Origin of the sequence: Variovorax paradoxus NBRC 15149 (assembly GCF_001591365.1) — a bacterium.
Classification (GTDB): domain Bacteria; phylum Pseudomonadota; class Gammaproteobacteria; order Burkholderiales; family Burkholderiaceae_C; genus Variovorax; species Variovorax paradoxus.
This window is the reverse complement of sequence record NZ_BCUT01000001.1, coordinates 1,168,154-1,223,565: the sequence shown is the minus strand read 5'-3', so window position 1 is coordinate 1,223,565 and position 55,412 is coordinate 1,168,154. Positions and strand designations below refer to the sequence as shown.

The 55,412-nt window shown below is 68.0% G+C and carries 55 protein-coding genes (1 of these 55 cut by a window edge); 21 read left to right on the top strand and 34 right to left on the bottom strand.

Annotation, left to right across the window (positions count from 1 at the left end):
* From VPA02S_RS05815 to VPA02S_RS05805, 3 genes are all read right to left on the bottom strand, one after another.
* Positions 1-202: the start of an Hsp70 family protein gene (locus VPA02S_RS05815; RefSeq protein ID WP_018903257.1), read on the bottom strand. 1,067 nt of this gene lie to the left of the window's left edge; the window shows 202 of its 1,269 coding nt (coding positions 1-202); the start codon lies at positions 200-202; its stop codon lies beyond the left edge, outside the window.
* Positions 199-1,761, bottom strand: a complete 1,563-nt coding sequence (gene lysS, locus VPA02S_RS05810; protein WP_018903258.1) for a lysine--tRNA ligase — start codon at positions 1,759-1,761, stop codon at positions 199-201. Before lysS ends, VPA02S_RS05815 begins: the two co-directional genes overlap by 4 nt.
* 123 nt (positions 1,762-1,884) lie before the next feature.
* Positions 1,885-2,532 (bottom strand): LON peptidase substrate-binding domain-containing protein, encoded by a 648-nt coding sequence (locus tag VPA02S_RS05805; protein WP_244883385.1) that lies wholly within the window; start codon positions 2,530-2,532, stop codon positions 1,885-1,887.
* A gap of 49 nt (positions 2,533-2,581) precedes the next feature.
* Between VPA02S_RS05805 and VPA02S_RS05800 the strand changes: the two genes are divergently transcribed.
* Entirely contained in the window at positions 2,582-3,142 is a 561-nt protein-coding gene (locus VPA02S_RS05800; RefSeq protein ID WP_012746557.1) for a YggT family protein, read from the top strand.
* A gap of 12 nt (positions 3,143-3,154) precedes the next feature.
* Here the strand turns inward: VPA02S_RS05800 and accD are convergent, their stop codons facing one another.
* The 19 genes from accD to VPA02S_RS05705 form a co-directional block, all read right to left on the bottom strand.
* Positions 3,155-4,027, bottom strand: a complete 873-nt coding sequence (accD, locus tag VPA02S_RS05795; protein WP_012746558.1) for an acetyl-CoA carboxylase, carboxyltransferase subunit beta — start codon at positions 4,025-4,027, stop codon at positions 3,155-3,157.
* A 63-nt stretch (positions 4,028-4,090) separates the two neighbouring features.
* Positions 4,091-4,948 carry a tryptophan synthase subunit alpha gene (trpA, locus tag VPA02S_RS05790; RefSeq protein ID WP_049808435.1) on the bottom strand — a complete coding sequence of 286 codons (858 nt, stop codon included), beginning with the start codon at positions 4,946-4,948 and terminating at the stop codon, positions 4,091-4,093.
* Between the two features lie 71 nt (positions 4,949-5,019).
* Entirely contained in the window at positions 5,020-6,297 is a 1,278-nt protein-coding gene (gene trpB / locus VPA02S_RS05785) for a tryptophan synthase subunit beta (protein ID WP_062362763.1), read from the bottom strand.
* A 49-nt stretch (positions 6,298-6,346) separates the two neighbouring features.
* Positions 6,347-7,042, bottom strand: a complete 696-nt coding sequence (locus VPA02S_RS05780; RefSeq protein WP_018903261.1) for a phosphoribosylanthranilate isomerase — start codon at positions 7,040-7,042, stop codon at positions 6,347-6,349.
* Positions 7,039-7,851, bottom strand: a complete 813-nt coding sequence (gene truA, locus VPA02S_RS05775) for a tRNA pseudouridine(38-40) synthase TruA (protein WP_012746562.1) — start codon at positions 7,849-7,851, stop codon at positions 7,039-7,041. Before truA ends, VPA02S_RS05780 begins: the two co-directional genes overlap by 4 nt.
* A 33-nt stretch (positions 7,852-7,884) precedes the next feature.
* Positions 7,885-10,635 carry a FimV/HubP family polar landmark protein gene (locus VPA02S_RS05770; RefSeq protein ID WP_418156337.1) on the bottom strand — a complete coding sequence of 917 codons (2,751 nt, stop codon included), beginning with the start codon at positions 10,633-10,635 and terminating at the stop codon, positions 7,885-7,887.
* A gap of 224 nt (positions 10,636-10,859) precedes the next feature.
* A complete protein-coding gene (gene asd / locus VPA02S_RS05765) occupies positions 10,860-12,002 on the bottom strand; it encodes an aspartate-semialdehyde dehydrogenase (protein ID WP_012746564.1) in 1,143 nt (380 codons plus the stop codon).
* A gap of 90 nt (positions 12,003-12,092) precedes the next feature.
* Positions 12,093-13,181 carry a 3-isopropylmalate dehydrogenase gene (gene leuB, locus VPA02S_RS05760; RefSeq protein ID WP_012746565.1) on the bottom strand — a complete coding sequence of 363 codons (1,089 nt, stop codon included), beginning with the start codon at positions 13,179-13,181 and terminating at the stop codon, positions 12,093-12,095.
* Between the two features lie 41 nt (positions 13,182-13,222).
* The gene (leuD, locus tag VPA02S_RS05755; protein ID WP_062362756.1) at positions 13,223-13,873 is read right to left on the bottom strand and encodes a 3-isopropylmalate dehydratase small subunit; all 651 of its coding nucleotides are present in this window, start codon (positions 13,871-13,873) and stop codon (positions 13,223-13,225) included.
* 18 nt (positions 13,874-13,891) lie between these two features.
* Positions 13,892-15,313, bottom strand: coding sequence for a 3-isopropylmalate dehydratase large subunit (leuC, locus tag VPA02S_RS05750; protein WP_062362753.1), 1,422 nt, complete (start codon positions 15,311-15,313; stop codon positions 13,892-13,894).
* A 47-nt stretch (positions 15,314-15,360) separates the two neighbouring features.
* Positions 15,361-16,308 (bottom strand): LysR family transcriptional regulator, encoded by a 948-nt coding sequence (locus tag VPA02S_RS05745; protein WP_062362750.1) that lies wholly within the window; start codon positions 16,306-16,308, stop codon positions 15,361-15,363.
* A 182-nt stretch (positions 16,309-16,490) separates the two neighbouring features.
* The gene (locus VPA02S_RS05740) at positions 16,491-16,631 is read right to left on the bottom strand and encodes an entericidin A/B family lipoprotein (protein ID WP_012746569.1); all 141 of its coding nucleotides are present in this window, start codon (positions 16,629-16,631) and stop codon (positions 16,491-16,493) included.
* A 149-nt stretch (positions 16,632-16,780) separates the two neighbouring features.
* Positions 16,781-18,091 carry a citrate synthase gene (gltA, locus tag VPA02S_RS05735; protein WP_012746570.1) on the bottom strand — a complete coding sequence of 437 codons (1,311 nt, stop codon included), beginning with the start codon at positions 18,089-18,091 and terminating at the stop codon, positions 16,781-16,783.
* A 24-nt stretch (positions 18,092-18,115) separates the two neighbouring features.
* The gene (locus VPA02S_RS05730) at positions 18,116-18,439 is read right to left on the bottom strand and encodes an FAD assembly factor SdhE (protein ID WP_012746571.1); all 324 of its coding nucleotides are present in this window, start codon (positions 18,437-18,439) and stop codon (positions 18,116-18,118) included.
* Positions 18,440-18,458: 19 nt separating this feature from the next.
* Entirely contained in the window at positions 18,459-19,160 is a 702-nt protein-coding gene (locus VPA02S_RS05725) for a succinate dehydrogenase iron-sulfur subunit (protein WP_012746572.1), read from the bottom strand.
* A 27-nt stretch (positions 19,161-19,187) separates the two neighbouring features.
* Positions 19,188-20,996 (bottom strand): succinate dehydrogenase flavoprotein subunit, encoded by a 1,809-nt coding sequence (gene sdhA, locus VPA02S_RS05720; RefSeq protein ID WP_018903263.1) that lies wholly within the window; start codon positions 20,994-20,996, stop codon positions 19,188-19,190.
* Positions 20,997-21,003: 7 nt separating this feature from the next.
* A complete protein-coding gene (sdhD, locus tag VPA02S_RS05715) occupies positions 21,004-21,369 on the bottom strand; it encodes a succinate dehydrogenase, hydrophobic membrane anchor protein (protein WP_012746574.1) in 366 nt (121 codons plus the stop codon).
* 13 nt (positions 21,370-21,382) lie between these two features.
* Positions 21,383-21,829 carry a succinate dehydrogenase, cytochrome b556 subunit gene (sdhC, locus tag VPA02S_RS05710; protein WP_062362747.1) on the bottom strand — a complete coding sequence of 149 codons (447 nt, stop codon included), beginning with the start codon at positions 21,827-21,829 and terminating at the stop codon, positions 21,383-21,385.
* A 225-nt stretch (positions 21,830-22,054) separates the two neighbouring features.
* Entirely contained in the window at positions 22,055-22,813 is a 759-nt protein-coding gene (locus VPA02S_RS05705) for a GntR family transcriptional regulator (RefSeq protein WP_080515726.1), read from the bottom strand.
* A 183-nt stretch (positions 22,814-22,996) separates the two neighbouring features.
* On the opposite strand from VPA02S_RS05705, the gene VPA02S_RS05700 reads away from it, so the two are divergent.
* From VPA02S_RS05700 to VPA02S_RS05675, 6 genes are all read left to right on the top strand, one after another.
* The gene (locus VPA02S_RS05700; RefSeq protein ID WP_012746577.1) at positions 22,997-23,983 is read left to right on the top strand and encodes a malate dehydrogenase; all 987 of its coding nucleotides are present in this window, start codon (positions 22,997-22,999) and stop codon (positions 23,981-23,983) included.
* A 15-nt stretch (positions 23,984-23,998) separates the two neighbouring features.
* Complete coding sequence (gene tam, locus VPA02S_RS05695; RefSeq protein WP_062362744.1) at positions 23,999-24,778, top strand: trans-aconitate 2-methyltransferase; 780 nt, start codon at positions 23,999-24,001, stop codon at positions 24,776-24,778.
* Positions 24,775-25,773 (top strand): HpcH/HpaI aldolase/citrate lyase family protein, encoded by a 999-nt coding sequence (locus VPA02S_RS05690; RefSeq protein ID WP_012746579.1) that lies wholly within the window; start codon positions 24,775-24,777, stop codon positions 25,771-25,773. Before tam ends, VPA02S_RS05690 begins: the two co-directional genes overlap by 4 nt.
* Before the next feature lie 33 nt (positions 25,774-25,806).
* Positions 25,807-26,358 carry a hypothetical protein gene (locus VPA02S_RS05685; protein WP_012746580.1) on the top strand — a complete coding sequence of 184 codons (552 nt, stop codon included), beginning with the start codon at positions 25,807-25,809 and terminating at the stop codon, positions 26,356-26,358.
* Positions 26,359-26,445: 87 nt separating this feature from the next.
* Positions 26,446-29,034, top strand: coding sequence for a bifunctional aconitate hydratase 2/2-methylisocitrate dehydratase (locus VPA02S_RS05680; RefSeq protein ID WP_062362741.1), 2,589 nt, complete (start codon positions 26,446-26,448; stop codon positions 29,032-29,034).
* Between the two features lie 191 nt (positions 29,035-29,225).
* Positions 29,226-31,484 carry an acyl-CoA dehydrogenase gene (locus VPA02S_RS05675; RefSeq protein WP_062362738.1) on the top strand — a complete coding sequence of 753 codons (2,259 nt, stop codon included), beginning with the start codon at positions 29,226-29,228 and terminating at the stop codon, positions 31,482-31,484.
* Here VPA02S_RS05675 and VPA02S_RS05670 read toward each other — a convergent pair.
* Positions 31,390-32,235, bottom strand: coding sequence for a helix-turn-helix domain-containing protein (locus tag VPA02S_RS05670; RefSeq protein ID WP_062362735.1), 846 nt, complete (start codon positions 32,233-32,235; stop codon positions 31,390-31,392). The genes VPA02S_RS05675 and VPA02S_RS05670 overlap by 95 nt on opposite strands.
* Positions 32,236-32,367: 132 nt before the next feature.
* Here VPA02S_RS05670 and VPA02S_RS05665 point away from each other — a divergent pair, with 132 nt between their 5' ends.
* From VPA02S_RS05665 to VPA02S_RS05635, 7 genes are all read left to right on the top strand, one after another.
* Positions 32,368-32,781 (top strand): hypothetical protein, encoded by a 414-nt coding sequence (locus tag VPA02S_RS05665; protein WP_018903270.1) that lies wholly within the window; start codon positions 32,368-32,370, stop codon positions 32,779-32,781.
* 153 nt (positions 32,782-32,934) lie between these two features.
* A complete protein-coding gene (locus tag VPA02S_RS05660) occupies positions 32,935-35,802 on the top strand; it encodes an aconitate hydratase (RefSeq protein ID WP_062362732.1) in 2,868 nt (955 codons plus the stop codon).
* Entirely contained in the window at positions 35,799-36,251 is a 453-nt protein-coding gene (locus VPA02S_RS05655) for a metallophosphoesterase family protein (protein WP_062362729.1), read from the top strand. Before VPA02S_RS05660 ends, VPA02S_RS05655 begins: the two co-directional genes overlap by 4 nt.
* 145 nt (positions 36,252-36,396) lie before the next feature.
* Complete coding sequence (locus VPA02S_RS05650) at positions 36,397-36,705, top strand: FeoA family protein (protein WP_026283843.1); 309 nt, start codon at positions 36,397-36,399, stop codon at positions 36,703-36,705.
* A complete protein-coding gene (feoB, locus tag VPA02S_RS05645) occupies positions 36,698-38,593 on the top strand; it encodes a ferrous iron transporter B (protein WP_062362726.1) in 1,896 nt (631 codons plus the stop codon). Before VPA02S_RS05650 ends, feoB begins: the two co-directional genes overlap by 8 nt.
* 63 nt (positions 38,594-38,656) lie before the next feature.
* Positions 38,657-38,947 (top strand): DUF6587 family protein, encoded by a 291-nt coding sequence (locus tag VPA02S_RS05640; protein ID WP_018903275.1) that lies wholly within the window; start codon positions 38,657-38,659, stop codon positions 38,945-38,947.
* 5 nt (positions 38,948-38,952) lie between these two features.
* The gene (locus VPA02S_RS05635; protein ID WP_062362723.1) at positions 38,953-40,137 is read left to right on the top strand and encodes an FAD-dependent monooxygenase; all 1,185 of its coding nucleotides are present in this window, start codon (positions 38,953-38,955) and stop codon (positions 40,135-40,137) included.
* Between the two features lie 21 nt (positions 40,138-40,158).
* On the opposite strand, the gene VPA02S_RS05630 is transcribed toward VPA02S_RS05635, so the two are convergent.
* The 7 genes from VPA02S_RS05630 to VPA02S_RS05600 all read right to left on the bottom strand — a co-directional run bounded on the left by VPA02S_RS05630 (position 40,159) and on the right by VPA02S_RS05600 (position 46,831).
* Positions 40,159-41,409 (bottom strand): carbohydrate kinase family protein, encoded by a 1,251-nt coding sequence (locus VPA02S_RS05630; RefSeq protein WP_062362720.1) that lies wholly within the window; start codon positions 41,407-41,409, stop codon positions 40,159-40,161.
* 73 nt (positions 41,410-41,482) lie between these two features.
* Entirely contained in the window at positions 41,483-42,331 is an 849-nt protein-coding gene (gene kynA / locus VPA02S_RS05625) for a tryptophan 2,3-dioxygenase (RefSeq protein WP_062362718.1), read from the bottom strand.
* Positions 42,328-43,614 carry a kynureninase gene (gene kynU, locus VPA02S_RS05620; RefSeq protein WP_062362713.1) on the bottom strand — a complete coding sequence of 429 codons (1,287 nt, stop codon included), beginning with the start codon at positions 43,612-43,614 and terminating at the stop codon, positions 42,328-42,330. Before kynU ends, kynA begins: the two co-directional genes overlap by 4 nt.
* A gap of 11 nt (positions 43,615-43,625) precedes the next feature.
* Entirely contained in the window at positions 43,626-44,279 is a 654-nt protein-coding gene (gene kynB / locus VPA02S_RS05615) for an arylformamidase (RefSeq protein WP_062362710.1), read from the bottom strand.
* 78 nt (positions 44,280-44,357) lie between these two features.
* Entirely contained in the window at positions 44,358-44,666 is a 309-nt protein-coding gene (locus VPA02S_RS05610) for a YkgJ family cysteine cluster protein (protein ID WP_018903281.1), read from the bottom strand.
* 24 nt (positions 44,667-44,690) lie between these two features.
* Positions 44,691-45,626 (bottom strand): ornithine carbamoyltransferase, encoded by a 936-nt coding sequence (gene argF / locus VPA02S_RS05605; RefSeq protein ID WP_012746596.1) that lies wholly within the window; start codon positions 45,624-45,626, stop codon positions 44,691-44,693.
* On the bottom strand, positions 45,623-46,831 hold the full coding sequence (locus VPA02S_RS05600; RefSeq protein ID WP_062362707.1) for an aspartate aminotransferase family protein: 1,209 nt from the start codon (positions 46,829-46,831) through the stop codon (positions 45,623-45,625). The genes argF and VPA02S_RS05600 overlap by 4 nt, the downstream gene beginning before the upstream one ends.
* 160 nt (positions 46,832-46,991) lie before the next feature.
* Here VPA02S_RS05600 and VPA02S_RS05595 point away from each other — a divergent pair, with 160 nt between their 5' ends.
* Positions 46,992-47,321 (top strand): DUF3579 domain-containing protein, encoded by a 330-nt coding sequence (locus tag VPA02S_RS05595; protein ID WP_018903283.1) that lies wholly within the window; start codon positions 46,992-46,994, stop codon positions 47,319-47,321.
* A gap of 138 nt (positions 47,322-47,459) precedes the next feature.
* Here the strand turns inward: VPA02S_RS05595 and rpsT are convergent, their stop codons facing one another.
* A complete protein-coding gene (gene rpsT, locus VPA02S_RS05590) occupies positions 47,460-47,774 on the bottom strand; it encodes a 30S ribosomal protein S20 (protein ID WP_007831346.1) in 315 nt (104 codons plus the stop codon).
* A gap of 105 nt (positions 47,775-47,879) precedes the next feature.
* Here rpsT and murJ point away from each other — a divergent pair, with 105 nt between their 5' ends.
* From murJ to VPA02S_RS05560, 6 genes are all read left to right on the top strand, one after another.
* Positions 47,880-49,433, top strand: a complete 1,554-nt coding sequence (gene murJ / locus VPA02S_RS05585) for a murein biosynthesis integral membrane protein MurJ (RefSeq protein WP_062362704.1) — start codon at positions 47,880-47,882, stop codon at positions 49,431-49,433.
* 100 nt (positions 49,434-49,533) lie between these two features.
* On the top strand, positions 49,534-50,385 hold the full coding sequence (locus VPA02S_RS05580) for a SirB1 family protein (RefSeq protein WP_012746600.1): 852 nt from the start codon (positions 49,534-49,536) through the stop codon (positions 50,383-50,385).
* Positions 50,385-50,813: a bleomycin resistance protein gene (locus VPA02S_RS05575; protein ID WP_018903285.1), complete on the top strand. Its 429-nt coding sequence runs from the start codon at positions 50,385-50,387 to the stop codon at positions 50,811-50,813. The genes VPA02S_RS05580 and VPA02S_RS05575 overlap by 1 nt, the downstream gene beginning before the upstream one ends.
* A 129-nt stretch (positions 50,814-50,942) precedes the next feature.
* On the top strand, positions 50,943-51,371 hold the full coding sequence (locus tag VPA02S_RS05570; RefSeq protein ID WP_018903286.1) for a YciI family protein: 429 nt from the start codon (positions 50,943-50,945) through the stop codon (positions 51,369-51,371).
* Positions 51,372-51,400: 29 nt separating this feature from the next.
* A complete protein-coding gene (locus VPA02S_RS05565) occupies positions 51,401-51,820 on the top strand; it encodes a YciI family protein (RefSeq protein ID WP_018903287.1) in 420 nt (139 codons plus the stop codon).
* A 3-nt stretch (positions 51,821-51,823) separates the two neighbouring features.
* On the top strand, positions 51,824-53,137 hold the full coding sequence (locus tag VPA02S_RS05560) for an RNA polymerase sigma factor (protein ID WP_062362702.1): 1,314 nt from the start codon (positions 51,824-51,826) through the stop codon (positions 53,135-53,137).
* A gap of 26 nt (positions 53,138-53,163) precedes the next feature.
* Here the strand turns inward: VPA02S_RS05560 and VPA02S_RS05555 are convergent, their stop codons facing one another.
* From VPA02S_RS05555 to VPA02S_RS05545, 3 genes are read right to left on the bottom strand one after another with little or no spacing between them, the layout of a single operon-like run.
* Positions 53,164-54,165 carry a GlxA family transcriptional regulator gene (locus VPA02S_RS05555; RefSeq protein ID WP_062362699.1) on the bottom strand — a complete coding sequence of 334 codons (1,002 nt, stop codon included), beginning with the start codon at positions 54,163-54,165 and terminating at the stop codon, positions 53,164-53,166.
* Positions 54,123-54,755 carry a DJ-1/PfpI family protein gene (locus VPA02S_RS05550; protein WP_062362696.1) on the bottom strand — a complete coding sequence of 211 codons (633 nt, stop codon included), beginning with the start codon at positions 54,753-54,755 and terminating at the stop codon, positions 54,123-54,125. The genes VPA02S_RS05555 and VPA02S_RS05550 overlap by 43 nt, the downstream gene beginning before the upstream one ends.
* Entirely contained in the window at positions 54,752-55,336 is a 585-nt protein-coding gene (locus tag VPA02S_RS05545) for a cysteine hydrolase family protein (RefSeq protein ID WP_062362693.1), read from the bottom strand. Before VPA02S_RS05545 ends, VPA02S_RS05550 begins: the two co-directional genes overlap by 4 nt.
* Positions 55,337-55,412 lie beyond the last annotated feature (76 nt).

Below are 55,412 nucleotides of genomic sequence, written 5' to 3'. Positions count from 1 at the left end.
AGAGGTACTGGCCGATGGCATCGCGGCCGAAATGCGTCGTGCGGTCTTCGGCGTTGAAGAAGATCGCGGTCGGCAGCGTGGTGGCTGTGCCTTCGATCGGCAGCAGCCGGGCCGCGCCGTCGACCCGGCAGGCCACGGCGGAATTGGAGGTGCCGAAGTCGATGCCGATCGTCGGCAGCGACGACGGTAACTTCACGCTCAAGATTCCCTGCGCAGCGCCGGGAACAGGATCACGTCGCGGATGCTCGGCGAATCGGTCAGCAGCATCATCAGCCGGTCGATGCCGATGCCGCAGCCGCCGGTGGGCGGCATGCCGTATTCGAGGGCGCGCACGAAGTCGTGGTCGTAGAACATGGCCTCGTCGTCGCCGCTGTCCTTGGCGGCCACCTGCGCGTTGAAGCGCGCGGCCTGGTCCTCGGCGTCGTTGAGCTCGCTGAAGCCGTTGCCGAACTCGCGGCCCGTGATGTAGAGCTCGAAGCGCTCGGTGACCTCGGGCCGCTCGTCGTTGGCGCGCGCGAGCGGCGAGATCTCGGTCGGGTGCTCCATGATGAAAGTCGGCTGCCAGAGCTTTTCTTCCACCGTCTCTTCGAAGTACATGACCTGCAGGCTGGCGAGGCTGCGCTGCGAGAGCTTGTCCTTTTCTTCGTTCAGCCCGAGCTTGCGCAGGGCGTTGATGAGCCAGGCGCTGTCGTCGACGGCGGGGCCGGCTTCCGTGTACTTGAGGATGGCTTCGCGGATCGTCAGGCGCTCGAAGGGCTGGGTCAGGTCGACCGGCTTGCCCTGGTAGGTGAGCTGCTGCGTACCCACGGCCTTGTCGGCAATGGTGCGGATCAGCGTCTCGGTGAAGTCCATCAGGTCGCGGTAGTTCCAGTAGGCCGCGTAGAACTCCATCATCGTGAACTCGGGGTTGTGCCGCACCGAGATGCCCTCGTTGCGGTAGCTCCGGTTGATTTCGAACACGCGCTCGAAGCCGCCGACGATCAGGCGCTTCAGGTAGAGCTCGGGCGCGATGCGCAGGAACATCTCCTGGTCGAGCGCGTTGTGGTGCGTCTTGAAGGGCTTGGCGTTGGCGCCGCCGGGAATGGGGTGCAGCATCGGCGTCTCGACTTCGAGGAAGCCGTGGCCCACCATGAATTCGCGCAGCGCGCTCACGGCCTTGCTGCGCGCGGTGAAGCGCACGCGGGCGGTTTCGTCGGTGATCAGGTCGACGTAGCGCTGGCGGTACTTCTGCTCCTGGTCGGCCATGCCGTGGAACTTGTCGGGCAGCGGGCGCAGGCTCTTGGTGAGCAGGCGCAGCTTGGTGACCTTGACCGACAGCTCGCCGGTCTTGGTCTTCATCAGCGTGCCTTCGGCGCCCACGATGTCGCCCAGGTCCCAGCGCTTGAACTCGGCGTAGGCTTCCTCGCCGATGGCATCGCGCGTGACGTAGAGCTGGATGCGGCTGGTGGCATCCTGCACCGTGGCGAAGCTGGCCTTGCCCATCACGCGCTTGAGCATCATGCGGCCGGCCACGCTCACGGCAACGGCCTGCGCCTCGAGCGCTTCGGCATCGGCGGCGCCATGCGCCTCGATCAGCGCGGCGGCGCGGTGGCCCGGCTTGAAGTCGTTCGGAAACGCGACCCCCTTGCCCTCGGCCTGGGCGGCGCGCATCAGCTTGAGCTTTTCGCGGCGCTCCGCGATGAGCTGGTTGTCGTCGACGGCGGGCGCGGCGGCCGGAGCTGCGGCGGGCGTGGGAATGGAGGGGATCAGGTGGTCGGACATGAAGTGCGGGTGGGGGCGCAACAAAAGCGAGCGCAACCCAGCATTTTAGCCGATCGGGTGCAAACGGAACCGGCCTCCAGTGCCCGCCAATCCTGCTCGAAACGCTATGAAAGAAGTAGCAATCTATTCAGTGATGCCCGCACGTGCCAGCAGATCGCTGACCAGCTCGAGCCGCATCAGCGGACTGTCGAGCTCCATGAGCCGCTGCCGCAGTTCGAGCTGCATGGGCACCAGTTCGCACCAGCGGTTGGCCACCCAGCCGCAATCGTCGAAGCGGTAGGGCTCGCCGACGGGCAGGCGCAGGGCCTCGGCGCCCTGCGCGCGGCGGCGTTCTTCGAGGGTATTGACGAGGCGCCGCAGCGCCGTGGCGGTGTGCTGGAGGTCGCCTGGAATTTCGAGCGCCGTGTCTTCGGCCACGGCTTCGACTTCGGCAACCCACAAGCCGTATTTCTGCAGTTCGGCGGCGCGGACCCGGAAGCGCTGCGTGCCGACGCATTCGATCTGCAGCAGGCCGCTTTGCGGCGAATCGAATTCGCGGATGACCGCCAGCGTGCCGACGGTCGCGAAGCTCTCCGCCTCGGCGCCGGCCTTGCGCACCTCGCTGCCGCTCGTGAGGCTGACCACGCCGAAGGGCGCGTCGGCCTTGCGGCATTTGCCGATCATGTCGAGATAACGTACTTCGAAAATACGCAGCGGGAGCACGCCGTCCGGAAACAGGACCGTGCCGAGCGGGAACAATGGCAGTGAATGCAAAAGGGGCTGTGTGGTCATCGATGAACCTTGCATGGCTATCATCGCATTCCCCTCACGACCACGCCCCATGCTCTACCAGATCCCCTCGTTCCTTCTCGACGTGATCGTCGGCCTGCTCGGCGGCGCTTGCCTGCTGCGCCTCTACATGCAGTACCACCGCGTGCCTTTCGGCAATCCGCTCGGGCGCTTCATATTCGCGATCACCGACTGGATCGTGCTGCCGCTGCGCCGCATCGTGCCGCCGGTGAAGCGCTGGGACCTGGCGAGCGCCATCGCGGCGTGGCTGCTCGTGCTGGCCAAGTTCCTGCTGCTGTGGCTCCTGATCGGCAACCTGGGCCGGATTGCCACCCTGCCGCTCGTTTCGCTGGTGGGGCTGCTGCAGCTCGCGGTGTCGGGGCTGACGGCGCTGCTGGTGGTCTATGCCGTGCTGTCGTGGATACCGGGCGCGTCGCCGATGCTGCTCGACCTGATCTCGCGGCTGGCCGAGCCGCTGGTGCGGCCGTTCCGCCGGTTCATTCCGCTGATCGGCGGCGTGGACCTGTCGCCCCTGGCCGCGATCGTGGTGCTGCAGGTGATTGCGATCGTGCTGGGCAACCTGCTGGTGCTGGCTTACCAGCTGGGTGCCTGATCGGTCTTTCGTTCAGCTGACCGCGTCGGCCGGCTGGCGCAGCAGCATGGCGAGCGTGCTCGCAATGGTCTTGCGCAGTTCGCGGCGGTCGCTGATGAAGTCGATCGCGCCCTTGGTCTGCAGGAACTCCGCGCGCTGGAAGCCTTCGGGCAAGGTCACGCGCACGGTCGATTCGATCACGCGCGGGCCGGCAAAGCCGATCAGCGCCTTGGGTTCGGCAATGACCACGTCGCCCACGAAGGCGAAGCCGGCCGAGACGCCGCCCATGGTCGGGTCGGTCAGCACGCTGATGTAGGGCAGGCCCTTCTTGGCGAGGCGGGTGAGCGCCGCGTTGGTCTTGGCCATCTGCATGAGCGAGAGCAGGCCTTCCTGCATGCGGGCGCCGCCGGTGGCGGTGAAGCAGATGAACGGCACCTTCTGCTCGATGGCCGTCTCGACGCCGCGCACGAAGCGCTCGCCGACCACGCTGCCCATGCTGCCGCCCATGAATTCGAATTCGAAGCAGGCCACGACCACGCTGATGCTGTGGACCGAGCCGCCCATGACGACCAGGGCGTCGGTCTCGCCGGTGTTCTCGAGCGCTTCCTTGAGCCGTTCGGGGTACTTGCGGCTGTCCTTGAACTTGAGCGCGTCCACCGGGAGCACTTCCTGGCCGACTTCGTAGCGGCCTTCGGCGTCGAGGAAGGCGTCGAGCCGCGCGCGGGCGCCGATGCGGTGGTGGTGGCTGCAGCTCGGGCAGACGTTCTGGTTGTGTTCGAGGTCGGTCTTGTAGAGAACGGTCTCGCAGGCGGGGCACTTGATCCACAGGCCCTCGGGCACCTGGCGGCGCTCCGACGGGTCGGTTTGTGCGATCTTGGCGGGTAGCAGTTTTTCAAGCCAGCTCATAGGACTCCGATTTAGCTCCCCCCGCCCGCGTGCGGGAGGGGGGCTGGGTGAGGGCAGCAGCGATTATCGGCCAGCCGCGTTCTTGGGGGTAGCCGCCGGCAGGGCATCGAGCGCCTCGCGGATGCCGGCGAGGAATTCGCGCACCGCGGGCACCACCTTCTCGCGCGGCTGCCCGTCGATCAGCTGGATGATCCTGGTGCCGATCACGACCGCATCGGCGGCCGAACCGACGGCCTGCGCCGTGCGCGCGTCGCGGATGCCGAAGCCCACGCCCACCGGGATGCTCACGTGCTCGCGGATGCGCGGGATCATCTGGCCGACCGCCTCGGTGTCGAGGTGGCCGGCGCCTGTCACGCCCTTGAGCGACACGTAGTAGACATAGCCGCTCGCGATGCGCGCGACCTGCGCCATGCGCTCGCTGGTACTGGTGGGGGCGAGCAGGAAGATCAGGTCGATGCCCGCGGCCTTCAGGTCGGCGGCGAAAGCCTCGCACTCCTCGGGCGGGTAGTCGACCACCAGGAGGCCGTCGACGCCCGCGGCCGACGCATCGCGGATGAAGGCCTTCTTGCCATGCACGAGGTCGTAGCGCTCGACCGGGTTCGCATAGCCCATCAGCACCACGGGCGTCGCCGCGTCCTTCTGGCGGAAGGCGGCCACCATGGCGAGCACCTGCTTCATGCCGACGCCCAGCGCCAGCGCGGCCTCGCCGGCCTTCTGGATCACCGGGCCATCGGCCATCGGGTCGGAGAACGGCACGCCGAGCTCGATCACGTCGGCGCCGGCCTCGACCATGCCGTGCATCAGCTCGGGCGTGATGTCGGCGAAGGGGAAGCCGGCGGTGACGTAGGGAATCAGGGCGCGGCGGCCGTCTTTTTTCAGCGCGTCGAAGGTGGCGGCAATGCGGCCAGCGCGGGCCCCCACGCTTGCCACTTCGTGTGCTGCGCTGCCCCCCGAGGGGGCGTTCGCACCTTGGAGCGGTCCTGCGGTGCTCATCACTTGCCTCCCTTCACGCTCAGGCCGCGCATGGAGGGCCGGTCGTAGAAGTCGACGCCCGACAGGTCGGCGACGGTGCCGATGTCCTTGTCGCCGCGGCCCGAAAGGTTCACGAGGATCGACTGGTCCGGCCGCATGGTCTTGGCGAGTTTCATGGCGTAGGCCACGGCGTGGCTCGATTCGAGGGCCGGAATGATGCCTTCGGTGCGGCACAGGTAGTGAAAGGCTTCGAGTGCCTCGGTGTCGGTGATGCCGACGTACTCGGCGCGGCCGATGTCGGCCAGGTAGGCGTGCTCGGGGCCCACGCCGGGGTAGTCGAGGCCGGCGCTGATGCTGTGCGTTTCGGTCACCTGGCCGTCCTCGTTCTGCAGCAGGTAGGTGCGGTTGCCGTGCAGCACGCCCGGGCTGCCGCGCAGGATGGATGCCGAGTGCTTGCCGCTGTCGAGCCCCTCGCCCGCGGCCTCCACGCCGATCAGGCGCGTGCCTTCGAACGGGATGTAGGGATGGAAGATGCCCATCGCGTTGCTGCCGCCGCCCACGCAGGCCACCACCACGTCGGGCTGCCGGCCTTCGGCTTCGCCGGTGATGCCCTGGGCCGCGAGCATGGCGGGCATCTGGTCGATGCACTCCGTGCCGATCACGCTCTGGAAGTCGCGGACCATGGTCGGGTAGGGATGCGGGCCGGCCACGGTGCCGATGATGTAGAAGGTGTTCTCCACGTTCGTGACCCAGTCGCGCATGGCCTCGTTGAGCGCGTCCTTCAGCGTCTTGCTGCCCGACTCCACCGGCACCACGGTGGCGCCCAGCAGGTTCATGCGGTAGACGTTGGGGCTCTGGCGCTTCACGTCCTGGCTGCCCATGTAGACCACGCATTCGAGGCCGTAGCGCGCGCAGATGGTGGCGGTGGCCACGCCATGCTGGCCGGCGCCGGTTTCGGCGATCACGCGGGGCTTGCCCATGCGGCGCGCGAGCATCGCCTGGCCGATCACGTTGTTGATCTTGTGCGCGCCGGTGTGGTTGAGGTCTTCGCGCTTCAGGTAGATCTGCGCGCCACCCATCTCGCGGCTGGTGCGCGCCGCGTGGTAGACCGGCGAGGGGCGGCCGACGAAGTGCTTGAGTTCGTAGTGGAATTCGGCGAGGAAGGCCGGATCGTCCTTGTACTTCGCGTAGGCGTCGCGCAGCTCGTTGATCGCGTGGGTGAGCGTTTCGCTCGCGAAGGTGCCGCCGTAGTTGCCGAAGTGGCCGGTGGCGTCGGGTTGCTGATAGTTGGTTCGCATGGTTCTCGATCGTTGGGCCGCAGCCCGAAATCACGATCGGGTGCGGCGGCTAACTGGAGAAGGAGGCGTCGGCGGCCCTGACGGCGGCGACGAATTGCCGGATCTTTCCGGCGTCCTTCAGGCCCTTGTTCCCGGGACCGTCGATTTCGACGCCCGAGCTCACATCAACGGACAGCGTCTTGCAGCGCGTCCGCAGGATGCGAATGCCATCGCTCACGTTTGCAGGTGTGAGCCCACCACTCAAGACGAGGTGAGCGTCGACGGCGGGTGGAAGAAGTGACCAATCGAATGCCTTGCCGCCACCGCCATAACCTTCGACATGGGCGTCGAGCAGGATGGCCTGGGCGTGGGAGTAATCGGACGCGTATTTTACGAGGTCGAAGCCGGCTCCGGCGGCGCCCAGCGGAATACGGGCCGCGCGCATGTAGCGAAAGCGCCCCGGGCCGGTGGCCTGCTCGCACTGTTCGGGCGTTTCTTCGCCGTGGAACTGCGCGATCGCGCCCTTCACGCGGGAAAGCGCTGCTATGACTTTGGGAGCATCCTCGTTCACGAACAGCAGCACCGGCGTGATGAAGGGCGGCAGGCGCGAGGCGAGTTCGGCGGCGCGCTCGGCCGTCACGGCGCGGGGGCTTTTCGCGTAGAGCACGAAGCCGATGGCATCGGCGCCGGCCTCGATCGCGGCATCCACGTCGGCCTCGCGCGTGAGGCCGCAGATCTTGATGCGGGTGCGGGGAGCGGCAGTCATGGCGGCCCATCATAAGGAGCGCCGCCGGCCTGCAGCGTGGCCTCGGCCGGCAGACCCCACTTGGCGTCGTACAACGGCCCGAGAAAATACAGCCCGTTGGCCGAGAAGGTGGGCGCCGCCACCTTGCGGCTGCGCGCCTCGAGCACTTCGGTGATCCATTCGGGCCGTTCGTCGCCGCGGCCGATGCGCACGAGGCAGCCCATCAGGTTGCGGATCATGTGGTGCAGGAAGGCATCGGCCTCGAACTCGAAGTGCCAGCGGCAGCGGTCGCCGCTGCCGACTCGCGTGATCTCGATGCGCCGCAGGTCCTTGACCGGCGAGCGGGCCTGGCAGGCCGAGGCGCGGAAGGAGCTGAAGTCGTGCTTGCCCACCAAGAGGGCGGCGGCGGCGCGCATCGCATCGCCGTCGAGCGGATGCATCGACCAGCCGACCCGGCCCGAATCGAGGCTGGGCCGCACGGGCGACTGCGACAGCACGTAGAGGTAGCGCCGCGCCAGCGCACTGGCGCGGCAATGGAATTCGTCCGGCACCGGCTGCGCCCACTGCACCGCGATGTCGTCGGGCAGGAAGCGGTTGGTGCCGCGCATCCAGGAGAAGGGCTCGCGTTCGACGGTGGTGTCGAAGTGCACCACCTGCATCAGCGCATGCACGCCGGCATCGGTGCGGCCGGCGCACAGCGTGCCGATGGGCTGCGCCGCGAACTTGGCGAGCGCCGCTTCGAGCTTGTCCTGCACCGTGCGGCCCGAACGCTGGCTCTGCCAGCCCTCGTACGCCTGGCCGTTGTAGCGGATGCCTAGCGCCAGCCTCACGAATTCAGGAAGAACAGCGGAAAAAGCCGCTCGTCAGCGCAGCTCGGCGAGCAATTGCCTCGCCTGCGACTTGAGGTCGCCGGCACTTTCGGCCTCGACTTCCTCGACCAGCGAGCGGGCGCCTTCGACGTCGCCGATGGCCTGCAGCTCGCGCGCCAGCGACAGCTTGACGGCATGGGGGCTCTCGTCGCCATCGTCGTCCTGCGCGGCTTCGGCGGGCCTGGCTGCTGCATCGGTGGTACCGGCCACCTGGCGGGCGGGCAGGCCGGCCAGTGCACTCATGTCGAATTCGATGAAGCCCGAGTCCGCGGGCAGGTTGCCGCGCAGGCCGGCCGGCCGGGTGTTGGCATCGGCTTCGCCGAGCGCGCCGGGGCGGGTGATCGGCGACAGCGCGCCGGGGGCGGTGTCGAAGTCGTTTTCCAGGTCGACCGGTGCCGTGGGCGCATGCGCATGGCCGTTGGACAGCGGTGCGCTGCTGGCGGCCGGCGGCGCATAGGCCGTCTTCGGCAGGCTGGCACTCACCGGGGCCGGAGCGGGCGCCGGTGCCGGCGGCTGGCTCAGGTCCAGATCGAAGTCCAGCGGCGCGACCGAGGGCACGAAGGCCGGCGTGGCCGCGACGGGCGCGGGGGCGGGTGCCGCCACCGGGGCCGGCGCGGGTTTGGCCGCGGCCGTGGCCAGGGCGCCTGCAAAGGCGGCGCTTTCGGCCGGGCTCACGCGGGGCGCGCCCGAGTCGTACAGCGGATTGCCCGGATCGAGGTCCTTGCCCATCTCGACCACGCGGTTCCAATCGGCACCGGCGCCGTTGGTCAGCTTGTGCACTTCGGTGGCAAGGCCTTCATAGGCCCGCACGTCGCGGCGCTTGGCATGGATCTCGAGCAGCTTGAGGTGGATGGCCGTGCGGTCCGGATTCACGCGCAGGGCTTCGCGCAGGATTTCCTCGGCCTGCAGGTCGCGGCCGTAGGCCAGGTACACGTCGGCTTCGGCCACGGGATCGACATCGCCCGCATCGAGCTGGCTCGGCGAGTACGACAGCGACGACACGGTGGAATCGCCACGCTGCTTGGTGTCGACCGATTCGCCGCCGCTGGCGCCGAAGAACGAATCCTTCGGAATGCGGCTTTCGAGGAACACGCTCTCGCTCATTTCTTCGCGGCGGCGGCCCAGGACACGGTAAAGCAGGAAGCCGACCAGCAAGGCGATCAGCGCCGCGCCGCCGAGCATCAGCGGGTTGTCCATCAGCTCTTCGAAGAAGCCGCGTTCGGCCGGGGGCGGCGGAGGCGCTGCCTTGACGACCGGCTTGGGTGCCGGTGCGGCGGCCGGGGCGCTTGCCGCCGCTGCGGGAGCGGCCGGCGCAGCCTCGGAAGTTGCAGCAGGCACGGGCTCGGCCGCCGGAGCGGCGGGAGCGGCAGCTGCCGGTACCGCTGGTGCAGGCGCAGGAGTCGCTGCCGGTGCCGCTGGTGCCGAAGCGGCAGTAGGCGTCGTGGCCGGGGCGGCGGACGCGGCCGCAGGCGCAGCAGCCGGGGCGGGTGCGGCGGCTGCAGGCGCCGCTGCGGCCGGTGCCGTGGTTGCGGCGCCACCCGGGTTGGGAACCGGAATGCCGGGCGCTGCCGGGGCGGGTGCCGGCGCCGAGCCGGCGGCTGGCGCCGCCGAACCAGTGGCTGCCTTGAGCTTGGCCAGTTCGTTGATGTTCTTCGAGAGCTCGGCCACGCGGTTGTTGCTGTCCTGCGCCTGGCGGGCTTGCGCAACCTTTTCTTCGGCGGCGCGGGCTGCTGCGCCGCCCTGCGAGATCGTCAGCTTGTCGGGCGCGCTTGCCGCGGCATTGCGGTCCTCGACGTTGGCCTGCAGCTTGCCCGAAGCCTTGCGGTCGGCGGCGGCCACGTTGGACGTGGGTGCGTTCTCGGCAAGGCGCTGGCGGTAGGCGCCGAAGTCGCGGCTCTGCGCGGTGATGGTGCGGCGCGCTTCCGACGGCAGGATCGCGCTGGCTTCGGCGGCGCTCGGCAGGTCGAGCACGGCGCCAGCCCTCATGCGGTTGACGTTGCCGCCAACGAATGCATCGGGATTGGCAAGCAGCATGGCCACCAGCATCTGGTCGAGCGAAACCTCGGCAGGCTTGTGGGCCCCGGCGATCTTGCTGGCGGTGTCGCCGCGCTGGACCGTGACCTGTTCGCCGCCGCCAGCCGGGCGGGCCGGTGCTGCGGCGCTGGGCGCCTGCGGTGCGGCAGCGGCAGGCGCTGCTGGTGCCGCGGGAGCGGTGACTGGTGCGACGGGCGCGCGCTCGCGGCGTGCGCGGGCTGCCGCGGCAGCCGGACGCTCCGCGGGCGGCGTGCTCACCTGGGGCGTGGCGGGCGCGATGGGCGCGCTCGGCGCCGCCTGGCGGGTGGCCGGCGGATCGAGCAGCACGGTGTAGTCGCGCACCATGCGGCCCGACGAGCCATTGGCTTCGAGCAGCAGGTCGACGAAGGGATCGTTGAGCGGACGGCTGCCGGTGAGCCGTACCACGTACTGGCCGCCGGCGCGGCGCTGCAGCGTGGCCTTGACGTCGCTGAGCGCAGCGTTGTAAGGAACGCCCGCGTTCTTGAAGGCATCGGCGCTGGCGACGTTGATCTTCAGGCTTTCCGCTTCGGCGGCAGCCATTTCGGTCACGTCGATTTCGGCGCGAAGCGGTTCGCCCAGCGCCGATTGCACCTTCAGCTGCCCGAGCGCGAAAGCGCTGGCGTCGGTGCTTGCAATACCCAGGACCACGGCAACCGCCGTGCCCAGAACGGAGAGGCGAAGACCGTTCAAGGGCAGGGAGGGGCGAGCGGCCGATGGGCGGGCCGCGGGCAACAGATGTCTTGTCATGCTGATAGGGGCGGCTCAGGCCCAGAATTTGTAAGAGGACGTTAGCATCATCACCGGGTACTGACAAGGCGGTGCGCCTGTTCTACCCAGTGCGCGCATACTTACGCACACATTCAGTGTTGCCGGATGGCAACACTTTGGGTCTGTGGAGAGCCTGCGCGCCCCCATCAAGCCTCGAGCAGGATGCGCAGCATGCGGCGCAGCGGTTCGGCCGCGCCCCACAGCAGCTGGTCGCCGATGGTGAAGGCGCCGACGTACTCGGGGCCCATCGCCAGCTTGCGGATGCGGCCGACCGGGATGTTCATGGTGCCCGTCACGGCCACCGGCGTCAGGTCCTTCAGGGTCGCTTCGCGCGTGTTCGGCACCACGCTGGCCCAGGGGTTGTCGGCGGCGATCAGCGCTTCGATGTCGGCCACGGGCACGTCCTTCTTGAGCTTGAAGGTCAGGGCCTGGCTGTGGCAGCGCATGGCGCCGATGCGCACGCAGAAGCCGTCCACCGGCACGGCGGCGGTGCCGAAGCCCGCGCCCTGGCCGAGGATCTTGTTGGTTTCCGCGCCGGCCTTCCATTCTTCCTTGGACATGCCGTCGCCCAGGTCCTTGTCGATCCAGGGGATCAGCGAGCCGCCCAGCGGTGCGCCGAAGTTGGCGGTTTCAGCGGCGCTCAGGTTCTGCTGCCTGTGCAGCACCTTGCGGTCGATCTCGAGGATGGCCGACTTGGGGTCGTCCAGCAGGGCGCGCACCTCGGCGTTGAGCGTGCCGAACTGCGTCAGCAGCTCGCGCATGTGCTGCGCGCCGCCGCCCGAAGCCGCCTGGTAGGTCATGCTGGTCATCCATTCGACCAGGCCCGCCTTGTAGAGGGCGCCCACGCCCATCAGCATGCAGCTGACGGTGCAGTTGCCGCCGATCCAGTTCTTGCCGCCCTTGGCGAGCGCGTTCTGGATCACCGGCAGGTTGACGGGGTCGAGCACGATGACCGCGTCATCCTGCATGCGCAGGGTGGAGGCGGCGTCGATCCAGTGGCCGCTCCAGCCCGCGGCGCGCAGCTTGGGGAACACCTCGCTGGTGTAGTCGCCGCCCTGGCAGGTGATGACGATGTCGCACTTCTTGAGCGCCTCGATGTCGTTCGCATCCTTGAGCGCGGTCTCGTTCCTGGCCATGGCCGGGGCCTTGCCGCCGGCGTTGGAGGTCGAGAAGAAGACCGGCTCGATGAGCCCGAAGTCGCCTTCGGCCTGCATGCGGTCCATCAGGACCGAGCCGACCATGCCGCGCCAGCCCACGAGGCCGACCAGAGGTTGAGATGCGTTCGCCATTTCAGTTTGCCCTTTTGAAAAAGAAAGAAGTTGTCTTTTCTTGCCCCCGACTCGTCGAGCCGGGGAGGGGCGTGACGAAGCGGGCTGCGGTTAGCCGGTAATCGTCTTTTTGGTGATTGCTGCAACAACCGCGTCGCCCATTTCGCGGGTGCCGACGCGCTTCGTGCCTTCTGACCAGATGTCACCGGTGCGCAGCCCGGAGGCGAGCACGTGCTTGACCGCCGACTCGATCCGGTCGGCAGCTTCGGCTTGGTTGAGTGAAAAACGGAGCATCATGGCAGCGGACAGTATTGTAGCCAATGGATTGGCAACCCCTTTGCCCGCAATGTCGGGTGCGCTGCCGTGGCTGGGCTCGTACAGGCCCTGGTTGCTCGAATTGAGCGACGCCGAGGGCAGCATGCCGATGGAGCCGGTGAGCATGGCGGCCTCGTCCGAGAGGATGTCGCCGAACATGTTGCCGGTGACGATCACGTCGAACTTCTTGGGCGCCTTCACGAGCTGCATGGCCGCGTTGTCGACGTACATGTGGTCGAGCTCGATGTCCGGATAGTCCTTGTGCACCTCGGTCACGATGTCCTTCCAGAACTGGAAGGTCTCCAGCACGTTGGCCTTGTCGACGCTGGTCACGCGCTTGCTGCGCTTGCGCGCGGCCTCGAAGGCCACGCGGGCGATGCGCTCGACCTCGGGGCGCGAGTAGCGCATGGTGTCGAAGGCTTCGTCGGCACCCGGGAAATGCCCGTCGACGGCCGTGCGGCGGCCGCGCGGCTGGCCGAAGTAGATGTCGCCGGTGAGCTCGCGGATGATGAGGATGTCCAGGCCCGCAATCAGCTCGGGCTTGAGGCTCGAGGCGCCCACCAGCTGCTCGTAGCAGATGGCCGGGCGGAAGTTCGCGAACAGACCCAGGTTCTTGCGCAGGCCCAGGATGGCCTGCTCGGGGCGCAGCGGTCGGTCGAGCTTGTCGTACTTCCAGTCGCCGACCGCACCGAACAGCACTGCATCGGCTTCCTTGGCGAGCTTGAGCGTGGCTTCGGGCAGCGGGTGGCCGTGGGCCTCGTAGGCCGCGCCGCCGACCAGCGCGGTTTCCATCTCGAAGGAGAGGTCGAGCGCGTCGAGCACGCGGATGGCTTCGGCCACGATTTCGGTGCCGATGCCGTCGCCCGGGAGAACTGCGATTTTCATGATTGGGGTCTGAAGTTTCTAGAGAAAGGAAATGCGGTCGATCACGAGATCATCGTGTGCGCGAGCCAGGGCTTCTGCGCCAGCCGCTCGGCCTCGAAGGCCTTGATCTTGTCCTTGTGGCGCAGCGTGAGGCCGATGTCGTCCAGGCCGTTGATCAGGCAGTACTTGCGGAAGGCCTGCACGTCGAACGCGAACTCGCCGCCATCGGGCTTCACGACCACCTGGCGCTCCAGGTCGATGGTGAGCGTGTAGCCGGGAAAGGCGAAGGTCTCGTCGAACAGCTGCGCCACCTGCGCCTCGGGCAGCACGATCGGCAGCAGGCCGTTCTTGAAGCTGTTGTTGAAGAAGATGTCGGCATAGCTCGGCGCGATGATCGCGCGGAAGCCGTACTGGTCGAGCGCCCACGGCGCGTGCTCGCGCGACGAGCCGCAGCCGAAGTTCTTGCGCGCCAAGAGGATCGAGGCGCCGGCATAGCGCGGCTGGTTCAGCACGAAGTCGGGGTTGGGCTTGCGGCTTTGCGGGTCCTGGCCCGGAAAGCCGGCGTCCAGGTAACGCCATTCGTCGAACAGGTTCTGGCCGAAGCCGGTCTTGCGGATCGACTTGAGGAACTGCTTCGGAATGATCGCGTCGGTGTCGACGTTCTCGCGGTCCATCGGGGCCACGAGGCCCTTGTGCACGGTGAATTTCTGCATGTGAATTTCTCTCTGTGTTCAGGCGAAGGTGCGCACGTCGACGAAGTGGCCGTGCACCGCGGCAGCGGCGGCCATGGCCGGGCTCACGAGGTGGGTGCGGCCGCCGGCGCCCTGGCGGCCTTCGAAGTTGCGGTTGCTGGTGGAGGCGCAGCGCTCGCCGGGTTCCAGGCGGTCGGCGTTCATCGCCAGGCACATCGAGCAGCCGGGCTCGCGCCATTCGAATCCCGCGGCCTTGAAGATCACATCGAGCCCTTCGCGCTCGGCCTGTTCCTTCACCACGCCCGAGCCGGGCACCACCATCGCGAGCTTGACGTTCTTGGCCACCTTCTGGCCGAGCTTCTTCACCACGGCGGCGGCTTCGCGCATGTCCTCGATGCGGCTGTTGGTGCACGAGCCGATGAACACCTTGTCGACGAAGATGTCGTTCATTGCCTTGTTCGGCTCCAGGCCCATGTAGACCAGCGCGCGCTCGATGGCGCTGCGCTTGCTGGCGTCCTTTTCCTTGTCGGGATCGGGCACGCGGCCGTTGATGTCGACCACCATCTCGGGCGAGGTGCCCCAGGTGACCTGCGGCTGGATCTGCGTGGCGTCGAGCTCGACCACGGCGTCGAACGCGGCGTGGGGGTCGGACTGCAGCGTGCGCCAGTAGGCCACGGCCTGGTCCCACTCCACACCGGTGGGCGCGAGCGGCCGGCCCTTGATGTAGCCGATGGTCTTTTCGTCGACCGCCACGAGGCCGGCGCGCGCACCGGCCTCGATGGCCATGTTGCAGACCGTCATGCGGCCTTCCATGCTCAGGTCGCGGATGGCCGAGCCTGCGAATTCGATCGTGTAGCCCGTGCCGCCGGCCGTGCCGATCTTGCCGATGATGGCCAGCACGATGTCCTTGGCGGTGCAGCCGAAAGGCAGCTTGCCCTCGACCTTCACGAGCATGTTCTTCGCCTTCTTGCCGAGCAGCGTCTGCGTGGCCATGACGTGCTCGACCTCGCTGGTGCCGATGCCGTGCGCGAGCGCACCGAAGGCGCCGTGGGTGGAGGTGTGCGAGTCGCCGCAGACCACCGTCATGCCCGGCAGCGTGGCGCCCGATTCAGGGCCGATCACGTGCACGATGCCCTGGCGCTTGCTCAGGAATGGAAAGAACGCGGCGGCGCCGAATTCCGCGATGTTCTTGTCGAGCGTGGTGACCTGCTCCTTGCTGGTCGGATCGGCAATGCCTTCGTAGCCGCGCTCCCAGCCGGTGGTGGGCGTGTTGTGGTCGGCCGTGGCCACCACCGAGCTGATGCGCCACAGCTTGCGGCCGGCCTCGCGCAGGCCCTCGAAGGCCTGCGGGCTGGTGACTTCGTGCACCAGGTGGCGGTCGATGTAGAGGATCGCGGTGCCGTCTTCCTCGGTGTGGACGACGTGTTCGTCCCAGATCTTGTCGTAGAGCGTGCGTGCCATGTCGTTATCTTCTCTTGTCTTTCGTGGGGAGGTGATTGTCTTGCGTTCTAGGCGGCGAGCGGCTCGGCGGCCGCCGCCGGCGTGTGCAGGTGGTTGACCAGCGTGCGCGCGGCCACCGGCAGGGTGGAGAAGTCGCGCGCCGCCAGGCGGATCTCGCGCCGGGACCAGGCGTCGTTGAGCGTCACGCTGCGAAGGCGGCTGCCGATGCCCGCCTGCAGCAGCTCGAAGGCGCGCTGCGGCATCACGCCGACGCCCAGGCCGTTGTCGATCATGCGGCACATGGCGTCCAGCCCGGTCACGTGGATGCGCAGCTTCACGCTGCGGCCCGCCTCGAGCGCGGCCTGGTGCATGGCCACGTAGATCGAGCTGTTGGTGTGCAGGCCGACGTGGTCGAAATCGAGCGAGGCGGCAAAGTCGATCGGCCCCTGCGTCGCCGTGAGCGGATGCCCGGCGGGCGCGATCAGCACCAGCCGGTCGTGGCGGTAGGGCAGGGTCTGCAGCTCGTTCGTGCCGTCGGGTATGTGGCAGATGCCGAGGTCGGCCGCGCCTTCCTGGACCGCGCGCACCACTTCGTTGCTCAAGTGCTCTTCGAGGTCGATCTTGATCGCATCGTGCTCGCGCGTGAAGGCGCCGAGGTCTTCCGGCAGGAACTGCACGATGGCCGAGATGTTGGCATGCACGCGCACGTGGCCGCGCACGCCCTCGGCGTATTCGCTGAGCTCGCCCTGCATCTTCTCGAGGCTGTAGAGCACCGAGCGCGCATGGTGCAGCAGGCTTTCGCCCGCGGGGGAAAGATCGACGCCGCGCGCATGGCGGTAGAGCAGGGTGGTGCCCAGCGTGGCTTCCAGGTCCGACAGCCGCTTGCTGATGGCCGAGGCGGCAATGAATTCACGCTCCGCGGCGCGCCCGATGCTGCCGAGTTCGCAAACGGCCACGAACAGCTGCAGCGACGTGAGGTCGATGCGCCGGGCGAAATTGCGTTCGGAAGTGCTCATGGGGCTTTGGGCATCGCGTCTGGCGATGAGTTCGTCATTTTCCCAGGGTTTTGATGGCCCTGCCATCGCCATGTGCGATGGGTTCATTGCCCTGGGGCGACGAGTTCCGGCCGCCCCACACGGCAAAACGCCCCGCGCCTCGCTTTGCGGCGAGGGGCGGGGCGCGCGGGGCTCGGGTGTGCCTACTGGCGCTTCTTGGCGGCGTCTTCCATCTTTTCGCCACTCTTCTGGATGTCCTGGCCGGCACCCCTGAAGGTGTTGCAGCCCCCCAGCGGAATGGCAAGTGTGAAAGCGACGGCGATCAGCGCGGCAAGTTGCTTCATGACGGGTCTCCTGAAGGCGTTGAGAAAGGCGGCCCGAAGTCGAGCCTCCGATGCACAACGTATCGACGCCCCGCCGCCGGCCCTGTCAGCCAAGACGCAAAAAAGCTGCCCGAGGGCAGCTTTCCGGCTTGAGCGCAAGCAGCGCGCGTTCAGCGCTTGCCGATGGGCTGCACGTCGCGCTTGGGCGAGCCTTCGAACAGCTGGCGCGGGCGGCCGATCTTGTACTCGGGGTCGCCGATCATCTCGTTGAGCTGGGCAATCCAGCCCACGGTACGGGCCAGCGCGAAGATCGCGGTGAACAGCGGCACCGGGATGCCGATGGCGCGCTGCACGATGCCCGAGTAGAAGTCGACGTTCGGGTAGAGCTTGCGCGACACGAAGTACTCGTCTTCCAGCGCGATCTTCTCGAGTTCCTTGGCGAGCTTGAACAGCGGGTCTTGTTCCAGGCCCAGCTCGGTCAGCACTTCGTTGCAGGTTTCCTGCATCAGCTTGGCGCGCGGGTCGTAGTTCTTGTACACGCGGTGGCCGAAGCCCATGAGCTTGACGTTCGAGTTCTTGTCCTTGACCTTCTTGATGAACTCGCCGATCTTCTCCACGCCGCCTTCCTTCTGGATGTCGTAGAGCATGTTGAGCGCCGCTTCGTTGGCGCCGCCGTGGGCCGGGCCCCAGAGGCAGGCCACGCCGGCTGCGATGGCCGCGAAGGGGTTGGTGCCCGACGAGCCGCACAGGCGCACGGTCGAGGTCGAGGCGTTCTGCTCGTGGTCCGCGTGCAGGATGAAGATGCGGTCGAGCGCGCGCTCGAGCACCGGGTTCACCTTGTACTCCTCGCACGGCGTGGCGAACATCATGTGCAGGAAGTTGCCCGCATAGCTGAGTTCGTTCTTCGGGTACATGTAGGGCTGGCCCACGGTGTACTTGTAGGCCATGGCCACGAGCGTAGGCATCTTCGCGATCAGGCGGATCGCGGCGATCTCGCGGTGCTCGGGATTGTTGATGTCCGTGCTGTCGTGATAGAAGGCCGACAGCGCGCCAACCAGGCCGGTCATGATGGCCATCGGATGCGCATCGCGGCGGAAGCCCCGCAGGAAGAACTGCATCTGCTCGTTGACCATCGTGTGGTTGGTCACGAGCTTGGTGAAGTTGGTCTTCTTGGCCTGGTCCGGCAGCTCGCCGTAGAGCAGCAGGTGGCAGGTCTCGAGGAAGTCGCAGTTGGTGGCGAGCTGCTCGATGGGGTAGCCGCGATACAGCAGCTCGCCCTTGTCGCCGTCGATGTACGTGATGGCCGACTGGCAGGCGGCGGTCGACATGAAGCCCGGGTCATAGGTGAACATGCCGGTCTGCGCATAGAGCTTGCGGATGTCGATCACGTCGGGGCCGACGGTGCCCTTGTAGATCGGCAGTTCGACGCTGTCCCCGCCGTTGCTGAACGACAGCGTGGCCTTGGTATCGGAAGCTTTCATTTCGGGTTTCTTTCAGAGGAGTATTCAGGAGGGCGAAGAGGAAACGGAGGTTGCGGGGCGCTGCGCGCCGTCGGTGCGCATCAGCTGCAGCAACTCGACCACCTCGGCCCCGGCCCATGCGGGCTCGGGCTCCTTTCTTCGCAGGAGAAGATCGAGGAGGTCGTTGTCCGACAGGTCCATCAAGGTCTCCATCGCTCCCGCCTGGCCGTTGGTCATGCGGGATTCGTGCCGCTCGAAGAAGCGGGCGATGAACAGGTCGTTCTCGAGCAGGCCGCGCCGGCAGCGCCATTTCAGCTTGCTCAGCGCGCGTTCGCTGATCGGCTCGGACGGGTCGGCGGCGGTTTGCATGGTTTCTCTCGGAAAGGGATCAGATGGCGCGGCGCACCATCAGTTCCTTGATCTTGCCGATCGCCTTGGTGGGGTTCAGGTTCTTCGGGCACACGTCGACGCAGTTCATGATCGTGTGGCAGCGGAACAGGCGGTACGGGTCTTCGAGGTTGTCCAGGCGTTCGGCGGTGGCTTCGTCGCGGCTGTCGGCGATGAAGCGGTAGGCCTGCAAGAGGCCTGCCGGGCCCACGAACTTGTCGGGGTTCCACCAGAAGCTCGGGCAGCTGGTGGAGCAGCTCGCGCACAGGATGCACTCGTACAGGCCGTTGAGCTCGTCGCGCTCCTCGGGCGACTGCAGGCGTTCCTTCTCGGGCGGCACGTTGTCGTTCTGCAGGTACGGCTTGATCGAGTTGTACTGCTTGAAGAACTGCGTCATGTCCACGATCAGGTCGCGGATGACGGGCAGGCCCGGCAGCGGCTTGAGCACGATGGTGCCCTTGAGCGTGAGCATGTTGGTCAGGCAGGCCAGGCCGTTCTTGCCGTTGATGTTCATCGCGTCGGAGCCGCAGACGCCTTCGCGGCAGGAGCGGCGGAACGACAGCGTGGGATCTTGCGCTTTGAGCTTCATCAGGGCGTCGAGCAGCATGCGCTCATGGCCGTCGAGTTCGATCTCGACGGTCTGCATGTAGGGCTTGGCGTCCTTGTCCGGGTCGTAGCGGTAGATCTGGAATGTGCGCTTCATCGTGAAACCTTGTGATGTTGTTCTTGCTTAGAACGTACGGACCTTGGGAGGAACGGAGTCGACCGTCAGCGGCTTGAGGTTGACCGGCTTGTAGGAGAGGCGGTTGTCCTGGCTGTACCAGAGCGTGTGCTTCATCCAGTTGGCGTCGTCGCGGCCGAGCGGCGCGACCGGGTCGTCGGCCGGGCGTTCGTAGTCCTCGACCGTGTGCGCGCCGCGGCATTCCTTGCGGGCGGCGGCCGAGACCATGGTGGCCTGCGCCACTTCGATCAGGTTGTCGACTTCGAGCGCCTCGATGCGCGCGGTGTTGAACACCTTCGACTTGTCCTTCAGGCCAATGGCGTTGACGCGCTCGCGCACGGCGGCGATCTTGACCACGCCTTCGTCCATCGAGGCCTGCTTGCGGAACACGGCGGCGTGCTGCTGCATGACGGCGCGGATCTCGCCCGCCACGTCCTGTGCGTATTCGCCGCCGGTGGCGGCCTCGAGGCGGTTCAGGCGCTCCAGTGTGCGGTCGGCGGCATCGGCCGGCAGCGGCTTGTGTTCCTTGAGCTTGTCGTTGAACTCGACGATATGGTTGCCGGCCGCGCGGCCGAACACCAGCAGGTCGAGCAGCGAATTGGTGCCCAGGCGGTTGGCGCCGTGCACGCTCACGCAGGAGCATTCGCCCACCGCGTAGAGGCCGTTCACCACGGCGCTGTTCTGCTCGCCTTGCTGAATCACGACCTGGCCGTTGATGTTGGTCGGGATGCCGCCCATCTGGTAGTGGATGGTGGGCACCACGGGGATCGGCTCCTTCGTGATGTCGACGTTGGCGAAGTTCACGCCAATTTCATACACCGAGGGCAGGCGCTTGTGGATGGTCTCGGCACCGAGGTGGTCGAGCTTCAGCAGCACGTAGTCCTTGTTGGGGCCGCAGCCGCGGCCTTCCTTGATTTCCTGGTCCATCGAGCGCGAGACGAAGTCGCGCGGCGCCAGGTCCTTCAGCGTGGGCGCATAGCGCTCCATGAAGCGCTCGCCGTTGCTGTTGAGCAGGATCGCGCCTTCGCCGCGGCAGCCTTCGGTCAGCAGCACGCCGGCGCCGGCCACGCCGGTCGGGTGGAACTGCCAGAACTCCATGTCCTGCAGCGGAATGCCCGAACGCGCGGCCATGCCCAGGCCGTCGCCGGTGTTGATGAAGGCATTGGTCGAGGCCTGGAAGATGCGGCCCGCGCCGCCGGTGGCCAGCAGCACGGTTTTGGCCTGCAGGATGTGCAGGTCGCCGGTTTCCATTTCGAGCGCCGTCACGCCGACCACGTCGCCTTCGGCGTCGCGGATCAGGTCGAGCGCCATCCATTCGACGAAGAACTGGGTGCGTGCCTCGACGTTCTTCTGGTAGAGCGTGTGCAGCATCGCATGGCCGGTGCGGTCGGCCGCGGCGCAGGCGCGCTGCACGGGCTTCTCGCCGTAATTGGCCGTGTGGCCGCCGAAGGGGCGCTGGTAGATCGTGCCGTCGGGGTTGCGGTCGAAGGGCATGCCGAAGTGCTCGAGCTCGTACACGACCTTCGGGGCTTCGCGGCACATGAACTCGATCGCGTCCTGGTCGCCGAGCCAGTCGGAGCCCTTGATCGTGTCGTAGAAGTGGTAGTGCCAGTTGTCCTCGCTCATGTTGCCGAGCGATGCGCCCACGCCGCCTTGGGCAGCGACGGTGTGCGAACGCGTGGGGAACACCTTGGAGAGCACCGCCACGTTCAGGCCCGCGCGGGCGAGTTGCAGCGAGGCGCGCATGCCGGAGCCGCCGGCGCCGACGATCACGACGTCGAACTTGCGCTTGGTGATTTGTTCTTTTGTGTAGGTCATGGTGGGGTCAGATCTTCCAAAGCACTTGAATGGCCCAACCCGCACAACCGACAAGCCAGACGATGGTGAAAATTTGCAGGGCGAGGCGAATGCCGACGGGCTGGACGTAGTCCATCCACACGTCGCGCATGCCGACCCACACGTGGTAGAGCAGGGAGGCGATCACGCAGAAGGTCAGCACCTTCATCCACTGCGCGGCGAAGATGCCGGCCCACAGGTCGTAGCCGATGGGGCCGCGCGTGAAGATCAGCTGCGCGAGCAGGATGATCGTGAAGAGCGCCATCAGGCCGCCCGTGATGCGCTGGCTGAGCCAGTCGCGCAAACCGTAGTGCGCGCCGACGACGATGCGCTTGGAGCCGTAGTTCACAGACATGGTTGGCTCCTTCTCAGTACAGGCCGAACAGCTTGGCGCCGAGCACCAGGGTGAGCAGGATGCTCAGGGCCAGCGTGACCACGGCGGAGGTCTGGCCGAACTCCTTGGTGACGGCGGCGTGGCTCACGTCCATCCAGAGATGGCGCAGGCCGGCGATGAAGTGGTGCAGGTAGGCCCAGATCAGCGCGAGAGCCACCAGCTTGATGAACCAGCCCGGAACGAAACCAAGGCTGCTGTTGAACGCGGCCTTGAACCTGGCGAAGGAGTAGTCGGACGAAAGCGAGGTGTCGAACATCCAGATGATGAACGGCAGCAGCAGGAACATGAGCACGCCGCTCACGCGGTGCAGGATCGACACGATGCCGGCCGGCGGCAGCCGGTAGGTCGTGAGATCGGTGAAGGCGTTGATGTTTCGGAATTCGCGGCGCGGCGGCCGGGGAGGAGTTGCAAGCTCTGTCATTGGGGGGAGGCTTTCGTGGCTTGGTGGCTTGTTCTGAGAGCGAACGCTTTTGTTTCTTCTGCGGAATGCAAACAACGCAAAATTCTATTGCAATGCACCATTGCGTGGCGGAGGTGCCCGCGTCGGCGCAGCGCTGCAGTCGGATGCTAGGGAGTTCGCGGCGTGTTGTGCGCGAATCTTCGGCGCTGCCATGCGGTGGGGTCGTGATGCCATCTGGATGCGCGCTCAGCCGAGCTGGTTGCGGTAGTGGTGCGTGTCGGTGCGGTAGAGGCCGCGGCGCAGTTCCATCGGCGTGTCGTGGTAGGTGTGGGCCAGGCGCTCCACGCTGAGCAGCGGCATCTGCAGCGGCACGTCGAGCAGCGCGGCCTGCTCGGCATCGGGCAGCACGGCGCGGATCTTTTCTTCGGCGCGCACCATGCGCACGCCGAATTCGGTTTCGAACATGGCGTACATCGGGCCCGGCCAGGCGCGCAGGCGTTCGGCCGTGAGGCCCTTGAACGGCGCGCCGGGGAGCCAGAGGTCTTCGAGGATGGTCGGGACGCCGCCGTAGGCGAGCACGCGCCGCACCTGCAGCACCGCGTCGCCCGTGCGCAGGCCCAGGGCACGCGCCACGTCGGCCGAGGCGCGCTGGCGGCGGCAGTCGACGATGGTGCGCTCGGCCGGACCCTCGGTGCTTGGCGTGCCAACATCGGGCACCAGCTTGAGGAAACGGTACTGCACATGCTGCTCGGCGTGCGTGGCGACGAAGGTGCCCTTGCCCTGGCGCCGCACCACGAGGTTTTCGGCCGAGAGTTCGTCGATGGCCTTGCGCACCGTGCCCTGGCTCACGCGAAAGCGCACCGCCAGGTCCATCTCGCTGGGAATGGGCTCGCCCGGCTTCCACTCGCCGGCCTGCAGGCTCTGCAGGATCAGCGTCTTGATCTGCTGGTAGAGCGGGCTGAAGGAGGGCGTCGCAGAATCTTCGAGGACGGTGGGGGCATTCATGGCAGCGGTGGGTGCGCCGTGGCGGAACCCCGGAGCATATCTTATATAAGACATAAGACGAGGCCTGCTGAATCGGCTTAAAATGCGGGCCGGCCTGCGCCGCGGGAAGGATTCCCGCCCTGCAGGACCATCGGCGCCACGCGCGCCCGCCGATACCGTTTCACCATCTTCTGGAGTCTTCCCATGAGCAAAAAACCCGTCCGCGTTGCCGTCACCGGTGCCGCCGGCCAAATCGGTTACGCCCTGTTGTTCCGTATCGCGTCCGGCGAAATGCTCGGCAAGGACCAGCCGGTCATCCTGCAACTGCTCGAGATCCCCGACGAGAAGGCCCAGAAGGCGCTCAAGGGCGTGATGATGGAGCTCGACGACTGCGCCTTCCCGCTCTTGGCCGGTATGGAAGCCCATGGCGACCCGATGACCGCCTTCAAGGATGCCGACTACGCCCTCCTGGTGGGTTCGCGTCCGCGCGGCCCGGGCATGGAGCGTGCCGAGCTGCTGGCCGTCAACGGCGCCATCTTCACGGCGCAGGGCAAGGCGCTCAACGCCGTGGCCAGCCGCAACGTCAAGGTGCTGGTGGTCGGCAACCCCGCCAACACCAACGCCTACATCGCGATGAAGAGCGCACCCGACCTGCCGCGCAAGAACTTCACCGCCATGCTGCGCCTGGACCACAACCGCGCCGCCAGCCAGATCGCCGCCAAGACCGGCAAGGCCGTGGCCGACATCGAGAAGCTCGTCGTCTGGGGCAACCACTCGCCCACGATGTACGCCGACTACCGTTTTGCCACCATCAAGGGCGAAAGCGTCGCCAAGATGATCAACGACCAGGAATGGAACGCCAACACCTTCCTGCCGACCGTTGGCAAGCGCGGCGCCGCCATCATCGAGGCCCGCGGCCTGTCGTCGGCTGCCTCGGCCGCCAACGCCGCCATCGACCACATGCGCGACTGGGCCCTGGGCACCAACGGCAAGTGGGTCACCATGGGCATCCCGTCGGACGGCCAGTACGGCATTCCGAAGGACACGATGTTCGGCTTCCCGGTCACCTGCGAGAACGGCGAGTACAAGCTGGTCGAAGGCCTGGAAATCGACGCCTTCAGCCAGGAACGCATCAACAAGACGCTCGAAGAACTGCAAGGCGAACAGGCCGGCGTTGCGCACCTGATCTAAGCCAAGACCGCCGGCATGCTCGACTGGAACCCCGCGCTCTACCGTCGCTACGAGGACGAGCGCACCCGCCCCGCACAGGAACTCCTGGCGCGGGTGCCGTTGCCGGAGGCGGCCCGCGTGGTCGACCTCGGCTGCGGCCCGGGCAATTCCACCGAGCTGCTGGCCAACCGGTTCCCGACGGCGAAAGTCGTCGGAACCGACAACTCCGAAGCCATGCTGGCGAGCGCGCGCGAACGCCTGCCGCAGGCACGCTTCGAGTTGAGCGACATCGCGACCTGGGCGCCGCAAGACGAAGCGCCCGACCTCATTTACGCCAACGCAGCCCTGCAGTGGGTGCCCGATCACGAGCGGCTGATCCCGCGCCTGTTCGCTGCGCTGGCCCCCGGTGGCGTGCTCGCCATCCAGATGCCCGACAACCGCGAGGAGCCCACGCATCGCCTGATGCGCGCCGTGGCGGCCGAGGCGCCCTGGGCCGAGCCCATCGGCAATGCCGACCGGCTGCGCACCTTGCTGCTGCCGCTCGGCGGCTACTACGACCTGCTCGCGCCTGCCGCGGCCAGGGTCGATGTCTGGCACACCATCTACCAGCACCCCATGGCCGATGCCGCGGCCATCGTCGAGTGGGTGCGCGGCACGGGGCTCAAGCCCTTCGTCGACCGCCTGCCGGCCGACCTGCAGGCCAGCTACCTGGCCGAATACGAGCGCCGCGTGGACCAGGCCTATCCTGTGCGCACCGACGGCAAGCGGCTGCTCGCCTTCCCGCGCATGTTCATCGTGGCGCAGAAAAAAGCATGACCAAAGCCGCCCATCCCGCTGAAGTGCTGCTCGGCGCGCAGGCCGGGGCCGTGAGCCTGCCGGTGTGCGACCACTACAGCGGCGTCGAGGCGCGCATGAAGAAGAGCCTCGCGCTGCAAGCCGAGATGGCCGATGAATTCGGTGCCTGCGTGTTCGACGTGACGCTCGACTGCGAGGACGGCGCCCCCGTGGGCGGCGAGGCGGAGCATGCCGCGCTCGTGACCGAACTGGCATTGGCCGCCAAGCCCGGCATGCGCGTGGGCGTGCGTGTTCACCCGGTGGACCATCCCGCCTTTGCCGGCGACGTGATCACCATCGCCGGCCGCGCCGGCCATCGCCTCAGCCACCTGATGGTGCCCAAGGTGGAGTCCGTGGCCGACGTCGCGCAGGCGGTGGCGGCGCTCGAGGCGGCCGATGCCGATGCGCTGCCGCTGCATGTGCTGATCGAATCGCCGCTGGCCGTGCACAACGCGTTCGAGATCGCGGCGCATCCGCGCGTGCAATCGCTGAGCTTCGGCCTGATGGACTTCGTTTCCGCCCATGCGGGCGCGATTCCCGCCGATGGCATGGGCGCGGCCGGGCAGTTCACGCATCCGCTGGTGGTGCGCGCCAAGCTGGCCATCGCATCCGCCGCGCATGCCTACGGCAAGGTGCCTTCGCACTGCGTGGTCACCGAGTTCAACGACACCGGCGCGATGCGCCTGGCAGCCCGCAAGGCGGCCGCCGAATTCGGCTACACGCGCATGTGGAGCATCCATCCGAACCAGATCCGGCCCATCCTGGAGGCATTTGCGCCCGATGAGGCGCAGATTCAAATTGCCACAAAAATCATTACAAATGCGGCCCTCGCAAATTGGGCTCCGACGCAAATTGATGGCACATTGCACGACCGCGCGAGCTATCGCCATTTCTGGCAAGTGCTGACGCGTGCCCACGCAACAGGGCGCGCGCTGCCGCCAGAAGCCAAAACCTGGTTTGCACTCGCGGCCTCCTGAAACTTCCGAATCCAGCCTCAAGGAAACACACCCATGAAGAAAATTGCCCTGATCGCCGCTATGGCCCTGGCGCTTCCGTTCGCCGCCACGGCGCAGACCACCCCCGCCAAGCCGGCCGCCAAGTCCGAAGCCAAGAAGGCGCCCGCCAAGAAGCAGGTCACCCGCAAGGCCGCCAAGGCCGTCGAGGAAGTCACGCCCATCGCCGACGAAACCAACATCGTGCTGACCGAGGCCGACCTGGCCGTCGCCAAGCGCGTTTCGCTCGGCAAGGCCCAGTGCGAACTCGGCGCCGACGTGACCGTGGACGCCGACGAGAAGAAGCCCGGCTTCTTCAACGTGTCGACCAAGGGCGTGAAGTACCGCATGCACCCGGTCGAAAGCCGCACCGGTGCCATCCGCCTCGAAGACCCCCGTGCCGGTGCCATGTGGCTGCAGCTGGGCAACAAGTCGATGCTGATGAACCAGAAGGCGGGCCTGCGCATTGCCGACGAATGCCAGACCGCCGAGCAGGTCGCGTTTGCCGAAGAAATGAAGAAGAACCCGCCCAAGAGCCTGTTCGAAGGCGCCGACGCGGCCAAGAAGTAAGAGAGTCCCACACGGGGTGCGGTGCGGCGCGGCTCTTGCTTGCCGTACTGCACGCCCGTCAGCCAGCCAGTTTCCGGAGAAAAGAAGATGTTGCAAGCCTACGTTGACCATGTTGCCGAACGCGCCGCGCTCGGTATTCCGCCGCTGCCATTGAGCGCGAAGCAAACCGCCGAAGCCATCGAGCTCCTCAAGAGCGCGAATGCCAAGGACGGTGCCTTCCTGCTCGATCTGCTCACCCATCGCGTGCCCGCCGGCGTCGACGACGCGGCCAAGGTCAAGGCGAGCTACCTGGCGGCCGTGGCCCACGGCACCGAGAAGAACGCGTTCATCTCGCGTGCGCGTGCCACCGAACTGCTCGGCACCATGCTCGGCGGCTACAACATCAGCCCGATGATCGACCTGCTCGACGACGCCGAAGTCGGCGCCGTGGCGGCCGAGGGCCTGAAGAAGACCCTGCTGATGTTCGACCAGTTCCACGACGTCAAGGAAAAGGCCGACAAGGGCAACGCCCACGCCAAGGGCGTGCTGCAAAGCTGGGCCGATGCCGAATGGTTCACCAGCCGTCCCGAAGTGCCGCAAAGCATCACGGTCAGCATCTTCAAGGTGGCCGGTGAAATCAACACCGACGACCTCTCTCCCGCACCCGACGCCACCACACGTCCCGACATTCCGATGCACGCGCTGGCGATGCACAAGAACGCCCGCCCCGGCATCGTCCCTGAAGAAGACGGCAAGCGCGGCCCGGTGAAGTTCATCGAGGACCTGCGCGCGCGCGGCCACCTCGTGGCCTATGCCGGCGACGTGGTCGGCACGGGTTCGTCGCGCAAGAGCGCAACCAACTCGGTGCTGTGGTTCACCGGCGAAGACATTCCCTTCGTGCCCAACAAGCGCTTCGGCGGCGTCTGCCTCGGCGGCAAGATCGCGCCGATCTTCTACAACACCATGGAAGACTCGGGCGCGCTGCCCATCGAGCTCGACGTGAGCCAGATGAACATGGGCGACGTGGTCGAGCTGCGTCCCTACGAAGGCAAGGCCCTCAAGGACGGCAAGGTGATTGCCGAATTCAAGGTCAAGAGCGACGTGCTGTTCGACGAAGTGCGCGCCGGCGGCCGCATTCCGCTGATCATCGGCCGCGGCCTCACGGCCAAGGCGCGCGAAGCACTGGGCCTGCCCGTCTCCACGCTGTTCCGCCTGCCGACCAGCCCGGTCGACACCAAGAAGGGCTACTCGCTCGCACAGAAGATGGTCGGCCGCGCCTGCGGCCTGCCCGAAGGCACCGGCGTTCGCCCCGGCACCTACTGCGAACCCAAGATGACTTCGGTCGGCTCGCAGGACACCACCGGCCCGATGACGCGCGACGAGCTGAAAGACCTGGCCTGCCTGGGCTTCTCGGCCGACCTCGTGATGCAGTCGTTCTGCCACACGGCGGCCTACCCGAAGAAGGTCGACGTCAAGATGCACCATGAACTGCCCGATTTCATGGCCAACCGCGGCGGCGTCTCGCTGCGCCCGGGCGACGGCGTGATCCATTCCTGGCTCAACCGCCTGCTCACGCCCGACACCGTCGGCACCGGCGGCGACAGCCACACCCGCTTCCCGATCGGCATCAGCTTTCCCGCGGGCTCAGGCCTCGTGGCGTTCGCGGCCGCCACCGGCGTGATGCCGCTGGACATGCCCGAGTCGGTGCTCGTGCGCTTCAAGGGCAAGATGCAGCCCGGCGTCACGCTGCGCGACCTGGTCAACGCGATTCCGCTGTATGCCATCAAGAGCGGCCTGCTCACGGTCGAGAAGAAAGGCAAGAAGAACATCTTCTCGGGCCGCATCCTCGAGATCGAGGGCCTGCCGGACCTGAAGGTGGAGCAAGCCTTCGAGCTGAGCGACGCCTCGGCCGAGCGCTCGGCCGCCGGCTGCACGGTGCACCTGAACAAGGAACCGATCATCGAGTACATCAACAGCAACATCACGCTGATGAAGTGGATGATCGCCGAAGGCTATGCCGACGCCCGCACGCTGGCGCGCCGCATCGCCGCGCAGGAAGCCTGGCTGGCGGACCCGCAACTGCTCAAGGGCGATGCCGACGCCGACTACGCCGCCGTCATCGAGATCGACCTGGCCGACATCCACGAGCCGATCGTGGCCTGCCCGAACGACCCCGACGACGTGAAGACGCTGAGCGACGTGGCCGGCGCCCAGATCGACGAAGTGTTCATCGGCTCGTGCATGACCAACATCGGCCACTTCCGTGCGGCTTCCAAGCTGCTCGAAGGCAAGCGCGACATCCCGGTCAAGCTGTGGATCGCGCCGCCCACCAAGATGGATGCGCACCAGCTCACCGAGGAAGGCCACTACGGCGTGTTCGGCAATGCCGGTGCGCGCACCGAGATGCCGGGCTGCTCGCTGTGCATGGGCAACCAGGCGCAGGTGCGCGAAGGCGCCACGGTGATGTCGACCAGCACCCGCAACTTCCCGAACCGCCTGGGCAAGAACACCAACGTGTACCTGGGTTCGGCCGAGCTGGCCGCGATCTGCTCGCGCCTGGGCCGCATCCCGACGCGCGAGGAGTACATGGCCGCCACGGGCGTGCTCGACGCATCGAGCGCGCAGATCTACCAGTACCTGAACTTCGACAAGATCGACGACTACAAGACCGAGGCCGGCGCCGCAGTCGCGGCCTGATCCTCGGGCGCTTCGCGCAATGGATGGGAGCCCCGCTTCGGCGGGGCTTTCTTGCGTCTGGGGTGGCACTTTTATCCGGCTGCCCGGCAATCTCCGACACGCAGGGGCGCCCTTGGCCGGCCGGGAAAGCCGGCCTCTCTGACAAGATGGCCTTTCTCCGCCGCTTGCCGCGGAGAACAAGGAGACACGCCATGCCTCTGGCCTCTCTGATCGGCCGATGGGCCATGCAGCCGTTTTCCAAGGCGCTGCCGCCGCTCGGCGACACCGAGCGCGCCGCGCTCGAGGCCGGCACCGTCGGCTTCGAAGGCCTGCTTTTTGCGGGGCGTCCCGACTTCGACCTGCTTTCGGCCATGGGCCCCAACCGGCTCAGCGAGCGCGAGCAATCCTTCATCGACCGCGAGGTGTGCGAGCTGTGCCGCATGCTCGACGACCACGCCATCGACCAGGCGCGCGACCTGCCGCCCGAGGTGTGGCGCTACCTGCGCAACAAGCGCTTCTTCGGCATGATCATTCCCGAGGAGTTCGGCGGCCTTGGCTTTGGCCACTACGCGCACGCCACGGTGGTGGCGCGCATCGCCACCGTCAACATCGCCGCCGCCGTGACGGTGATGGTGCCCAACTCGCTCGGGCCCGCGGAGCTGCTGCTGCGCTATGGCACCGACGCGCAGAAGGTGCGCTACCTGCCGCGCCTGGCCGATGGCCGCGAGCTTCCATGCTTCGGGCTGACCTCGCCCTACGCGGGCTCCGACGCGGCGGCCATTCCGGACCGCGGCGTCATGGTCGAGCGCGAATTCGGCGGCCGGCGCACGCGCGGCTTCCTGGTCGACTTCGACAAGCGCTACATCACGCTCGCGCCCGTCGCCACCGTCGTGGGGCTGGCCTTCCATGCGGTGGACGAGAGCAGGCCCGAGGGCGAGCGCGAACTCGGCATCACCTGCGCGCTGATTCCGGTGCCGCACGAAGGCATGGAGATCGGCCGGCGCCACCGCCCGATGGACAGCGCCTTCATGAACGGCCCGATCCATGGCCGCCAGGTGTTCGTGCCGGTGGACTGGGTGATCGGCGGCGAAAAGCAGGTGGGCCAGGGCTGGCGCATGCTGATGGAGTGCCTGGCCGCGGGCCGCGCCATCTCGCTGCCCGCGCTCGGCTCGGCCATGCAGCAGACGGCGCTCTACGTGAGCAACGGCTATGGGCAGATCCGCGAGCAGTTCGGCCTGCCGATCGGCAAGTTCCATGCGGTTGCGGGCCTGATCGCGCAGATGTCGGCCGAGCTCTATGCGAGCGATGCGGCGCGGCGCTTCACCGCGGCCGCGCTGGACAAGGGCGAGCGGCCGAGCGTGGCCAGCGCGATCCTCAAGGTGCAGCTCACCGAGGCCGGGCGGCGCGCCGTGAACCACGGCATGGACATCCTGGGCGGCAAGGGCATCATCGCCGGGCCGTCGAACCTGCTGGGCGTGTCGTACCGGCAGGCGCCGATCGCGATCACCGTGGAGGGCGCCAACATCCTGACGCGCGCGCTCATCGTGTTCGGCCAGGGCGCGATCCGCTGCCATCCGCATGTGCTGGCCGAAATGGCGGCCGTGCAGGCGCGCGACGAGAAGGCGCTGGGCCGGGCGCTCGTCGCGCACGGCAGGCACGTGGCTGCCAATCTGTGGCACAGCCTGTTCGGCGCGCCGGTAGTGGGCGAACCGCCCGAGGCGCTGGCGCGCGAGGCGCGGCTGATCGCGCGCATGAGCGCCAAGTACGCGCTCACCGCCGACCTGGCCATGGGCCTGCTCGGGGGCAGGCTCAAGCGCATGGAGCTGCTGTCGGCGCGGCTGGGCGACGTGCTCGCGCACCTGTACCTGGCCAGCGCGAGCGTATGGCGCTACCGGGTCGATGCGGCGCCCGAATTGCTGCCCTTTGCCCAGGCCGCGATCCGGCTGCAGCTGGACGAGGCGGGGAAGATCCTGCGCGACCTGTATGCCAACCTGCCGACTGCCGGGCGGCGCGTGATCGGCGCGCTGGTGCTGCGCCGCACCGCGCACCTGGCGCCGCTGCGCGACGTGCAGCTGATGGCGCTGGCCGAACTGCTGCGCACCGATCCGCGCATCGTCCAGCGGCTGGCGCCGGACCTCAGCGAGCCCGCGGCCGGCGGCCTGCGCGACCTGATGCATGCGATGGAACTGGGCGAGCAGCTCGGCGGCGACACCGCGGCCATGCTCGACAAGGCGCTGCGGCGCACCCGCTCGTTCGAGGAAGCCGCAGGCTCGGCGCCCGATCCGGGACTGGCGCTGGCCTACCTCAAGGCCGCCGACAAGGTGATCCAGGTCGACGACTTCGAAGGCCCCGCGCAGCAGCAGGCGCGCGCGGCGCTCAACCGGCCGGCTGCGCCGCCAGCGCAGCCAGCGCCGCGGCCGTCTGCGCATCGGCCGGAAAGAAGGACTCCACCGCCAGTTCCTGCAAAGTGACGTCCACCGGCGTGCCGAAGATGGTGGTGGTGCTGATGAAGCTCAGCACGCCGTTCGGCGTGGCCAGCTGAAAGGGCACCACGACGCCCGAAAGCTCCGTGTCGGCCGCGGGCGTGTCGTGGCTCACCTGGGGCGTGGGATAGGCTTCGAGCTCGTCGTGCAGGGCCTGCAGCACGGTGTCGCCGGTGGCGGCAATCTGCTGCTGCAACCGTTCGAGCAGATGGGCGCGCCACTGCGCGAGATTGGCGATGCGCGAAGCCAGGCCCTCGGGATGCAGGCTCAGGCGAAGCACGTTGATGGGCGCCTTCACCAGCTCGGGTGCGGCGCCCGCCATCAGCATCGGCACCAGCGCGTTGTGCGCCACCAGGTTCCAGTGCCGGTCGACGGCCAGGGCGGGGAACGGCTCATGGCCCTTGAGCACCAGGTCCACCGCGCGCCGGGCCGAGGCCATGGCCGGGTCGTCGAGCGAGCGCTGACGGTACATCGGCGCGAAGCCCGCGGCCACCAGCAGCGCATTGCGCTCGCGCAGCGGCACGTCGAGCCGCTCGGCCAGGCGCAGCACCATCTCGCGGCTGGGCGCGGCGCGGCCCGTCTCCACATAGCTCAGGTGTCGGGTCGAGACCTCGGCTTCCTGGGCCAGGTCGAGCTGGCTGAGCCGCCGGCGGGTGCGCCAGTGCCGCAGGTGGGCGCCGAACGGATCGCGCGCGCCGGGCTGGCCGGCAGCGGTGGAGTGGGTGCGGGTGGTGTTCATGGCCCGCATTCTGGCGCGGTGCCGATGCCGCGCCATGACCTCCCAGGTCATCGACGCGATGCAGGCCGAACGGAATCATTGGCTCCAACGCGGCAGGACTGGCTTGCGGCGTACCACCCGAAGGAGATCCGCATGTCCGTCTTTGCATCCCCCCGCTTCCTGCCCAACGTGATGTGGGCCGACGCCGCCTCCTGCGCCGCGACCGGTGCGCTGCAGGTCGTATTCACCGGCGCGCTTGCCAGGCTGACCGGCCTGCCGGCGCCGCTGCTCATGGGAACCGGTGTCTTCCTGCTGGCCTATGCCGCCGCCGCGGCCTTGATGGCCAGCCGCCGCACGCCGCCGCGCACGCTGATCGGCCTTGTGGTGGCGGGCAACTTCGGCTGGGCCGTGGCCTGCATCGCGCTGCTGGTGAGCGGCGCGTTCGCGGTGACCGCGCTGGGCACGGCCTGGGTGCTGGCGCAGGCGCTGTGCGTGGTGGTGCTGGCCGAGCTGCAATGGACCGGCCTGCGCCGCACCCGAGGCGGCGCGGACATGGCGCTGGCCTGAGTGCGCGGGATGCCGGCAACGCCCCTTCACCCGGCATTTTTCGCGATGAGGAACGCCGCAGGCCAGAGGACCGGGTTGGAATACAGACTACAGCAGCTGACATCGTTCCCCGCTATCCTTGAAGAGCTTCCACGAACAATCAGGAGTTCCTCAATGGCCAAAGCACCGGCGCACCCCTTTGCGTCCACCCTCAAGACCTTCAAGACCGCATCGGGCAAGTCCGGCAAGTACTGGTCGCTGAAGGAGCTGGCCAGGCAATATCCCAGCGTCGAGCGGCTGCCGGTGTCGATCCGCATCGTGCTCGAGTCGGTGCTGCGCAACTGCGACGGCAAGAAGGTCTCGGCCAAGCATGTCGAGGAGCTGGCCCGCTGGGCGCCCAATGCGGACCGCATCGACGAGATCCCGTTCGTCGTCACCCGCGTGGTGCTGCAGGACTTCACCGGCGTGCCGCTGCTGGCCGACCTGGCCGCCATGCGCAGCGTGGCCGCCAAGCTCGGCAAGTCGCCCAAGACCATCGAGCCGCTGGTGCCGGTCGACCTGGTGGTCGACCACTCGGTGATGGTCGACTACTACGGCACGCCCAAGGCGCTCGACCTCAACATGAAGCTCGAGTTCCAGCGCAACAACGAGCGCTACCAGTTCATGAAGTGGGGCATGCAGGCCTTCGATACCTTCGGCGTGGTGCCGCCGGGCTTCGGCATCGTGCACCAGGTCAACCTCGAGTACTTTGCGCGCGGCGTCTACAAGAGCTCGAACGACAACGCCGAGGTGCCGGTGTACTACCCCGACTCGCTGGTGGGCACCGACAGCCACACCACCATGATCAACGGCGTGGGCGTGGTCGGATGGGGCGTGGGCGGCATCGAGGCCGAGGCCGCCATGCTGGGCCAGCCTGTGTACATGCTGACGCCCGACGTGGTGGGCTTCGAGCTCACCGGCAAGCTGCGCGAAGGCGTCACGGCCACCGACCTCGTGCTGTACGTCACCGCCATCCTGCGGGCCGAGAAGGTGGTGGGCAAGTTCGTCGAATTCTTCGGCCCGGGCGCCGCGTCCATCGCGGTGCCCGACCGCGCCACCATCGGCAACATGGCGCCCGAGTACGGCGCCACCATGGGCTTCTTCCCGGTCGACGAAATGACCGTGGCCTACTTCGAGGGCACCGGCCGCACCAGGGAGGAGGTCGAGCGCTTCGAGGCCTACTACAAGGCGCAGGGCCTGTTCGGCATGCCGGCGCCCGGCGACATCGACTACACCAAGATCGTCAAGCTCGACCTGGGCACCGTGTCGCCGAGCCTGGCGGGTCCGAAGCGGCCGCAGGACCGCATCGACCTGGGCCACCTGTCGACCAAGTTCGCCGAGCTCTTCAGCAAGCCCAACGACGCCAACGGCTTCAACCAGCCGGCCGAGCGGCTCAAGCTGCGCTATCCGCTCGCCGTGAACGGCCAGGGCGGCGACGAGGAGGCCGCGCCGCCGCCGCCGGGCGCGCCGCGCGACATGGTCGAGATGGTGGACAACCGCTCGACCAAGGCAGCGGCCCATGTGAGCGCCACGGCGCCTCCGGCGCCCAAGGGCGGCGTGAGCATCGGCAACGGCGACGTGCTGATCGCGGCCATCACCTCGTGCACCAACACTTCCAACCCGAGCGTGATGCTCGCGGCCGGCCTCTTGGCCAAGAAGGCGGTGGAGGCGGGCCTCACGGTCAAGCCGCACGTCAAGACCTCGCTTGCGCCCGGTTCGCGCATCGTCACCGAATACCTCGAGAAGGCGGGCCTCCTGCCGTACCTCGAGAAGCTGGGCTTCTACCTGGCGGGCTACGGCTGCACCACCTGCATCGGCAACGCGGGCGACCTCACGCCCGAGATCAACGACGCCATCGTCAAGAACGACCTGGTCGGCGCAGCCGTGCTCTCGGGCAACCGCAACTTCGAGGCGCGCATCCATCCGAACCTGAAGGCCAACTTCCTGGCCTCGCCGCCGCTGGTGGTGGCCTTCGCGATCGCGGGCAACGTGATGGTCGACCTGATGACCGAGCCCGTGGGCAAGGGCAAGAACGGCAAGGACGTGTACCTGGGCGACATCTGGCCGAGCCCGAAGGAAATCGACCAGAACCTGCGCCATGCGATGAACGCCAAGTCGTTCCGCGCGAACTACGACAAGGTCAAGACCGACCCGGGCAAGTTCTGGAGCAGCATCAAGGGCACGACGGGCCAGGTCTACGACTGGCCTTCCTCCACCTACATTGCCGAGCCGCCGTTCTTCGAGGGCTTCAAGATGGAGCCGCACGCCTCGGACGCGGGCTTCAAGGGGGCGCGGATCATGGCGCTGTTCGGCGACTCGATCACCACCGACCACATCTCGCCGGCCGGCTCCATCAAGGAAAGCTCGCCCGCGGGCATCTGGCTCAAGGCGCACGGCGTGGCCAAGGCCGACTTCAACAGCTACGGCTCGCGGCGCGGCAACCACGACGTGATGATGCGAGGCACCTTCGCCAACGTGCGCATCAAGAACCTGATGATTCCGCCCGACGTCAACGGCACGCAGGAAGAGGGCGGCGTCACGCTGTTCCAGCCGGGCAACCAGAAGATGTTCATCTATGACGCCGCCATGAAGTACATGGAGCAGGGCGTGCCGACGGTGGTCTTCGGCGGCGAGGAATACGGCACCGGCTCCTCGCGCGACTGGGCCGCCAAGGGCACGCAGCTCTTGGGCATCAAGGCCGTGGTGGCGCGCAGCTTCGAGCGCATCCACCGCGCCAACCTCGTCGGCATGGGCGTGCTGCCGCTGCAGTTCCGCGGCGCCGATTCATGGCAGACGCTGGGCCTCACGGGCGACGAGCAGATCGACGTGGTGATCGGCGGCGAGCTCAAGCCGCAGATGGACGTGAAGCTCGTGGTGCACCGCGCCGACGGCAGCCACCAGGAGGTGACGGTGCGCCTGCGCATCGACACGCCGATCGAGGTCGACTACTACAAGCACGGCGGCATCCTGCCCTTCGTGCTCAGGCAGCTGCTCGCGGCTTGACCCGCGTCGGCCTCATCTCCGACACCCACGGCCTGCTGCGCCCGGAGGCCGTGGCGGCGCTGCAGGGCAGCGACTTCATCGTGCATGGCGGGGACATCGGCGATGCGGGCATCCTCGAGGCGCTTGCCGCCATCGCGCCGCTGACGGTGGTGCGGGGCAACAACGACCGCGAGCCGTGGGCCGGCCGCATTCCGGAAACGGCCTTGCTGCAGGTGGGCGGCGTGATCGTGCATGCGGTGCACGACCTGTCGCAGCTCGCCGCCGCCCCCGCCGGCGTCCGCGTGGTGGTCTCCGGCCACTCCCACAAGCCGAAGATCGAGGAGCGCGCCGGCGTGCTCTACGTCAATCCGGGCAGCGCCGGGCCGCGTCGATTCAAATTGCCAATTGCGGTGGCCGAGCTCATTGTCGATGGCGATGCCGTGTCGGCGCGCATCCTCGAACTGGGCTGAATGCGCCCCGGGGCGGCCGCAAACCCCAAAAAAAGAACCCGGCCCGCGAGGTCAAAGGGCCTTGGTCAGGTTTCTGCGATTGAGAATTGATAGCATCTAGCTTTTGCTCCATTGGCGCGCCTGGAATCCGGCGCACTTTCTTACCGTGCAAACCAACCATTTCGGGGCCGCGCCGGCATCTTCCGGCCTGCGGCTCGACCAGCTTCCCGACAACCAGTGGGCCACCGTGCTCGACGTGGCGCGGCCCGAGGGCGCGGACGACCGCGAGCTCGTGCTGCGCCTGACCGAGATCGGCTTCGTGCCGGGCGAGGCCGTGCGCATCGTCGCCCGCGGCCTGCCGGGGCGCGAGCCGCTGGCGGTGCGGCTGGGCCACACCACCTTCGCATTGCGGCGCCATGAGGCCGCATTGATCCACGTGGCGCCGGGCCTGGCGGAGGGCGCAAGCCATGGTTGAGGCCGTCATCCAGGGACCGGGGCGCCTTGCGGCCACGGCGCAGCCCGCGCGCATCGCGCTGTTGGGCAATCCGAACTGCGGCAAGACGGCGCTGTTCAACCTGCTCACCGGCAGCCGCCAGAAGGTGGCCAACTATGCCGGCGTGACGGTCGAGCGCAAGGAAGGGTCGCTGCGCACCGCGTCGGGCCGGCGCGTGTTCGTGCTCGACCTGCCGGGCGCCTACAGCCTCAACGCGCTCAGCGTGGACGAGGCCGTGACGCGCGACGTGGTTACCGGCAAGAGCAGCGAGCCCCTGCCCGACCTGCTGGTGTGCGTGACCGACGCCACCAACCTGCGGCTCAACCTGCGGCTCGTGCTCGAGGCCAAGCGCCTGGGTCTGCCGATGGTGGTGGCGCTCAACATGACCGACATGGCCAGGAAGCAGGGCATTGCGGTCGACACGGCCGTGCTGTCGCGCGAACTGGGCGTGCCGGTCATCGAGACCGTGGGCGTGCAGTCGGGCGGCGCGCAGGGCCTGCTCGAAGCCCTCGATGCGCCGGTGGCCGCCGCGGCGCCGCTGCCCTGGCAGCCGCCGGGGCTGGACGACGTGCTGGCCACGCAGCGCGAAGTGCGCCGCATCCTCGGCCTGGCCGTGCATGAGCCGGTCGGCAGCCTGGCCGCCAGCGACCGCATCGACCGCGTGGTGATGCACCCGGTGTGGGGCCTGCTGGTGCTCGCGGTCACGATGTTCCTGATGTTCCAGGCCGTGTTCAGCTGGGCCAACGTGCCCATGGACGCCATCAAGGCCGGCACCGAAGGCCTGGGCAACCTGCTGAAGGCCCACATGCCCGAAGGCATGCTGCAGAGCCTGCTGGTGGACGGCGTGATTGCCGGCGTGGGCGGCGTGATCGTGTTCCTGCCGCAGATCCTGATCCTGTTCCTTTTCATCCTGGCGCTGGAAGACTCGGGCTACCTGCCGCGCGCGGCCTTCCTGCTGGACCGCGTGATGGGCACCGTGGGCCTGTCGGGCCGCTCCTTCATTCCGCTGCTGTCGAGCTTTGCCTGCGCCATTCCCGGCGTGATGGCCACGCGCACCATCAGCAACTGGCGCGACCGCATCACCACCATCATGATCGCGCCGCTCATGACCTGTTCGGCGCGCCTGCCGGTCTATGCGCTGCTGATCGCGGCCTTCATTCCGGCGCGCACCGTGGGCGGCGTCTTCAACCTGCAGGGCGTGGTGCTGTTCGCGCTGTATGTCTTCGGCATCGTGTCGGCCATGGCGGTGGCCTGGGTGATGAAGCGCTTCCGCGACAGCAAGCAGCACTCGCCGCTGATGATGGAGCTGCCGGCCTACCGCTGGCCCAACCTGCGCAACCTGGCGCTCGGGCTCTACGAGCGGGCGTGGATCTTCATCCAGCGCGTGGGCACGATCATTCTCACGCTCACGATCCTGCTGTGGTTCCTGTCGACCTTTCCGTCGCCGCCCGAAGGCGCCACGGGCCCGGCCATCCAGTACAGCCTGGCGGGCATGATCGGCCGCGGCCTGGAGCACATCTTTGCGCCCATCGGCTTCAACTGGCAGATCTCCATCGCGCTGGTGCCGGGCATGGCGGCGCGCGAAGTGGCGGTGGGCGCGCTCGGCACGGTGTATGCGCTCTCGGCCAGCGGCGACGACGTGGCCGGCCAGCTCGAGCCGCTGATCGCAGGCAGCTGGTCGCTCGCAACGGCGCTGTCGCTGCTGGTCTGGTATGTGTTTGCGCCGCAGTGCATTTCCACGCTCGCGGCGGTCAAGCGCGAAACCGGATCATGGAAGTACGTCTGGATCATGGCCGGCTACCTGTTCGCACTGGCCTACCTGGCGTGCTTCATCACCTACCACGTGGCGCTGGCGCTGGGCGCGGGATGACCTGCCGCAAGGCTTGAGCGATGTTTCTGGGTTAGTCTCGAACGCGCGTTGGAGTAAACGGACATGACACAGCAATTGATCGTCGGATTGATCGTCGCGGCCGCCGCGTTCTATGCGGTCTGGCGCTGGATGCCCGCGGGCTGGCGGCGCAGTGCCGCGCACAAGCTCGCGGCCGGCACGCACCGCGCCGGACTGGTCGACCAGCAGCGCGCCGATCAGCTGGCGGCCTCGCTTGCCAAGAGCTCGGGCTGCGGCTCCTGCGACAGCTGCGGCAGCTGCGGACCCAAGACGCCCGCCAACCCACCCGAATCCGACAAAGCCGGCCAGGGCCCGCTGTCCACGCACAGCCGCTGAGGCCGATGCCCACGCACATCCTCGTCGTCGGGGGCGGCATCGGGGGGCTTTCTGCTGCGCTGGCACTGTCCCGCGGCGGCCACCGCGCCGATGTCTTCGAGCAGGCGCCCGCGTTCGCCGAGATCGGCGCCGGCATCCAGATGGGGCCCAACGTCACGCGGCGCCTCGCGCTGCTGGGCCTGGCCCAAGGCCTGGAGGCCATCGCCGCGCGGCCCGATGCCCTCGTGGTGCAGAGCGCGGGCAGCGGCGCCGAACTGGCCCGCCTGCCGCTGGGCGATGCGATGCGCGAGCGCTACGGCGCTCCTTATCTCTGCGTGCACCGCGCCGATCTGCATGCGCTGCTGCTCGAAGCGGTGCGCGCCCGCGGCAGGGGCACCCTGGTGACCGACGCGCGCATTGCGCAGGTCGAGACCAGCGACGATCTCGTGTGCATCTCGAGCAGCGGCGCGCGGGCCTGGGAAGGCGAGGCGCTGATTGGCGCCGACGGGCTCTGGAGCTTGGCGCGGCAACGCCTCGACGTGCCGTCCGCAGCCGAGCCGCCGCGCGCCACCGGCCACACGGCCTGGCGCGCGATGGCCGAGCAGGCCGCGCTGCCGCAGGTCCTGCGCCGCGGCCGGATCGACGTGTGGCTTGGCCCGCAGCTGCATGCGGTGGCGTACCCGGTGCGCGGTGGCGCCTGGCTCAACGTGGTGGTGATCGCGGAGTCGGCGCCGGCCGGCGATGCGCGCGACTGGGACCAGGCCAGCAGCCTCGCCGCACTGCAAAAGGCCACGGGCCGGAGTGGGCGCGCCTTGCAGGCCTTGCTCGAAGCCATGCCCGGCTGGCGCGCCTGGACGCTCAGCGACCGGCCGCCGCTGGCCTCTGCGGCCGAGATGGCCCACGAGCGCGTGGCGCTGGTGGGCGATGCCGCGCATCCGATGGTCCCCTACCTGGCGCAGGGCGCCGGCATGGCCATCGAGGATTCGGTGGCGCTGGCCGAGGCGCTGGGCCAAGGCAGTGCGGCCGACGTGCCGGCCGCCTTCGCGCGCTATGCCGAGGCGCGCTGGCAGCGCAACGCGCTCGTGCAGGCCAAGGCCCGGCGCAACGGCCAGATCTTCCATGCAGCCGGTGCGGTGCGCATCGGCCGCGACCTGGCAATGCGCGCGCTGGGCGCACGGCTGCTGGACCAGCCCTGGCTGTACGGCGGCTGAGTGCAGCCGCGCCGCGCACCCTCAGAGCCTGAAGGTCTGCAGGTGCTCGATGCGTTCGGCCAGGCCCTCGGCACCCAGGTAGTGGCCATGCGTGCCTTCCCGGACCTCGAGCAGCGTGGCTTCGAGTTCGGCCAGCGTCGCATCGCGTTCGACCACGAAGGCGGGCGGCACGTCGATGCCGGCCTCTGCACATGCATCGGCGACCAGGTGCGCGCTGGCGGGCGCACCACAGGCCGCGCATTTGACGATGGCCGCCACGCTGGGCTCCGCCCCGTTGGCAAGCAGCGCGCCCGTGAGCTCGGGCGAGATCTGGCCGTCGACATGGCCCAGCGCATCGCGCGCCACCGGCGCGCCCGCGCGCACCAGCGCCATGGCCGCGGCGAAGGCGCCCTGGCCAATGGCCACGTCGGTGGCCAGCGCGCTGCCCTGCTGCGGGCCGTCGAAGCTCACGCCGGCGGCCGCGAGTTGGGCCACCAGATCCGCGTCGTCGGTGCCGATGGCGTGGTGCAGCGCGGCACGCGCAATGGCCGGCAGCCGGCGCAGCGTGCCGTCCGCCAGCGGCGTGCGCCAGTCGACCACGGCGCGGCAATAGAAGGCCACCAGCTTGTCCATCAGGTCGAGGTCCAGCCCATGGTCCTGGTGCCGGTCGTCGAGGTACTGCAACAGGTCCTGGCCCGAGAAATAGTCGCCCGTGGGCGCCAGCGGATCCTCGTCCAGGTGCAGGGCCGCGAAGGCGCCGCGCAGGTCGGGCGCGATGGCGCTCACGCTGTCTTCGTGCAGCGCATGCGTCCAGGCGGGCGGCAGCCCGTGCTTCCATGCGACGATGCGGCCGTGCTCGGGGCCGGGCTCGACCACCGCATAGACGCGGTCGAGGTATTCGAAGCCGCCGAAGGGCAGGTGCGTGAGCTTGCCGCTCCAGGCGCGGCCTTCTTCCTTGGCGGCTTCTTCGGCCAGCTCTTGCTCATGTTCGATCCAGCCCTGCAGGTCGCGGTAGCCGTCGCTGCCGTCCCAGAACAGTTCCGACCAGCTGATGGATTCCACATTGCCGCTCATCGGCAGCGACAGGTCGTAGTCGAGCCGGCCGCCCGCCGTCTGCCGCCACAGCGCAGCCAGCGCCTCGGGAAGCGGGCCGGCGCACAGCGCCTCGATGGCGGCGATCCGCTGCGCCGGCATGGGCGGCTGGGCCTCGAAGATCACGCGGTCTGCGAACAGGACCACGCCATGCTCGCGCAAGGTCGCAAGCTCTTCGAGCGAGAACTGGACATCGTTCATGGCAGTGCCTCCGTTGTTGTTGCCAACGAATGTAGCGCTTCGGGCGGATGGGGCAAGCGGGGCAAGCGATAGCTTACAGATCGGTGCGCAGCTTCCAGATTTCGGGGAACAGCACCACGTCGAGCATCTTGCGCAGGTAGCTCACGCCGCCGGTTCCGCCCGTGCCGCGCTTGAAGCCGATCACGCGCTCCACTGTGGTCACGTGGCGAAAGCGCCAGAGGCGGAAGGCGTCTTCGAGGTCGGTGAGCTTTTCGCCGAGCTGGTACAGGTCCCAATGGTCGTGCGGGTTGCGGTACACCGTGAGCCAGGCTGCTTCCACGCCGTCGCTGGCCTGGTAGGGCTGGGTCCAGTCGCGCTCCAGGTGATCGGCGGGCACCGGCAGGCCATGCCGTGCGAGCAGCTTCAGCGACTCGTCGTAGAGCGACGGCGAGCGGTAGGCCGCATCCACCTGAGCGAGCAGGTCGGGCCGGTGCGCATGCGGCTTGAGCATGGCGGCGTTCTTGTTGCCGAGCGCGAACTCGATGCAGCGGTACTGCGCGCTCTGGAAGCCGCTGGAGTTGGCGAGGTAGGGCCGCATTGCCGTGTACTCGGGCGGCGTCATGGTCGAGAGCACGGTCCATGCGCTCACCAACTGTTCCATGATGCGGCTCACGCGCGCGAGCATCTTGAAGGCGTCGGCCAGCTTCTCCCCTGCGATGCAGGTGGTGGCGGCGCGCAGTTCGTGCAGCATCAGCTTCATCCAGAGCTCGCTGGTCTGGTGCTGCACGATGAACAGCATCTCGTCGTGCGCGGGCGACAGCGGATGCTGCGCGTTGAGGATCTCGTCCAGGTGCAGGTAGTCGCCATAGCTCATCGACGCGCTGAAATCCAGCTGCGCCATTTCCTCGTGGACGATCTTCTCGGGGTTCTGGTCGGTGCTCATGTCACTGCGTTCTTGCGGTTGAATTCGGCGCGCCGCCACTCGCCCGTCTCGAGCACCTGCACCAGGTGCTCGACCGAGTTCCACACGTCCTCGAAGCCGAGGTACAGCGGCGTGAAGCCGAAGCGGAGGATGTCGGGCATCTGCGAATCGCCGGCGCGGTAGTCGCCGATCACGCCGCGCGCGATCAGCGCCTGCACGATGGCGTAGGCGCCTTCGTCGCGGCTCAGGCACACCTGCGAGCCGCGGCGCGCATGCTCGCGCGGCGTGACGAGCGAGAGGCCTTGTCCGGCGCAGCGTTCTTCGACCAGCTGGATGAAGAGATCGGTGAGCGCGAGCGACTTGGCGCGCAGCGCGGCCATGGCGCCATTCGCGCCGTTGAAGGATTCGGCCGCGAGCACGGTGTCCAGGCCGCACTCCAGCCCCGCCAGCGCGATGACCGGCTGCGTGCCGCAGAGATAGCGGCCCACGCCCGGCGCGGGGCGATAGTGCGGCGTGAACTCGAAGGGCGCGGCATGGCCCCACCAGCCCGACAGCGGCTGCTCGAACTTGCCCGCGTGCCGCGTGTGCACCCAGGCGAAGGCCGGCGCGCCGGGGCCGCCGTTCAGGTACTTGTAGCCGCAGCCGATCGCGTAGTCGGCATTGCTTTCATTGAGCGCCACGGGCACGGCGCCCGCGCTGTGCGCCAGGTCCCACACCGTGAGCGCGCCGGCGGCATGCGCGGCGGCGGTGACGGCCTTCATGTCGTGCATGGCGCCGGTGCGGTAGTTCACGTGCGTGAGCATCAGCACGGCCACTTCATCGGTCAGCACCGAATCCGGGCCTTGCAGCTCGCCCGCCTCGATCAGCTTGAGCGTGAAGCCGCGCTCGCGGCACAGCGACTCGGCAATGTAGAGGTCGGTCGGGAAGTTGCTGCGCTCGCTGACCACCAGCTTGCGCCCCCTGTCCTTCTGCTGCGAGAGCGCCGCGAACAGCACCTTGTAGAGATTGACCGAGGTGCTGTCGGTGCACACCACTTCGCCGGGCGCGGCGCCGATCAGCCGTGCCACCTTGTCGCCCAGGCGCTGTGGCAGGTCGAACCAGCTCGCGGTGTTCCACGAGCGGATCAGGCCTTCGCCCCATTCCTTGGCCACCACCTCGGCGATGCGTGCGGGCGCGGCCTTTGGCAGCACGCCGAGCGAGTTGCCGTCGAGGTAGAGCACGCCCTCGGGAATGATGAATTGGTCGCGCAGGGCGCGCAGCGGGTCTTGCGCGTCGAGCGCGCGGCAGTCTTCGAGGGTTGTCATGGTGGAGGTTTTCAGCGGGGAAATTCGCGCAGCACGGCGCGAACCGGGGAGGCATCGGCGCTGACCAGCTTGAGCGGCAGCGCGATGAGTTCGTAGTCGCCTTCAGGCACGTCGTCGAGCACGAGGTTCTCGAGCACGCGCAGGTCGAGGCGGCGGATGCGTTGGTGGCTTTCCAGCGTCTTGCTGTCGGCCGGGTCGATGCTCGCGGTGTCGATGCCGATGAGCTTCACGCCCATGGCCGCGAGCCGCTCGACGGTGGCGGGCGCATAGGCCGCGAGCTGCGGGTCCCAATGCTCGACGGGCATCGCGGCATAGGTGCGCACGAGCACGCGCTGCGGCATCTGGCTCGTGACGGCGTGCGCGATGTGCTCCCACTCGATCAGCGGCCCCTTGGCAATGGCGTGGATCACCCGGCACGGGCCGAGGAAGGGCGCAAGGTCGACGAGGCCGATGGCCCGGCCTTCGGCGTCGTAGTGCAGCGGCGCGTCGGCATGCGCGCCGACATGCGGTGAAAGCTTGATCTCGCTGACGTTGACCGGGCAGTCGGGCGAAATGGTCGCGGCCCAGCGCTGCTGGTAGGGCGTGTCGCCGGGGAACACCGGCGCGCCTTCATGCACGGGCGGCGAGATGTCCCAGAGGCGGAGTTGGGGTTGCAGGGAACGCATGGCGCAAAGTTAGCGCCGGGCGGGGGGTCGTGGTGTCGGTTATTTCCAACACACGGCGTGACGAGATGATCGACCGGCTCAGGAAGGCAGCCCCGGCAGCCCATGGCGCGCGCGGGCCCGCTCGCAGGCGCCGCTGCCGGCCTGCAGCTCATGGCAGGGGTTGGGGCGCCATTCGTAGATGCCGCAGGCCACGGCCTGGCCGATCTTGCCGGTGAGCGCGGCGCAGCGCGGCGGCGTGTGGTCGGTGCCGCGCATGCGGCAGAGGGCGCCGTTCACATCGACCGCAAGGCCGGAGGGCACCCTGCCGCCGTTGTCGTCGAGTTCATGGATGCTGAAGTCGACGCGGTAGCTGGCGCAGCAGGCGCCACATTGCTGGCAATGGGACACGCGGCTGCGCCTTCGGTCAGGAGCTCAGAGCCGCCCCAGCAGCAGAAACTCCATCAGCGCCTTCTGCGCATGGAGCCGGTTCTCGGCCTCGTCCCACACCACCGACTGCGGACCGTCGATGACCTCGGCCTGCACCTCCTCGCCGCGGTGAGCCGGCAGGCAGTGCATGAAGAGCGAGTCGGGCTGGGCGATGCGCATCATGTCCTCGTCGACGCACCAGTCGGCAAAGGCCTTGCGGCGCGCCTCGTTCTCGGACTCGTAGCCCATGCTGGTCCAGACGTCGGTGGTCACCAGGTCGGCGCCGCGGCAGGCTTCCATCGGGTCCTTGAAGACCTGGTAGCTGTCGGCCGAGCGCAGGCCCGCCACCGACTGGTCGACCTCGTAGCCGCTGGGCGTGCTCACGTGCACCTTGAAGCCGAGGATCTCGCTGGCCTGCAGCCAGGTGTTGGCCATGTTGTTGCCGTCGCCGACCCAGGCCACCGTCTTGCCCTGGATGGAGCCGCGGTGCTCGATGTAGGTGAAGATGTCCGCGAGGATCTGGCAGGGGTGGAATTCGTTGGTCAGGCCGTTGATGACAGGTACGCGCGAGTGCGCGGCGAAGGTGTCGATCTTGGTCTGCTCGTAGGTGCGGATCATCACCAGGTCGACCATGCGGCTGATGACCTTGGCGCTGTCCTCGATGGGCTCGGCGCGGCCGAGCTGGCTGTCGCCGGTGGTCAGGTGCACCACGCTGCCGCCGAGCTGGTACATGCCCGCCTCGAAGCTCACGCGGGTGCGCGTGCTGGCCTTCTCGAAGATCATGGCCAGCGTGCGGTCGGTCAGGGGCTGGTGCTTCTCGTAGGTCTTGAACTTCTTCTTGATGATCGCCATGCGATCGAAAAGATAGGCGTATTCGTCGGCCGTGAAGTCCGAGAACTGCAGGTAGTGGCGGATGGCGTTGGGCGTGGTGGCGGTCGTCATTGCGCTGCGGGCTCCGACAGGAATGTTTTGACGATGGGCGCGAGGATCGCGACGATCTCGTCGGCCTCGGCAATGCTCAGGATGAGCGGCGGCACCAGGCGGATCACCTTGTCGGCCGTCACGCTCAGCAGCAGGCCGGCGTCGCAGGCGCGGTTCAGGATGACGCCGCAGGGCCGGTCGAGCTCGATGCCCAGCATCAGGCCCTGGCCGCGGATTTCCCTCACGCCGGCCAGGCCGCCGATCTCGCGTTCGAGCGCGGCCTTCAGGTGCTCGCCCACGGTGGCGGCGTTCTCGAGCAGCTTGTGCTCTTCCATGATGCGGATGGTCTCGATGCCGGCGCGCATCGCAAGCGGATTGCCGCCGAAGGTGGTGCCATGGTTGCCGGGGCCGAAGATGTGGGCGGCCTTGGGGCCGGCCACCACGGCGCCGATCGGCACGCCCGAGCCCAGGCCCTTGGCCAGCGGCATCACGTCGGGCTTGATGCCGGCCCACTGGTGCGCGAACCACTTGCCGGTGCGGCCCATGCCGCATTGCACTTCGTCGATCATCATGAGCCAGTCGCGCTGGTCGCACAGGGCGCGCACCTGCTTGAGGTATTCCCAGCGCATCGGGTTGATGCCGCCTTCGCCCTGGATGGTCTCGAAGAACACGGCGACCACGTTGGGGTTGCCTTCGGTGGCTTTCTTCAGGGCCTCGATGTCGTTCAGCGGCACGCGGATGAAGCCCTCGACCAGCGGGCCGAAGCCGGCCTGCACCTTCGGGTTGCCGGTGGCCGACAGCGTGGCGATGCTGCGGCCGTGGAAAGCGGCTTCGTACACCACGATCTCGGGCCGCTCGATGCCCTTGTCATGGCCGAACTTGCGCGCGAGCTTCAGGGCCGCCTCGTTGGCTTCCAGGCCGGTGCAGCAGAAGAAGGCGTTGGTCAGGCCCGACAGCTCGGTCAGCTTGGCGGCCAGCTGTTCCTGGCCGGGCACGTGGTAGTAGTTGGAGCTGTGGATCAGCTTGCTGATCTGGTCCTGCAGCGCGGGCACCAGCTCGGGGTGGTTGTGGCCCAGCGTATTCACGGCAATGCCGCCGAGGCCGTCGAGGTAGGCCTTGCCCGCGGTGTCCCAGACTCGGCAGCCCTGGCCGTGCGACAGCGCGATCGGCAGGCGACCGTAGGTGTTCATGACGTGGGGCGAGGTGGGCTGGGCGGTAGCGCTCATTCGGTTCTCCAGATAGGGAACCGCGGATTCTAGGCGTGCGCTTTGACGGCTTCGTTGAGGATTCCGCATTACAGCAATGCCCGCTTCCCGGGAGGCGAAAGGCGCCCGGATAGAATCGCTTGTTGCACCGCAGCACCTGCTGCGGGCGCCTCATTCAACGATGATTTCCCCCACTGCCAAAGAAATCTTCATCCAGGGCATCACCCACGATGGCCGGACTTTCCGCCCCAGCGACTGGGCCGAGCGGCTGGCCGGCGTGATGTGCTCCTTCCGCCCCGGCGGCGCCTATCCGGGCAGCCACCTGAGCTATTCGCCCTGGTGCATTCCGACCACCATCAACGGGGTCAAGTGCGTGGTGGTGAACCGCGCACTGCGCGACGCCGAGCCCATGGCCTGGGACTTCTGCGTGAACTTCGCGCGCGACAACGACCTGCAGGTGGCCGAGGCCTGCCTGGTGCCCGACGTGCCGGACGCGCCGCCCAAGGCCTGAGCGGGCGGCTTCCTCCGGCAGGAAGGAAGCGATCGGACATGAAAAAACCGCCCGAAGGCGGTTTTTTACACTTTGCTGCAGCGCACCCCGATCAAACGGCGGACCGGAGGATTCCGGTCCGGGCTTGCCTGACAGGTGTCAGGCGGCGGCCTTTTCAGGCGCGAGGGCGAGGGCCTTGACCTTCGCCGACAGGCGGCTCTTGTCGCGAGCAGCCTTGTTCTTGTGGAAGATGCCCTTGTCGGCGACGGTGTCGACGATGCTCTGGGCCTTCGCGAAGAGTTCGCTTGCCTTGGTCTTGTCGCCGGCCAGGACGGCCTTTTCGACATTCTTCACGGCGGTGCGGTATTTGGAGCGCAGCGAGGTGTTCGCAGCGTTGAGCTTGGTGTCCTGGCGGACGCGCTTACGGCCGGAGGCGAGGCGCGGGTTCTTTTTCTTGGGCTTGGCGGATGCCATGGTTTGGTTCCTTAGGTGTCTGAGGATGATGCAGCAAAGCCCTCCATTATAGGCCGGGTTGCCTTTTTCGCCGAATCGGGGCTTGGCGGGCCCTACACTCGCCCCGTGTCCCTGTTCAAATCCGCTTCCACCGTATCCCTGCTGACGCTCGCTTCGCGGATCACGGGCCTCGTGCGCGACGTGCTTTTTGCCTCGGTGTTCGGCGTCAGCGCGCTGACCGACGCGTTCAACGTCGCCTTTCGCATTCCCAACCTGTTCCGGCGGGTTTTCGGCGAAGGCGCCTTCAGCCAGGCCTTCGTGCCGGTGCTCGCGGCGCGCAAGACCGAGGCCGGCCAGGAGGGCGCCAAGGCGCTGATCGACCACGTCGCCACGCTGCTGACCTGGGCGCTGGTGGTGGTTTGCGTGGCCGGCGTGGCTGGCGCGCCGCTGCTGGTGTGGGCCATGGCCAGCGGGCTGGCGGGCTTCGACGCGGCCGTGGTCATGACGCGCTGGATGTTTCCCTACATCGGCTTCATGTCGCTGGTGGCGCTGGCGGGCGGCATCCTGAACACCTGGCGCAAGTTCGCGGTGCCGGCCGCCTCGCCGGTGCTGCTCAACATCGCGCTGATCCTGGCGATCGTGGTCGGGGCGCCGCTGTTCCGCCGCTACGGCATCGAGCCGATCTATGCCCAGTGCGTGGGCGTGCTGGTCGGCGGCGTGCTGCAGCTGGCCATCCAGGTTCCGGCGCTGCGCGCGCTGGGCCTCATGCCGCGCATCGGCACGGGTTTCAAGGCGCTGGGCGACGCCTGGCGCGACCCCGCCACGCGCCAGGTGCTGAAGCTGATGCTGCCCGCCCTGCTGGGCGTGAGCGTGGCGCAGATCTCGCTGCTCATCAACACGCAGATCGCCTCGCACCTTGCGGTCGGCAGCGTGACCTGGATCGGCAACGCCGACCGCCTGATGGAATTCCCGACCGCGATGCTCGGCGTGGCGCTGGGCGTGGTGCTGATGCCGCAGCTGGCCGGCGCCCGCGCGGCCAAGGACGATGCGCGCTACTCGTCGCTGCTCGACCTGGGCCTGCGGCTGGTGGTGCTGCTGTCGGCGCCGTGCGCCGTCGCTCTGCTGCTCTTTGCGAAGCCGCTGGTGGCCGTGCTGTTCCACAACGGCGCCTACCAGGGCGAGGACGTGCAGCGCACCACCGTGGCGCTGATGGGCTACGGCGTCGGGCTGGTCGGGCTGGTGGCCATCAAGGTGCTCGCGCCCGGCTACTACGCCAGGCAGGACACGCGCACGCCCATGCTGATCGCCGTGGGCGTGCTGGTGCTGACCCAGGTCCTCAATGTCTTCCTGGTGCCGGTGCTGCAGCATGCGGCGCTCACGCTGACGATTGCCATCGGCGCGCTGGTCAATGCGATCTGGCTGCTGGTCGGCCTGATCCGCCGCGGCAGCTACAAGCCCGAACCCGGCTGGGGCAGGTTCGCGCTGCAGGTGCTGGCGGGCATGCTGGTGCTGGCGGCCCTGCTGGCCTGGGGTTCGCGCCACTTCGACTGGATCGGCCTGCGCGAGCAGCGCTTGCTGCGCATCGGCCTGCTGGCCGCGCTGATCGCCGGCGCGGCGCTGCTGTATTTCGCGGTGCTCACGGCGCTGGGCGTGCGGCTTCGCAGTTTCATGCGCCGGTAAGAGGGCGCCTGGCGCGGCTTTACCCAACGGGCGGTTTTTCGGCTTGCGCAAGCTGAAAACACCGCCTTGACGCTCCCCGAATGCTCCTCTACAAAGACACATGACGTTCAGCTTTCAGGTTCCCACGGCCCTGGCGTATTTCGAATCGCTGGTGCAGAGCGACGAGCACTTTCCGCTGCTGGAGGCGGCCGCCAGCCTCGCACAGGACGAATACCCCGACCTCGACGTGCAGCAGGTGCTGGGCGACGTCGACCAACTGCTCGCGCGCCTGAAGCGCCGGCTGCCGGCCGATGCCGCACCGCTCGCGCGGCTGCGCGCGCTCAACCAGTTCTTCTTCAACGACCTGAACTTCGGCGGCAACGTCAACGACTACTACGACCCCGACAACAGCTACCTGAACGCCGTGCTGCGCACGCGCCGCGGCATTCCCATTTCGCTCGCGGTGCTGTGGATGGAGCTTGCGCAGGGGCTGGGCCTGCAGGCGCGCGGCATCGGCTTTCCGGGCCACTTCATGCTCAAGGTCACGCTGCCGAAGGGGCAGGTGGTGATCGACCCCTTCACCGGCAAGTCGCTCTCGCGCGAAGAACTCGGCGAGCGGCTCGAACCCTACAAGCGCAGCAACGGGCTGGTCGGCGATTTCGACGTGCCGCTGGGCCTGTACCTGCAGCCCGCCAGTTCGCGCGAGATCATCGGGCGCATGCTGCGCAACCTGAAGGAAGTGCACCGCGCGCAGGAAGACTGGCAGCGCGCCATCGCCGTGCAGGACCGCCTGATCGCACTGCTGCCCAACGCCTGGGGCGAGTACCGCGACCGCGGCATCGCGCATGCCGAGCAGGGCAACACCGCAGCCGCCGTGCGCGACCTGGAAACCTACCTCGCGCATGCGGAAGACGCGCTCGACGTCGATGTCATTGCAGAGCGCGTCGCGGCGCTGCGGCGCGAATCCGACTGATGGCCGCCAGCACCGGCGTGGCCGACGCCCCCGATCTCGGCACCCTGCATGAATTCCACGGCGTGCAGCCGGTGCTGCCGGTGTCCGACGCCGCGCGCGCCGCGCGCTGGTTCCGCGACGTGCTGGGCTTCGAGATCGACTTCATCGCCGGCGAACCGCCGAGCTATGCACGGGTCAAGAAGGGCGACCGCAGCTACGGCGACCCGGTCTACCTGCGGCTGTGGCAGTGCAACACCCGCGGGGCGCCGCCCTGGCGCGGCGAGATCGTGATCCACGTGGGCAAGGACATCGACGGCCTGCACGCGGCCTATGCGAAGCGCGGCGTCACGGTGATCGAGCCGCCCGTCTCGCAGCCCTGGGGCCTGCGCGAATTCGCCATCCGCGAGCCCGACGGGCATGTGCTGCGCTTCTGCGGCTACCTGCCCTGAAGCTCTGATACATAAAATTACAAATTGATCGAGGCAGGCGTGTCGATCGGGCTTGCGCTCGTGCGACGTGTGAACAGGAGCGCGCGGTTTCAGTGCCTCCCGATTTCATCAACCTTCAGGAGAAACGACATGCGATTCATGGTTCTGGTCAAGGCCAACAAGGATTCCGAAGCCGGCGTGATGCCGAGCACCGAAGTGCTCACCGCCATGGGCAAGTTCAACGAGGAGCTGGTCAAGGCCGGCGTGCTGCTCGCGGGCGAAGGGCTGCACCCGTCATCCAGGGGCGCACGCGTGCGCTGCGAAGGCCTCAAGCGCACCGTGATCGACGGTCCTTTCGCCGAGACGAAGGAATTGCTCGCGGGCTTCTGGCTGCTGCAGGTCAAGTCGAAGGAGGAAGCCATCGAGTGGATCAAGCGCAGCCCGTTCCAGGAGGGCGAGATCGAGATCCGCCAGGTGTTCGAAGCCTCCGATTTCGGCGACTCGATGACGCCCGAGCTGCTGGCGCAGGAAGAGCGCCTGCGCGCCGAATCCGAGGCCCGGGCCAAGGCCGGCCGCTGAACGGCAGCGCCGCACCGAAGGAGACCGCCATGCGATTCATGCTGCTGATGATTCCCCACGGCTACGAAAGCGCCGCGCCCGGCACCATTCCCGACGACGTCGATGCGGTGGCGGCCATGATGGCCTACAACGAGTCGATGCAGAAGGCCGGCGTGCTGATCAGCTGCGACGGCCTGCATCCGCCCTCGATGGGCGCGCGCGTGAGCTTTCCGGGCCGCAAGCCCAAGGTGGTCGACGGCCCCTTTGCCGAGGCCAAGGAGGTGCTCGGCGGCTACTGGATCATCGACGTGCCCTCGCGCGCCGACGCCATCGAATGGGCCACGCGCTGCCCCGGCAGCGAGAACGAGGTCATCGAGGTCCGCCAGATCCAGGAAATTGCCGACTTCCCGCCCGACGTGCAGGCGCTGACCTCCGAATTCGCGTCGATGCAGGCGGTCAAGAAGACCTGAGCCATGGGTGCTTCCGAGGGCCGCGGCGGCGGAGGTGGCGAGGCCGCCGTCCACCGCAGCATCGAGGCGGTGTGGCGCATCGAATCCGCGAAGATCATCGCCACCGTCGCGCGCATGGTGCGCGACGTGGGCCTGGCCGAGGAACTGGCGCAGGACGCGCTGGTGTCGGCCCTCGAGCAATGGCCCGAAAAAGGCGCGCCCGACAACCCCGCCGCCTGGCTCACGGCCGTGGCCAAGCGCCGCGCGCTCGACCGGCTGCGGCATCGGCAGCTGGCCGAGCACAAGGCGCCCGAGATCGGCCGCGAGCTCGATGCGCAGCACGAGATGGCCCAGGCCGATTTCGCCGAAGCCGTCGATGCGGCCATCGACGACGACATCGGCGACGACCTGCTGCGGCTGGTCTTCACCGCCTGCCACCCGGTGCTTTCGACCGAGGCGCGCGTGGCGCTCACGCTGCGCCTGATGGGCGGCCTCGGCACCGACGAAATTGCGCGCGCCTTTCTCGTGCCCGAAGCCACCGTGGCGCAGCGCATCGTGCGGGCCAAGCGCACGCTGCTCGAAGCGCGCGTGCCCTTCGAGGTGCCGCGCCGGCATGAGCTCCAGGCGCGGCTCGCCTCGGTGCTCGAGGTGCTCTACCTGATCTTCAACGAAGGCTACTCGGCCACGGCCGGCGACGACTGGATGCGTCCCGCGCTGTGCGAGGAAGCCATGCGCCTGGGCCGCATCGTGGCCGAGCTCATGCCCGATGCCTCGGAAGTGCATGGCCTGGTGGCGCTGATGGAAATCCAGGCCTCGCGCACGGCCGCGCGCGTGGGCGCCTCGGGCGAGCCGGTGCTGCTGCTCGAGCAGAATCGCGCACGCTGGGACCACATGCTGATCCGCCGCGGCCTGGCGGCACTGGCGCGTGCCGAGGCGCTCGGCGGTGCCTTCGGCCCGTATGCGCTGCAGGCGGCCATTGCCTCCTGCCATGGCCGTGCGCGCACGGCCGAAGAAACCGATTGGCCGCGCATCGCCGCGCTCTATGACGCGCTGGCCGAGCTGTCGCCGTCGCCCATCGTCGAATTGAACCGCGCGGTGGCGCTGTCGATGGCCTTCGGGCCGGCCGCGGGGCTCGAGGTGGTGGATGCGCTCGTGGGCGAGCCGGCCTTGCAGGCCTACCACCTGCTGCCGGCGGTGCGCGGCGACCTGCTCTTGAAGCTCGGCCGCCGCGCCGAGGCGCAAAAGGAATTCGACCGCGCCGCCTCGCTCACGCGCAACACGCGCGAGCGGACCCTGCTGCTGGCGCGTGCGCGGGCCTGCGCGGCTGTGCAGGGCTGAAACTCCTCGCGGGGCCGGCAGAGCTGCTACGCCTTCGATGCCGAGGCCGAAGGCGAGCCAGGCAATCCGAACTGGTGCCAGGCGCGCCGCAGCTGCGTGTCAGAGCCGAAGCCCGAGATTTCCGCCGCCCGCGTCACGCTCGCGCCCGAGGCCAGCGCCAGCTGCGCGGCCGCCAGCCGCAGCCGGCGCAGGTAGGCCAGCGGCGCCACGCCCGCGTGCTCGACGAACAGCCGCGTCAGGTGCCGCGCCGAGGTATGCGCCACTTCGGCCATCCGCGGCACGCTCCAGTCGGCCTGCGGCTGCTCGCTGACGGCGTCCTGCACGCGATGCAGCGCGGCATGCAGGTGGTTGCGGTGGGCCAGGAAGGGCGACAGCTCCGGATCGTGCGGGCCGCGCCGCTGCGCCACCACCATCGTCTGCGCCACCTGGGCGGCCAGCGCTTCGCCGCACAGGTCGGCAATGCGGTGCAGCACCAGGTCGATGCCGGTGGTGACGCCCGCGCTGCTGTACACCGGCGGATCGATCACGAACACGCGGTTGGCGACCACCTCGCAGCGCGGCTCCACTGCGCGCAGTTCGTCCAGGTGATGGTGGTGCGTGGTCGCACGGCGGCCCGAAAGCGCGCCGGCATGCGCGGCCAGCAGTGCACCGGCGCAGACCGTGACCAGTTCGAGCCGGCCGCGTTCGAAGCGCTGGCCGCGCAGCCAGTGCAGCAGCTCCTGCGTCTCGGCGTTGTCGATCGGGATGGTGTCTCCGGGCAGTCCGACCAGCACGACCCAGGCCGGGCCATGCCATTGCGCCGGCAAGGGCGAGAGGTTGGCGAGTGCCACGCCGACCGACCCGATCGACGTGGGCCGCGGGCTGGCGAATTCGATCTCGAAGCGCTCGGGCTGGCCCGCCGCACGCAGCCGCTGGTTCGCGATGCGCAGCGCCTCGGCCGGGCCGGCCCAGTCGAGCACCAGGCTGCCCGGCAGCAGCACGAACACTACGCGGATGGGCTTTTGCTGCTGCTGCTGCTGGAGATCCATGCGTAGTCCATCTGGCGCGCGGTGCGCTCGGCCAGCGGGTGGCCGGCCAGGCGTTCGACCAGGTACAGGCTCATGTCGATGCCCGCGCTGATGCCCGCGGAGCTGACGATGCGGCCGCTGTCGACCCAGCGCTCGTTTTCGCGCACGTCGAGCAAGGGGAACTGCTCGCGCAAGTCCGCGATGTCTTCCCAATGGGTGGTCACGGCTTCGCGCACGGCCACGCCGCTTTTGGCGAGCAGGAAGACGCCGGTGCAGACCGAGGCGACCAGCTGCGCGCCGGCCGCGCAATCGGCGATCCAGCGCAGCGTGGCGGGGCTTGCCATCGGGGCATCGACCACGCCGCCGGGCACGACCAGCAGGTCGGCCATTGGATTCGCGGCCAGGTCGTGGTCGGCCAGCAGGCGCAGGCCGGCGCGCGCCTGCACCGGCTCGTTGGCGCCCAGCGCCACCGAGGCAACCTCGAAAGGCGCCGGCGCGCCGGGATTCATGCGCTGGCTCACGCGGCTTGCGGTGGTGAACACCTCGAACGGCCCCGCGAAGTCGAGGGCCTCGACGCCGTCGTAGGCGAGGATTCGAACACGCAAGGTCATGCGGCCACGCTTTCGCCGGTTTCGATTCCGGCGCGTTGCAGTGCCTGCGCCACGCTGCAGACGGTGGCGAACCGGCCGTCCAGCACGGCCGCCGTGCGCGCCTTGATGTCGGCCGCGGCAAGCGATTGGCCGTCGGGCTGCGGCATGTCGAAGGTCAGCGTGGCCTCGGTCACGTAGTCGACCTCCCAGCCCAGGTCCGAGGCGTGGCGCGCGGTGGTTTCGCAGCATTGCTCGGTGCGGATGCCGCTCACGATCAGCCGGCCGATGCCCTGCTGCGTGAGCCAGATGTCGAGCCCGCTGTTGACCAGCGCGCTGTGGCGGTGCTTGGTGAAGGTGGCCGCCGCCTCGAAAGCCGCCAGGCCTTCGATCGGCCGCACCAGGCCCGATTCGACCGCGAAAGGATGGCTCGCAGTGGCGGGACCGTCGACGTGGAAGATGCGCACGATCGGAAGGCCGGCGGCCAGGCAGCCCTCGATCAGCGCGTTCTGGGCGGCGAAATAGGGCTGCGCGACGTGTTCGGACCAGTAGGCGCGCTGGCGAAACGATTCCTGCGCGTCGATCACAATCAGACAGGATTTCATGGCGTGGGCTCGAAAGGGCGAAGTGGATGATGCCGCCTATTCTTCTGCGCCGCCAGCGCATGGTCCGCGCCGAAGC

Excerpts from the sequence above, each read along its gene's own strand:
- lysS (WP_018903258.1), bottom strand. The coding sequence starts at position 1,761 with ATGTCCGACCACCTGATCCCCTCCATTCCCACGCCCGCCGCAGCTCCG.
- VPA02S_RS05805 (WP_244883385.1), bottom strand. The coding sequence starts at position 2,532 with ATGACCACACAGCCCCTTTTGCATTCACTGCCATTGTTCCCGCTCGGC.
- VPA02S_RS05800 (WP_012746557.1), top strand. The coding sequence starts at position 2,582 with ATGCTCTACCAGATCCCCTCGTTCCTTCTCGACGTGATCGTCGGCCTG.
- accD (WP_012746558.1), bottom strand. The coding sequence starts at position 4,027 with ATGAGCTGGCTTGAAAAACTGCTACCCGCCAAGATCGCACAAACCGAC.
- trpB (WP_062362763.1), bottom strand. The coding sequence starts at position 6,297 with ATGCGAACCAACTATCAGCAACCCGACGCCACCGGCCACTTCGGCAAC.
- VPA02S_RS05780 (WP_018903261.1), bottom strand. The coding sequence starts at position 7,042 with ATGACTGCCGCTCCCCGCACCCGCATCAAGATCTGCGGCCTCACGCGC.
- asd (WP_012746564.1), bottom strand. The coding sequence starts at position 12,002 with ATGGCGAACGCATCTCAACCTCTGGTCGGCCTCGTGGGCTGGCGCGGC.
- leuB (WP_012746565.1), bottom strand. The coding sequence starts at position 13,181 with ATGAAAATCGCAGTTCTCCCGGGCGACGGCATCGGCACCGAAATCGTG.
- leuD (WP_062362756.1), bottom strand. The coding sequence starts at position 13,873 with ATGCAGAAATTCACCGTGCACAAGGGCCTCGTGGCCCCGATGGACCGC.
- leuC (WP_062362753.1), bottom strand. The coding sequence starts at position 15,313 with ATGGCACGCACGCTCTACGACAAGATCTGGGACGAACACGTCGTCCAC.
- VPA02S_RS05745 (WP_062362750.1), bottom strand. The coding sequence starts at position 16,308 with ATGAGCACTTCCGAACGCAATTTCGCCCGGCGCATCGACCTCACGTCG.
- VPA02S_RS05740 (WP_012746569.1), bottom strand. The coding sequence starts at position 16,631 with ATGAAGCAACTTGCCGCGCTGATCGCCGTCGCTTTCACACTTGCCATT.
- gltA (WP_012746570.1), bottom strand. The coding sequence starts at position 18,091 with ATGAAAGCTTCCGATACCAAGGCCACGCTGTCGTTCAGCAACGGCGGG.
- VPA02S_RS05730 (WP_012746571.1), bottom strand. The coding sequence starts at position 18,439 with ATGCAAACCGCCGCCGACCCGTCCGAGCCGATCAGCGAACGCGCGCTG.
- VPA02S_RS05725 (WP_012746572.1), bottom strand. The coding sequence starts at position 19,160 with ATGAAGCGCACATTCCAGATCTACCGCTACGACCCGGACAAGGACGCC.
- sdhA (WP_018903263.1), bottom strand. The coding sequence starts at position 20,996 with ATGACCTACACAAAAGAACAAATCACCAAGCGCAAGTTCGACGTCGTG.
- sdhD (WP_012746574.1), bottom strand. The coding sequence starts at position 21,369 with ATGTCTGTGAACTACGGCTCCAAGCGCATCGTCGTCGGCGCGCACTAC.
- sdhC (WP_062362747.1), bottom strand. The coding sequence starts at position 21,829 with ATGACAGAGCTTGCAACTCCTCCCCGGCCGCCGCGCCGCGAATTCCGA.
- VPA02S_RS05705 (WP_080515726.1), bottom strand. The coding sequence starts at position 22,813 with ATGAATGCCCCCACCGTCCTCGAAGATTCTGCGACGCCCTCCTTCAGC.
- VPA02S_RS05700 (WP_012746577.1), top strand. The coding sequence starts at position 22,997 with ATGAGCAAAAAACCCGTCCGCGTTGCCGTCACCGGTGCCGCCGGCCAA.
- tam (WP_062362744.1), top strand. The coding sequence starts at position 23,999 with ATGCTCGACTGGAACCCCGCGCTCTACCGTCGCTACGAGGACGAGCGC.
- VPA02S_RS05690 (WP_012746579.1), top strand. The coding sequence starts at position 24,775 with ATGACCAAAGCCGCCCATCCCGCTGAAGTGCTGCTCGGCGCGCAGGCC.
- VPA02S_RS05685 (WP_012746580.1), top strand. The coding sequence starts at position 25,807 with ATGAAGAAAATTGCCCTGATCGCCGCTATGGCCCTGGCGCTTCCGTTC.
- VPA02S_RS05680 (WP_062362741.1), top strand. The coding sequence starts at position 26,446 with ATGTTGCAAGCCTACGTTGACCATGTTGCCGAACGCGCCGCGCTCGGT.
- VPA02S_RS05675 (WP_062362738.1), top strand. The coding sequence starts at position 29,226 with ATGCCTCTGGCCTCTCTGATCGGCCGATGGGCCATGCAGCCGTTTTCC.
- VPA02S_RS05670 (WP_062362735.1), bottom strand. The coding sequence starts at position 32,235 with ATGAACACCACCCGCACCCACTCCACCGCTGCCGGCCAGCCCGGCGCG.
- VPA02S_RS05665 (WP_018903270.1), top strand. The coding sequence starts at position 32,368 with ATGTCCGTCTTTGCATCCCCCCGCTTCCTGCCCAACGTGATGTGGGCC.
- VPA02S_RS05660 (WP_062362732.1), top strand. The coding sequence starts at position 32,935 with ATGGCCAAAGCACCGGCGCACCCCTTTGCGTCCACCCTCAAGACCTTC.
- feoB (WP_062362726.1), top strand. The coding sequence starts at position 36,698 with ATGGTTGAGGCCGTCATCCAGGGACCGGGGCGCCTTGCGGCCACGGCG.
- VPA02S_RS05640 (WP_018903275.1), top strand. The coding sequence starts at position 38,657 with ATGACACAGCAATTGATCGTCGGATTGATCGTCGCGGCCGCCGCGTTC.
- VPA02S_RS05635 (WP_062362723.1), top strand. The coding sequence starts at position 38,953 with ATGCCCACGCACATCCTCGTCGTCGGGGGCGGCATCGGGGGGCTTTCT.
- VPA02S_RS05630 (WP_062362720.1), bottom strand. The coding sequence starts at position 41,409 with ATGAACGATGTCCAGTTCTCGCTCGAAGAGCTTGCGACCTTGCGCGAG.
- kynA (WP_062362718.1), bottom strand. The coding sequence starts at position 42,331 with ATGAGCACCGACCAGAACCCCGAGAAGATCGTCCACGAGGAAATGGCG.
- kynU (WP_062362713.1), bottom strand. The coding sequence starts at position 43,614 with ATGACAACCCTCGAAGACTGCCGCGCGCTCGACGCGCAAGACCCGCTG.
- kynB (WP_062362710.1), bottom strand. The coding sequence starts at position 44,279 with ATGCGTTCCCTGCAACCCCAACTCCGCCTCTGGGACATCTCGCCGCCC.
- argF (WP_012746596.1), bottom strand. The coding sequence starts at position 45,626 with ATGACGACCGCCACCACGCCCAACGCCATCCGCCACTACCTGCAGTTC.
- VPA02S_RS05600 (WP_062362707.1), bottom strand. The coding sequence starts at position 46,831 with ATGAGCGCTACCGCCCAGCCCACCTCGCCCCACGTCATGAACACCTAC.
- VPA02S_RS05595 (WP_018903283.1), top strand. The coding sequence starts at position 46,992 with ATGATTTCCCCCACTGCCAAAGAAATCTTCATCCAGGGCATCACCCAC.
- rpsT (WP_007831346.1), bottom strand. The coding sequence starts at position 47,774 with ATGGCATCCGCCAAGCCCAAGAAAAAGAACCCGCGCCTCGCCTCCGGC.
- VPA02S_RS05580 (WP_012746600.1), top strand. The coding sequence starts at position 49,534 with ATGACGTTCAGCTTTCAGGTTCCCACGGCCCTGGCGTATTTCGAATCG.
- VPA02S_RS05575 (WP_018903285.1), top strand. The coding sequence starts at position 50,385 with ATGGCCGCCAGCACCGGCGTGGCCGACGCCCCCGATCTCGGCACCCTG.
- VPA02S_RS05570 (WP_018903286.1), top strand. The coding sequence starts at position 50,943 with ATGCGATTCATGGTTCTGGTCAAGGCCAACAAGGATTCCGAAGCCGGC.
- VPA02S_RS05565 (WP_018903287.1), top strand. The coding sequence starts at position 51,401 with ATGCGATTCATGCTGCTGATGATTCCCCACGGCTACGAAAGCGCCGCG.
- VPA02S_RS05560 (WP_062362702.1), top strand. The coding sequence starts at position 51,824 with ATGGGTGCTTCCGAGGGCCGCGGCGGCGGAGGTGGCGAGGCCGCCGTC.
- VPA02S_RS05555 (WP_062362699.1), bottom strand. The coding sequence starts at position 54,165 with ATGGATCTCCAGCAGCAGCAGCAGCAAAAGCCCATCCGCGTAGTGTTC.
- VPA02S_RS05550 (WP_062362696.1), bottom strand. The coding sequence starts at position 54,755 with ATGACCTTGCGTGTTCGAATCCTCGCCTACGACGGCGTCGAGGCCCTC.
- VPA02S_RS05545 (WP_062362693.1), bottom strand. The coding sequence starts at position 55,336 with ATGAAATCCTGTCTGATTGTGATCGACGCGCAGGAATCGTTTCGCCAG.